Source organism: Fibrobacter sp. UWH9, from assembly GCF_900129715.1.
Lineage (GTDB): Bacteria > Fibrobacterota > Fibrobacteria > Fibrobacterales > Fibrobacteraceae > Fibrobacter.
Window position 1 is genome coordinate 173,015 of the sequence record NZ_FQWP01000003.1, and the last position, 57,671, is coordinate 230,685.

At 50.8% G+C, this 57,671-nt stretch carries 44 protein-coding genes (1 of these 44 cut by a window edge); 18 read left to right on the forward strand and 26 right to left on the reverse strand.

The features are described from left to right. Positions 1-515, forward strand: the 3' portion of a protein-coding gene (locus BUB94_RS04065) for an FISUMP domain-containing protein (RefSeq protein WP_083538092.1). Its footprint begins 58 nt before the window's first position; 515 of the gene's 573 nt are visible here — the last part of the coding sequence; its start codon lies beyond the left edge, outside the window; it ends in the stop codon at positions 513-515. 73 nt (positions 516-588) lie between these two features. Here BUB94_RS04065 and glmS read toward each other — a convergent pair whose 3' ends face one another. Next, positions 589-2,415, reverse strand: coding sequence for a glutamine--fructose-6-phosphate transaminase (isomerizing) (gene glmS / locus BUB94_RS04070; RefSeq protein WP_073158752.1), 1,827 nt, complete (start codon positions 2,413-2,415; stop codon positions 589-591). A gap of 127 nt (positions 2,416-2,542) precedes the next feature. Here glmS and BUB94_RS04075 point away from each other — a divergent pair, with 127 nt between their 5' ends. Together BUB94_RS04075 and BUB94_RS04080 are read left to right on the forward strand one after the other, a co-directional pair. Further along, entirely contained in the window at positions 2,543-3,484 is a 942-nt protein-coding gene (locus BUB94_RS04075) for an FKBP-type peptidyl-prolyl cis-trans isomerase (protein ID WP_083538093.1), read from the forward strand. Between the two features lie 155 nt (positions 3,485-3,639). Next, positions 3,640-4,953 carry a M23 family metallopeptidase gene (locus BUB94_RS04080; RefSeq protein WP_073234574.1) on the forward strand — a complete coding sequence of 438 codons (1,314 nt, stop codon included), beginning with the start codon at positions 3,640-3,642 and terminating at the stop codon, positions 4,951-4,953. A 6-nt stretch (positions 4,954-4,959) separates the two neighbouring features. Here BUB94_RS04080 and BUB94_RS04085 read toward each other — a convergent pair whose 3' ends face one another. From BUB94_RS04085 to BUB94_RS04095, 3 genes are read right to left on the reverse strand one after another with little or no spacing between them, the layout of a single operon-like run. Further along, complete coding sequence (locus BUB94_RS04085) at positions 4,960-6,378, reverse strand: S41 family peptidase (protein ID WP_083538094.1); 1,419 nt, start codon at positions 6,376-6,378, stop codon at positions 4,960-4,962. 41 nt (positions 6,379-6,419) lie between these two features. Further along, positions 6,420-7,751 (reverse strand): S41 family peptidase, encoded by a 1,332-nt coding sequence (locus tag BUB94_RS04090; protein WP_073234451.1) that lies wholly within the window; start codon positions 7,749-7,751, stop codon positions 6,420-6,422. A 39-nt stretch (positions 7,752-7,790) separates the two neighbouring features. After that, positions 7,791-8,543, reverse strand: coding sequence for a leucine-rich repeat domain-containing protein (locus tag BUB94_RS04095; RefSeq protein WP_073158764.1), 753 nt, complete (start codon positions 8,541-8,543; stop codon positions 7,791-7,793). A gap of 302 nt (positions 8,544-8,845) precedes the next feature. Between BUB94_RS04095 and BUB94_RS04100 the strand changes: the two genes are divergently transcribed. Both BUB94_RS04100 and BUB94_RS16150 read left to right on the forward strand, forming a co-directional pair. Further along, positions 8,846-10,738 (forward strand): AIPR family protein, encoded by a 1,893-nt coding sequence (locus BUB94_RS04100; protein ID WP_073158767.1) that lies wholly within the window; start codon positions 8,846-8,848, stop codon positions 10,736-10,738. Positions 10,739-10,974: 236 nt separating this feature from the next. Beyond that, positions 10,975-12,429 (forward strand): fibrobacter succinogenes major paralogous domain-containing protein, encoded by a 1,455-nt coding sequence (locus BUB94_RS16150; protein WP_083538095.1) that lies wholly within the window; start codon positions 10,975-10,977, stop codon positions 12,427-12,429. Positions 12,430-12,558: 129 nt separating this feature from the next. Here BUB94_RS16150 and BUB94_RS04115 read toward each other — a convergent pair whose 3' ends face one another. Further along, positions 12,559-13,602, reverse strand: coding sequence for a PD-(D/E)XK nuclease family transposase (locus BUB94_RS04115; RefSeq protein ID WP_088665971.1), 1,044 nt, complete (start codon positions 13,600-13,602; stop codon positions 12,559-12,561). Positions 13,603-13,905: 303 nt separating this feature from the next. Between BUB94_RS04115 and BUB94_RS04120 the strand changes: the two genes are divergently transcribed. After that, complete coding sequence (locus tag BUB94_RS04120) at positions 13,906-15,528, forward strand: acyl-CoA carboxylase subunit beta (RefSeq protein WP_073158779.1); 1,623 nt, start codon at positions 13,906-13,908, stop codon at positions 15,526-15,528. Here the strand turns inward: BUB94_RS04120 and BUB94_RS04125 are convergent. Next, positions 15,512-15,739, reverse strand: a complete 228-nt coding sequence (locus tag BUB94_RS04125) for a hypothetical protein (RefSeq protein ID WP_073234461.1) — start codon at positions 15,737-15,739, stop codon at positions 15,512-15,514. The genes BUB94_RS04120 and BUB94_RS04125 overlap by 17 nt on opposite strands. A gap of 108 nt (positions 15,740-15,847) precedes the next feature. Here BUB94_RS04125 and sprA point away from each other — a divergent pair, with 108 nt between their 5' ends. Further along, on the forward strand, positions 15,848-22,723 hold the full coding sequence (gene sprA, locus BUB94_RS04130) for a T9SS outer membrane translocon Sov/SprA (protein WP_254793663.1): 6,876 nt from the start codon (positions 15,848-15,850) through the stop codon (positions 22,721-22,723). Between the two features lie 51 nt (positions 22,724-22,774). Continuing rightward, positions 22,775-23,851: a tRNA 2-thiouridine(34) synthase MnmA gene (gene mnmA, locus BUB94_RS04135; protein WP_073158782.1), complete on the forward strand. Its 1,077-nt coding sequence runs from the start codon at positions 22,775-22,777 to the stop codon at positions 23,849-23,851. Between the two features lie 60 nt (positions 23,852-23,911). Here the strand turns inward: mnmA and BUB94_RS04140 are convergent, their stop codons facing one another. From BUB94_RS04140 to BUB94_RS04150, 3 genes are all read right to left on the reverse strand, one after another. After that, complete coding sequence (locus tag BUB94_RS04140) at positions 23,912-24,700, reverse strand: tetratricopeptide repeat protein (RefSeq protein WP_073158784.1); 789 nt, start codon at positions 24,698-24,700, stop codon at positions 23,912-23,914. A 21-nt stretch (positions 24,701-24,721) separates the two neighbouring features. After that, positions 24,722-26,545 (reverse strand): BatD family protein, encoded by a 1,824-nt coding sequence (locus BUB94_RS04145; protein ID WP_073234463.1) that lies wholly within the window; start codon positions 26,543-26,545, stop codon positions 24,722-24,724. Between the two features lie 73 nt (positions 26,546-26,618). Beyond that, positions 26,619-27,692 (reverse strand): CofH family radical SAM protein, encoded by a 1,074-nt coding sequence (locus BUB94_RS04150; RefSeq protein ID WP_073234466.1) that lies wholly within the window; start codon positions 27,690-27,692, stop codon positions 26,619-26,621. A gap of 136 nt (positions 27,693-27,828) precedes the next feature. Between BUB94_RS04150 and BUB94_RS04155 the strand changes: the two genes are divergently transcribed. Continuing rightward, the gene (locus tag BUB94_RS04155; RefSeq protein WP_073234469.1) at positions 27,829-29,268 is read left to right on the forward strand and encodes an esterase; all 1,440 of its coding nucleotides are present in this window, start codon (positions 27,829-27,831) and stop codon (positions 29,266-29,268) included. 80 nt (positions 29,269-29,348) lie between these two features. On the opposite strand, the gene BUB94_RS16155 is transcribed toward BUB94_RS04155, so the two are convergent. Further along, positions 29,349-31,070 (reverse strand): FISUMP domain-containing protein, encoded by a 1,722-nt coding sequence (locus BUB94_RS16155; protein WP_083538096.1) that lies wholly within the window; start codon positions 31,068-31,070, stop codon positions 29,349-29,351. Between the two features lie 226 nt (positions 31,071-31,296). Between BUB94_RS16155 and BUB94_RS04170 the strand changes: the two genes are divergently transcribed. The 8 genes from BUB94_RS04170 (at position 31,297) to BUB94_RS04205 (ending at position 39,602) form a co-directional block, all read left to right on the forward strand. After that, positions 31,297-32,694 (forward strand): ATP-binding cassette domain-containing protein, encoded by a 1,398-nt coding sequence (locus BUB94_RS04170; protein WP_073158794.1) that lies wholly within the window; start codon positions 31,297-31,299, stop codon positions 32,692-32,694. 1 nt (position 32,695) lies between these two features. After that, entirely contained in the window at positions 32,696-33,820 is a 1,125-nt protein-coding gene (locus BUB94_RS04175) for an Mrp/NBP35 family ATP-binding protein (protein ID WP_073158797.1), read from the forward strand. Between the two features lie 10 nt (positions 33,821-33,830). Next, the gene (locus BUB94_RS04180; RefSeq protein WP_073158799.1) at positions 33,831-34,142 is read left to right on the forward strand and encodes a DUF971 domain-containing protein; all 312 of its coding nucleotides are present in this window, start codon (positions 33,831-33,833) and stop codon (positions 34,140-34,142) included. A 69-nt stretch (positions 34,143-34,211) separates the two neighbouring features. Continuing rightward, positions 34,212-35,063 (forward strand): sigma-70 family RNA polymerase sigma factor, encoded by an 852-nt coding sequence (locus BUB94_RS04185; RefSeq protein WP_083538097.1) that lies wholly within the window; start codon positions 34,212-34,214, stop codon positions 35,061-35,063. A gap of 17 nt (positions 35,064-35,080) precedes the next feature. Then, entirely contained in the window at positions 35,081-36,808 is a 1,728-nt protein-coding gene (locus tag BUB94_RS04190; RefSeq protein ID WP_073234473.1) for a tetratricopeptide repeat protein, read from the forward strand. 46 nt (positions 36,809-36,854) lie between these two features. Beyond that, positions 36,855-38,765, forward strand: a complete 1,911-nt coding sequence (locus tag BUB94_RS04195) for a tetratricopeptide repeat protein (protein WP_073158806.1) — start codon at positions 36,855-36,857, stop codon at positions 38,763-38,765. 9 nt (positions 38,766-38,774) lie between these two features. Then, entirely contained in the window at positions 38,775-39,221 is a 447-nt protein-coding gene (locus BUB94_RS04200; RefSeq protein ID WP_073234476.1) for a septal ring lytic transglycosylase RlpA family protein, read from the forward strand. Between the two features lie 132 nt (positions 39,222-39,353). Then, positions 39,354-39,602, forward strand: a complete 249-nt coding sequence (locus BUB94_RS04205; RefSeq protein ID WP_073158810.1) for an RNA-binding protein — start codon at positions 39,354-39,356, stop codon at positions 39,600-39,602. A gap of 70 nt (positions 39,603-39,672) precedes the next feature. On the opposite strand, the gene prmC is transcribed toward BUB94_RS04205, so the two are convergent. The 4 genes from prmC to BUB94_RS04225 form a co-directional block, all read right to left on the reverse strand. After that, positions 39,673-40,590: a peptide chain release factor N(5)-glutamine methyltransferase gene (prmC, locus tag BUB94_RS04210; RefSeq protein WP_073234479.1), complete on the reverse strand. Its 918-nt coding sequence runs from the start codon at positions 40,588-40,590 to the stop codon at positions 39,673-39,675. Between the two features lie 27 nt (positions 40,591-40,617). Beyond that, a complete protein-coding gene (prfA, locus tag BUB94_RS04215) occupies positions 40,618-41,685 on the reverse strand; it encodes a peptide chain release factor 1 (protein WP_073158814.1) in 1,068 nt (355 codons plus the stop codon). 103 nt (positions 41,686-41,788) lie between these two features. After that, complete coding sequence (gene gltS / locus BUB94_RS04220) at positions 41,789-42,958, reverse strand: sodium/glutamate symporter (RefSeq protein ID WP_083538111.1); 1,170 nt, start codon at positions 42,956-42,958, stop codon at positions 41,789-41,791. 30 nt (positions 42,959-42,988) lie between these two features. Beyond that, entirely contained in the window at positions 42,989-43,951 is a 963-nt protein-coding gene (locus BUB94_RS04225) for a TAXI family TRAP transporter solute-binding subunit (RefSeq protein WP_083538098.1), read from the reverse strand. Positions 43,952-44,009: 58 nt separating this feature from the next. Here BUB94_RS04225 and tsaA point away from each other — a divergent pair, with 58 nt between their 5' ends. Then, positions 44,010-44,840, forward strand: a complete 831-nt coding sequence (gene tsaA, locus BUB94_RS04230; RefSeq protein ID WP_249269385.1) for a tRNA (N6-threonylcarbamoyladenosine(37)-N6)-methyltransferase TrmO — start codon at positions 44,010-44,012, stop codon at positions 44,838-44,840. Here tsaA and BUB94_RS04235 read toward each other — a convergent pair. From BUB94_RS04235 to BUB94_RS04285, 12 genes are all read right to left on the reverse strand, one after another. After that, positions 44,832-45,755, reverse strand: a complete 924-nt coding sequence (locus tag BUB94_RS04235) for a tyrosine-protein phosphatase (RefSeq protein WP_170932324.1) — start codon at positions 45,753-45,755, stop codon at positions 44,832-44,834. The genes tsaA and BUB94_RS04235 overlap by 9 nt on opposite strands. A 20-nt stretch (positions 45,756-45,775) precedes the next feature. Further along, positions 45,776-48,322 carry an NHLP bacteriocin export ABC transporter permease/ATPase subunit gene (locus tag BUB94_RS04240; protein ID WP_073234487.1) on the reverse strand — a complete coding sequence of 849 codons (2,547 nt, stop codon included), beginning with the start codon at positions 48,320-48,322 and terminating at the stop codon, positions 45,776-45,778. Next, a complete protein-coding gene (locus BUB94_RS04245) occupies positions 48,323-50,461 on the reverse strand; it encodes an NHLP family bacteriocin export ABC transporter peptidase/permease/ATPase subunit (RefSeq protein ID WP_073234490.1) in 2,139 nt (712 codons plus the stop codon). Then, complete coding sequence (locus tag BUB94_RS04250; RefSeq protein WP_073234493.1) at positions 50,461-50,970, reverse strand: hypothetical protein; 510 nt, start codon at positions 50,968-50,970, stop codon at positions 50,461-50,463. Before BUB94_RS04250 ends, BUB94_RS04245 begins: the two co-directional genes overlap by 1 nt. Then, a complete protein-coding gene (locus BUB94_RS16360) occupies positions 50,971-51,147 on the reverse strand; it encodes a bacteriocin (RefSeq protein ID WP_112131996.1) in 177 nt (58 codons plus the stop codon). It abuts the gene before it with no gap. A gap of 30 nt (positions 51,148-51,177) precedes the next feature. Continuing rightward, positions 51,178-51,579 (reverse strand): ATP-binding protein, encoded by a 402-nt coding sequence (locus BUB94_RS04255; protein WP_073234496.1) that lies wholly within the window; start codon positions 51,577-51,579, stop codon positions 51,178-51,180. A 37-nt stretch (positions 51,580-51,616) separates the two neighbouring features. Then, entirely contained in the window at positions 51,617-51,913 is a 297-nt protein-coding gene (locus tag BUB94_RS04260; protein WP_073158829.1) for an STAS domain-containing protein, read from the reverse strand. 126 nt (positions 51,914-52,039) lie between these two features. Then, on the reverse strand, positions 52,040-53,161 hold the full coding sequence (locus tag BUB94_RS04265; protein ID WP_254793664.1) for an SDR family oxidoreductase: 1,122 nt from the start codon (positions 53,159-53,161) through the stop codon (positions 52,040-52,042). Further along, a complete protein-coding gene (locus BUB94_RS04270) occupies positions 53,140-53,694 on the reverse strand; it encodes an NUDIX hydrolase (RefSeq protein ID WP_073158831.1) in 555 nt (184 codons plus the stop codon). Before BUB94_RS04270 ends, BUB94_RS04265 begins: the two co-directional genes overlap by 22 nt. Before the next feature lie 8 nt (positions 53,695-53,702). Continuing rightward, entirely contained in the window at positions 53,703-54,617 is a 915-nt protein-coding gene (locus BUB94_RS04275; RefSeq protein ID WP_073234499.1) for an MBL fold metallo-hydrolase, read from the reverse strand. 197 nt (positions 54,618-54,814) lie between these two features. Then, positions 54,815-56,056: an MFS transporter gene (locus BUB94_RS04280; RefSeq protein ID WP_083538100.1), complete on the reverse strand. Its 1,242-nt coding sequence runs from the start codon at positions 56,054-56,056 to the stop codon at positions 54,815-54,817. A 100-nt stretch (positions 56,057-56,156) separates the two neighbouring features. After that, on the reverse strand, positions 56,157-57,317 hold the full coding sequence (locus BUB94_RS04285; protein WP_073158837.1) for a class I SAM-dependent RNA methyltransferase: 1,161 nt from the start codon (positions 57,315-57,317) through the stop codon (positions 56,157-56,159). Positions 57,318-57,671: the final 354 nt, after the last annotated feature.

Below are 57,671 nucleotides of genomic sequence, written 5' to 3' on the forward strand. Positions count from 1 at the left end.
CGTTGTTGACGGCCCTGTGCTTTGCGGGCACCCTTGTAGATAAAAGGGACGGGACGTCATACAAGACCGTCAAACTGGGGAAACAAGTTTGGATGGCGGAGAATCTGAACTTCAAGACTCCGGGAAGCAAGTGCTTTAATGGCGACGACTGCGCCACCTATGGACGCTTCTACCGCTGGAAAGAAGCTCGTGAAATTTGCCCCGACGGCTGGCACCTTCCGGTAAAGGGGGAACTGGATGCCCTTCTGAAGCTTGGTCCCAAGAACCTCCAGTCCGCAAATGGATTCAACCTGAAAGTCACGGGTAGCTTTGGGGGACAGGACGATGTCGTCTACAATGCCGATAATTCCTTTATCTGGAGTGATACCTTTGTAGACGAGTGCGGTGAAGGTGACGAAGGCATCATCGACTGTTCCTACACCTACGTCCTCAGGAATTCCCATTTCGGAATTTCCATCGTGGAAGAATTCTTTGATGCGGATGTGCTCTATTCGGTACGGTGTGTCAAGGATTAGTTTGGACGTCAAATGAAAAAGCCTCCAGGAAAAATCCTGGAGGCTTCTTTGCAAACTTTTGAGACCCTGCGGATTATTCCACAGTCACGCTCTTGGCCAGGTTGCGGGGCTGGTCCACGTCGTTTCCGCGGAGCACGGCAATGTGGTAAGCCATGAGCTGCAGGGGAATGCAGGTGAGGATCGGCATCAGCATGCTGATGGTCTTGGGAACCTTGATCAGATGGTCGGCGATTTCATCCAGCGGGTGGCAATCGTCGGTCGTGATGGCGATAACCTTGCCGCCTCGGGCCTTGATTTCACGGACGTTACTGATAACCTTGTCAAAGAGGGCGTCCTTGGGGGCGATGACCACCACGGGCATGTTTTCGTCGATCAGGGCGATGGGGCCGTGCTTCATTTCGGCAGCGGGGTAGCCTTCGGCATGGATGTAGCTGATTTCCTTCAACTTCAGAGCGCCTTCCATAGCAACAGGGTAGTTGTAGTGGCGTCCCAGATAAAGGAAGTTGTTTGCCTTTACATACTTCTGGGCGATGCCTGCAATCTGGTCCGAAAGCTTGAGGGTCTGTTCCACCTGTTCCGGCAATTCCTGCATGGCCTTGACGATGTCTGCACCGCTTTCAAAGCTGAGGCGACGCTGACGGCCCAACAGCAATGCAATCATGGCAAGAACGGTCACCTGGGAAGTAAATGCCTTGGTACTTGCCACACCGATTTCGGGACCGGCGTGCAGATAAACGCCACCGTCGCTTGTACGGGCGATGGTAGAACCAACGCCGTTACAGATGGCAAGAGCGGTGGCTCCCTTCTGCTGGGCTTCCTTCAATGCGGCCAAGGTATCGGCGGTTTCACCGGACTGTGAAATGGCCAGCACCAGGGTGCCCGGCTTAATGATGGGGTTGCGGTAGCGGAACTCGGAAGCGTATTCCACTTCAACAGGAACGCCTGCCAGATCTTCGATCATGTATTCGCCAACCATGCCGGCATAATAGCTGGTACCGCAGGCGGTAATGATAATGCGGTTGATGTTGCGGAGCTCGCGGATGTTGGTGTCGAGGCCTGCAAGCTTTGCGTTGCCTTCGGCGCACAGGAGGCGTCCGCGCATGGTGTTGCGGAGCACTTCGGGCTGTTCAAAAATTTCCTTCAGCATGAAGTGGGCGAAGCCGCCCTTGGCGATGGAGTCCGCATCGAATTCCACATCCTGGACTTCGTGCTGAACCGGCTGGCTCTGGGTGTTCAGCAGGTTGTACTTTTCACGATGGATTTCCACCACGTCGTTGTCGTCCAGATAGACCACCTTCTGGGTGTGGCTGATGATGGCGGAAACGTCACTGGCCAGGAAGAATTCGTTCTGACCGATACCGAGAATCAGGGGGCTACCGCGACGTGCGCCAATCAGAGTATTGGGCTCATCCTTGCAGATGACGGCCAGGCCGAAAGTTCCTTCGATGAGGGAGAGAGCCTTGAGAACCGCTTCCTTCAGGTTGCCCTTGTAGAACTTTGCAATCAGGTGAGTCACCACTTCGGTGTCTGTTTCGGACTTGAACAGGATGCCGTCTGCCTGGAGACGCTTCTTCAGGGAGGCATAGTTTTCGATAATGCCGTTATGGACAATGGAAATCTTGCCGTCAAAGCTCTGGTGGGGGTGGGCGTTCTGTTCGGTGGGGGCGCCGTGGGTGGCCCAGCGTGTGTGGGCGATACCGATGCTTCCGCTTACAGGGGTGGCCTTGAGCTTAGCTTCCAATGCCGAAATTTTGCCCGATGCGCGGACAGTGCTGATTTCATCATTGTCGATGAGGGCGACGCCCGAACTGTCGTAACCACGGTATTCTAGCTTCTTTAGACCGCCAACTAGAATCGGTAAAGCCTCACTTTGCCCAATATACGCGACAATTCCACACATATAAATTCCTTACTTTTTTAATAAAGTGCAATATATGAAAATCTTTTGGTAAAAATGCGTTACAGATTGTCTTTTGAAGCCGCATTTTGTTATTTTTCCACTCGTCTAACAAAAAAAGAGGAATGAAATGAACAAAAAAATGCTTCTTGCTGCAGGTGCAATTGCTCTTGCTATGACTGGTTGTGATCAGCTGTGCCAGGGTTCCGCTCCCGCAAAAAAGACTGCTCTCGTTACTGAAAAGGATAAGTATAGCTACGCTCTCGGTGCTCACTTTGGTAACCAGGCTCACTTCCAGCTGGTGACTCGCGACTCCATCGATCTGGACATCGACGTGTTTATCCAGGCTTTCAAGGAACGCTATAACGAAGATTCCGCAAGCTTCCTGATGAACGATTCCGTTATTTTCCAGACCCTGACCGACCTTTCTCAGTCCCGTCAGAAGGAAAAGGAAATGAAGGATAGCATCGCTGCCGCTAACAACAAGGCTGCTGGTGAAGCTTTCCTCGCTCAGAACAAGACTGCTGAAGGTGTCGTTACCACCGAAAGCGGCCTTCAGTACAAGGTAATTACCGAAGGTACTGGTGCAACTCCTGCCGATGGCCACATCGTCAAGGTTCACTATACCGGTACTCTCCTGGATGGCACCAAGTTCGATAGCTCCGTCGATCGTGGCGAACCTCTGGAATTCCCCATTGGCGCAGTGATTCCGGGTTGGACCGAAATGCTGAAGCTCATGAAGGTTGGCGAAAAGGTTACCGCATGGATCCCCAGCGATATCGCTTACGGTCCCCGTGGTCGTGGCCCGCAGATTCCGGGTAACAGCACTCTCGTGTTCGAAATGGAATTGATCGACACCCACTCTGCTGACGAACCCAAGGCTGAACCCGCAAAGGAAGAAGCAAAGGCTGAAGTGAAGCCCGCTAAGGCTGAAAAGAAGGCTCCCGCCGCTAAGGCTGCAAAGCCCGCAGCTCCCAAGGCTGAAGCTAAGCCCGCTGCAGAAGCACCCGCTGCCGCTGCACCGGCTGCTGCTCCCGCCGCTGCTGCAGAAGCTCCGGCCGCTGCACAGTAATTTGCGCTGAAATCTTTTATGATTTGAGGACCTCTCCAAACAAAGGGAGAGGTCTTTTTTTATCTTGCGCTTGTTAACTGAAATAGCTGCATTTTATGTGATGCTTTTTGAGAGTTCGCAGATTTGACAATGCAGCTTGTATAGTCGAGGTGTTTGTGTTCCGTTTCTTTATAAAATTTGCGGTAGTCATTTGCGTCATCACCCTTTGGGGTTGTAACGAACAGGAAAAGATCCTGCAGTTGCAGGCAGAGGGTGTCGCCCTTCAGGCCAAAATCGATTCCCTGAATCAGGCTATAGAACAGTCCCAGATGCTTCCCGGAAACTGGGTTGTAGAAAATGATACGGTCCGTGCTGGCGATGGCTTGTTCCAGGTGCTTTCCCGCATGCATATTAACGAAAAGGAACGCGGCAAGCTGGTGCTTGGCATGCAGGATAGCGTGGAACTTTCCAAGATGCGTGTGGGGCAGGTCTTCTTTGCCGCCCTGGATTCTACAGGCAGCGTTCAGCGATTCCGCTATGCCACTTCTCCCGCCACCATCCACATGATGAGCAAGACGGATACGGGCTACGTCTATAGCCGTATCGAAAAGCCGGTGACCCGCCGCATGTCTATTTTCGAGGGTGCTCTTACCGAAGGCAGTACCCTGAACGGCACCCTGTTCAAGGTGGGCATTCCTGGCCGCATGGTGGGTATCGTCAGTGGCGTGCTCCAGTGCAAGGTGGCCTTCCCTCTGGCCCGTGCCGGCGACAAGTTCCGTATCCTTCTGGAAGAGACGTTCTATCAGGATTCTATCTGGATTAGCGGCAAGGTGGTCTATGCCGAATTCGACGGTCGCATTGTGGGCCATCACGAAGCCTTCCGCTACGAGGATCCGGATCCCAAGAGTTCCTTTAACGCCCACTATACCGAAAAGGGCGAAGCCCTGGTCTATGACGGTCTGCGTTACCCCTTGGACCGTCTCCACGTAACAAGCCCCTATGGCTCCCGAATTCACCCCATTACAGGCCAGCGCAAGAGCCATCACGGTATTGACTATGGTAACCCCACGGGCACTCCGGTTTATGCCGTGGCCGAAGGTGTGGTCGTGGTTTCGGGTTATGATGATTTAAGCGGTAACAAGATTGCAATCCGCCATCGCGACAATTCCCAGAGCTGGTACATGCACCTGTCTGTTCGCGGTGTAGGTGTCGGTGCCAAGGTGGCTCCCCGTCAGGTTATCGGCCGCGTGGGTAACACCGGTCGTAGCACCGGCCCCCATCTGCACTTCGGTTTCAAGAACGAGAAGGGCGCCTGGATCAATCCCACCAGCAAGACCATGATTGCGACTCCCAAACTGGAAGGGGAACGCCTGGGCCGCCTGCAAAAACAGGTTGCCGAAATCCGTGGAGAAATTGAAAAGACCCTGGCCGCTCCTGCGGTCAAGGCCAATGATACGACGGACGTCATGGTCCGTATGCGAAACCTGTAACAGGTGCTAATTCGCTACTTTCTTGAATCTGAAGCTTCCTGCGCCGCGGCGGATATAGTCGCGGTCAAGAACCTTTGCCTCGCAGCTTTCTCCGGCGGCTTCCTTGTCGAAGTTTCCTGTAGAGACCTTGCCGTAACCGGCTGTTCTTTTTTCTGTGCGTAGGGTGGCAATTTCTACAGCCTTGGCCATTTGCTTGTCGGGGTCGTAGATGAGGTGGTCTGGCTCGATTCCGAAGGAGTGGTATGTTTCCCCGTTCTTGTCAAAGATGTGGGCGTCGGTAATACCGAAGATTCCTCCTGCGAAGGTTTCGCTATAACCCTGGCCGATGCCCTTGCCGTAGGTGGTGGTTCCTACAATGGGGGAGGCCTTGTTGCTGGTAATGTTCATCAACATGATTTCAGAGCAGCTGGCGGTATTCTCGTTGGCCAGGAATACCACATACAGGTCCTTGCCGATGCCGTCGACTTCTGCGTAATCCGTGGTGGTGTCGAATTTTTGAACAATCTTGTTCTGAATTCCGCTTTGAACGGAATCCCAGGTGGCTTCAACGAATGTGGCCAGTTTTTCTCCCTTGGAAAGCAGGTCTGCCGATGCATTTTCGCAGTGTTCGATTGTGCCGCCACCATTGTCGCGCAAGTCGATGATGAGGGATTTGTCGCCGTTGTCTACAATCTTCTGGAGGCGTTCATGGAATTCTCCATAGGTTCCGTATTCGTTTGCGGTAATGTCGGTAAATTCATCGATGGTAATGACAGGGATGCCGCTTTTGTATGCCAGATGGACTGTAGGGGCGTTAAATGAGTCCAGCTGGATCACGGCGGTGTGGGATTCTCCGTCGCGGATGTATGCAATCTTGATGATGTCCAGCTTTTGTCCCTGAATCGCCTCTTCGTAATCGGCCTGGCTTGTGATGGTTCGGTAGTTTACCGCGGTGATGATGTCGCCTTCCTGCAGCCCTGCGAAATAGGCGGGGGAATTGCGGAAGATTTCGGTAAATACCAGTGCGTTGTCGATAACGTCAACCTCGGCGCCGATACCCACGCTTTCTGGAGATTCGGTCAGGGCCTTCATGATGCCGTCAGAGAACTCGGGGTCGTAATAGCGGGTGTACCTGTCGCTCATCTGGTTGTACATGCCGCAGACGTCTGCATAACGAGATGTGCAGGCTCCCTTGGAGAAGTCGGCGGTAAAGAGTACCTTGAAGTAGACGTCGGGATCGCTGTTCAGTTCATTTTTGAGGTGGGCGTCGTAATAATAGGCGCTTAACAGAAAATGATTGTACAGGAGTTCCTGGTAATAGATGGATTCCCTGTCCTGGTCCGTGATTTCCTTTGTGGCGCTGCTGCTGTTTTCGGTACAGCCCCACATCAGGAAACCCATGGTCAACGCAGCAATGCTTGCTATAGATAAACTTTTGTTCTTCATTTCATCCTCAATAAACTAACCCAGACTTTCTAACCCAACGTTCAAAATATAAGAAAAGGTTCTTCACTTTCTATGAAAGCACCACCGATAGATGGTTTGCTGGGGCTAATGGCCTTCTTCGAAACTTTATCGTCTTCGGAATCGGAGAACTTTTTCCCGTAATATTTTTCTAGGGCTTTCATGCCGCAATTCAAGTCGACGCTTTGACAGGGGTAGTCGGGAATGATTCCGATTTTGTGGTAGGAGTTCCCCTTGGGTGTCAAAAATTCCAGGTTGGTGATAATGGCGAGGCCGCCTGCCATGGTGTTCCAGGTGGTCTGCCCGATGCCCTTGCCGTAGGTAGTGTCGCCGGCAACAGGGATGCCTGCGCCCTCGGCGATGGCTGCAGTAAAGATTTCCGCGCAGCTGGCGCTTCCTCCGTTGACCAGGGCCAGGAACTTTCCTTCTTCGCCTGCGTCTCCGGAAATGGCGTTAGATGTATTTGACTTTTTGACAGGAGTCCCGTCGCCGTTAAAAGTTCTCCAGCTTCGGGTAGAAATGGGTCCGGACTTTATGAATAGATCCGCCATGTTGACGCACTGGGTTACATGTCCGCCCGGGTTGTTTCTCAGGTCCAGTATTCTGGGCTTGCTGTAATTCCGCGTGGAATCAAGATAGGCTTTCAGTTCGCCATACGATCCCTTTTCCTTGTCGGCGGTAGTTTGTTTGAACTCGGTGATGGTAACCACGATGGTTCCGTCGATTGTGGTATCTACGAAAACGGTGGGGGCGTAAACGTCTTCCTTTTCCATCTTGTAAGAAAGGGTGTCGTCTTCGTAGGCGACCTTCAATTCAATGGACTTGTTGTAATTCAGGACGGAATCGTAGGTGTTGTAGGCGGCGCTATAAGAAAATGTCTCGGTTTGCAGAAGGCTCTTGCCGTTGACTTCCATGATGTAACCCCAGCGGCGAATTCCTGCGCGCCCTGCAGGGCCATTGGGGTAGACCCGCTTAATGCGCAAGGGGTATGGCTGGTTAGCGTAGAGCACGTATTCCATGCCTAGAGAACCGGGGACGATGCTGGTGTTGATGGAGATGGAAGTCTGCTCGCTCTTGGACGGGGCCACGTATCGGGTGAATGGGTCGTCCAGGACTTCATACAGGGTTTGAACGGAATCCCCTTCCGGTTCCAGTTTTCCCAGTTCCTCTTCGAAGAGGTAGGTCCGTTCCAGGAGCCAGTAATTGTAGGTGTACTCTGTGGGGGCAGGGGTGCTTTCTACGGGGTGCATAAAATCACCGCAACCCCAGAGGTTGGCGATAATAAGCATACCGATAAAAAAAGAAAAAACCGATGGAATGTTCTTCACACCGGTTTCTGTAGAAAGCTTCTGCATAACCCTTTAGTCTTTAACCTTTAATCGCTAAGCTAATGATTACTGGTCGATTTTCAGGTTCTTCTTGTCCAACAGGATGCGAGGAACGCCGCCTTCCATGGGGTTTTCCATGACGGAGATGGTTTCCAGCTTTTCGCATTCGGCCAGGCTTTCGGGCAGGGATTCCAGCTGGTTTGCGTCCAGGACCAGTTCCTTCAGGTTCTTGAGGTTGCCGAATTCAGAAGGAATTGCTCCCAGGCTGTTGCCGGAGATCATGAGAATTTCCAGGGATTCCAGCTTGCCCAGGGTGGCGGGGATGCTGGTGAGATCGTTATTGTCAAGATAGAGTTTTTTCAGCTTGGAGAGCTTGCCCAGAGATGCGGGAATTTCGGCCAGCATGTTGTCGTGGAGACTCAGCTTGGTCACCTTGGTCCAGGAGCCGATTTTGTCGGTCAGGTCCAGCAGCTGGTTCTTGGCGATGTTCACCTGCTGCAGGTTCTTGAGGTTACCTACGGAATCCGGCAGTTCAGACAGGCTGTTGTAACCCAGGTACAGGTGTTCCAGCTGGGTCAATTCGCCAATGGTTTCGGGAAGTTCCATCAGGTCGTTTTCGCTGACGGAAAGCTTTTTAAGGTTCTTGAGCTTGCCGATGTCATCGGGCAGTTCTACCAGCATATTACGGTCTAGAACCAGTTCCTCGAGGGAATCCAGTTCGAACAGTTCCGGAGGGAGCAGACGAATATTCTGCTGCGACAGATCCAGTGATTTGGACTTGTCGGCTTTGGCCTTGGCAATAACATCGAGCAAATTCATAACGTATCTCCTATAGCTTTAATCATAGTATTTTTAAGTTGCGTTGGAGCGACATCGGCCGAAAAAATGCTAAAATCCATCTTACATTTTTCGTACGGTTAGAGGTAATGATTTGAGTGTTTTTCTATAATTAGTGCTCAAATGTTTATGAAAACGTCAATTTTTTTCAAAAAAAATTAAAAGTTTTTTGAAAATTGTGCTCAAAGGGGGGGATTTGAAGCTATTTTTTATATATAAATATGACAAATTGGAAGGTACATCATTAGTACCGGACTTTTTAGTGTATCATACTGAGGAAAAAAATGGAATTGACCAAATCACAGGAACGCCGTCTAGCATTTGTAGCTAGCCTTTTGAGTCTTAACCCTAACGATCCTACCGATCGAATCAAGGCACTTCGGCACCTAAACCTGGATGAAAATGGTTGCTTCCATGGATTCCAATACTCCCAGGGCTTTATGGAATTCTTCATCTTCCTGGATGAAGATACTCCCCTCGAAAAGGTTGTGGCTCACCTGAATGCCGACCTGAAGCAGTTGCAGATCGCCGTGTTCCGTACCAGCGATCCTTCCAATCCGTTCTTCATGTCTCTCCGTGAAGAAGCCGACCCCTGGGCTGTCAACAAGATTTCCGATGATGCCGAAGAAGAAGATTCCGATGCACCGGCAAGCCGCCCCTACATGGAAACTCTGGAAATCACCGTGCTCCGCACCCGCGCCAGCCGCGATATTACCGACTCCGAACTGGAACGTACCCTTAAGGACATGCGCCGTAAGCTTACCCTCTGGAAGGACGAAATCAAGGCCAAGCTGGAAATCGTTGCCGAACACGATGACCTGACCCGCGACTTCCGCTCCGCCGACGACAAGCTTGAAATCGTCATGGAATCCGAACCGCTGCACCTCACCAGCGATCACGGTGAACTCTTCCTCGGTTTCTGCCCCATCCGTACCATTTTCGACTACCATGTTGCATTGGGCAAGCGCCTCAAGACTAAGCACAACATGGCTATCGTCAGCTCCAATATCCGTACCTATCTTGGTAACCTCACTCATACCAACGCAGCCCTTATCGATGCCTTCCAGACCATGGAACGCGCCGACGACCAGAATGTGAACGTGGACGACTTCCCGTTCCTGCACAACGGTATGACCCTTACCGGCGATGACCTGCGCCTGAAGGATCGTGACGGCAAGAAGGTGCTGTTCATTGAACGCCCCAAGATTATTAACGGTGCTCAGTCCCTGTTCACCTACGAACAGTACGCCAAGAAGAGCAAGAAGCCGGTGAACCCCTACGTTCTCGTGAAGGTTGTGGTGCCGTACCCCGGTGCAGACAGCTTCCTGAACCAGGTGACCATGGCTAACAACCGTCAGAACCCGGTATTCAGCTACCACCTGCGCGCTGCAGACGATCTGCAGTTCTTCATCTGGCAGCGTTACCAGGAAGAAGGCTTTACCTATGTCTATAAGGATGGCGTCCGCCTGAAGGCTCGTACCCGTAAGCTGGAAGTCCGTATGCGTCCGGAACTTGCAAAGACCCTGTTCATGATGGATGGCAAGCTTTCTGAATGCCGTTCTTCTGATTGCATCTTCGACAAGGAAACTCTTTACCAGCGTTGCTTCGGCGCCTTCGTCCGCGTGGCTCCCGAAAAGGAACGGGATTTCGTTCGCAAGACTATCGCCTTCACCAAGGCATGGCAGCTCCTGAGCCGTCTGCCCATCAAGATCCGTAAGGTGACCCCGGGTAAGGGCGTGTCTATCGAAGCTAACGACGATAATCCGCTGACCCGCATTACCTGGAACGGCCGTCTTGAAGACAAGTTCATCTTCCGTAGCGCCGTCAAGGACCTGGTCGTGGCTCTGGCCCTCAAGCACTGGCTCATCTACGGTGATCCGATCCAGGACTTCGAATGGCTGGTCGAAAACGAACTGAACTTCAACGATTCTATCCTGAAGTATGCCGCCAAGATCTACACCGACGATCTGAAGGGTATCCTCATCAGCGAATTCAAGGATAACTCCAACTACTATGACACCATCACCACCATCGATAAGGATAGCGGTGAATCTGTGGAACGTCGCCTGTGGAAGGGCTTCTCCAACACGGCCACCTACGAAAAGATGATGGATCTGTTGTGCAAGAAGAACCCCCAGTGGGAAAAGTGCCGCGAAGGTATTGAAGCATTTATTTAGGAAAATGAGGCCGGTCCCCTTGCAGGGTCCCTTTGGGGGATGAGGTCGCACCTTCGGTGCTTTTAGGTAAAAGGCTCCTGGCGAATGCTGGGGGCTTTTTGTGTTTGTGGGATTGGTTTTGGACGTACAGTCCGTTAATACTTGTTTGGGGAGAGGGGCACTGGCAAGGGCCTGTAAATTAAGTTATACTTAACGCATGGAGCGAGTATGCAAACTTGTTCTCGGGGGTAGATTCGATGAACATAAATTTTTTTGAAATGGTTGCGGTTAAGGCCGGCTTTGTTGCCTTTGCTCTGGCCATAGGTCTTGTGGCCTGTGGCGATGATGGTTCTACAAATGGACCGTCTAATGGCCATAATGACTCGAGTGCTTCGTTCGTTGAGTCTGAAGATGATTTGCCTAACTGTACAGAAAGTAGGGATGGTTCTGTTAGCTTTGTTGACGGGACTAAGGAAGGCTTTGTTTGTAAGGATCGTAAGTGGCTTCATTACGATATGATTGTTGACGTTGATGAAAACTTGCCTGGCTGCACGGGGTCAAGAGAAGGCCTGACTGCCTACCTTTATGAAGAAAACCGCGAACTGAAATGTGTAGAAGGTGTCTGGGGGGCTGTTGGCGAAGCGGCTGGCTCGTCTTCTTCTGTCTTCCCGAGTTCTTCTTCAAGTGTCATCCCGGGCACCGCCCCGGAATCTGGCAGCTCCGTTGCATCGTCAAGTTCCGCGAAGTCCTCGTCGTCGGTAGCGAGCAGCTCCAGCGAAAAGAGTAGCAGTTCCGTTGCGTCGTCCAGTTCCGCGAAGTCCTCGTCGTCGGTAGCGAGCAGCTCCAGCGAAAAGAGTAGCAGTTCCGTTGCGTCGTCCAGTTCCGCGAAGTCCTCGTCGTCGGTAGCGAGCAGCTCCAGCGAAAAGAGTAGCAGCTCCGTTGCGTCGTCCAGTTCCGCGAAGTCCTCGTCGTCAGTTGCAAGTAGTTCCTCCGCAAAGAGTAGCAGCTCTGTTGCTGACAAGGCAAACTGTGCCTACTTGAATCCGAACATTGACTACGGCACCATGACCGACACCCGCGACGGCCAGGTGTACAAGACCGTCACCATTGGCTCCCAGACTTGGATGGCAGAAAACTTGAACTACGACCCGGGGAATGTGTCTAGTATGGGCTCCTATGCATGGAGCGGCTGCTATAACAATGAGTCAAGTAATTGTTCCAAGTACGGTCGCCTGTACACCTGGGAAGTTGCCATGAATGACGCAAGCTGTAATTATGGTACAACCTGTGGTGCTTCTCTAAACCCGACAAATCCTGTTCGCGGTGTCTGCCCCAGCGGCTGGCATTTGCCTAGCCATTACGAGTTCGAACAGTTGATCAACTTTATAGACCCAACCTTCGGTTATAGCCATACTGATGACGCTTATTCATCTACCGCTGGCCAGTACCTGAAGTCCCTGTCCGGCTGGAACTCTAGCGGCAACGGATCGGATGCCTACTGTTTCTCCGCGCTCCCCGGTGGCTTCAGGAACCTCGATGGCTATTTCTACGGTGCCGGCTACGACGCTTACTTCTGGTCATCAGGTGAGTACGGTAGTAGCAACGCCTTCCACTTGGACTTGGTCCTGTACTACCTTAACGAGGGCGCACTCCTCTGCTGGAACGACAAGAGCGACGCAAGGTCGGTTCGCTGTCTCAAGGACTCTAACTAGACCGACGTAAGTCGGACTAGCGGTTGGCTAATGTAGGACAATCAAAGCGACAAAGGATTGCCCTTTTTACAAAAAAAACACCATTGCATTTTTTTGAATGGTGTTTTGATTGCTACTTTATCTGTGATTTTACTGTTGGAATAAGTTTTTCTGAATCTCCAGCACCCGATCAATCGAAACATCGTTGTCTTCTGCGATTTCATCCAGGGTGAGCTTGCCTCGCTTTAAAGCCTTGATGACCGCCTCGGTCCGAGCTTCGTCCTTACCTTCAGCACGACCTTCAGCACGACCTTCTGCGTGTCCTTCGGCTAGTCCCTTTTCAAAGCCTTTTGCATGCCCTTCGTTGATGGCGTCGTCGATGCAACAGTCGATGTCGTACTGAGTAGTCATGGAAAAAGCCTGCCTTTCTAGAACTTCCTTGGGGGTTCTACGGATGCGCAACCGCTCGTAGGCGTCGCGGATGGCGCCCTGGGCAGTGCTGGGAATTTCGTCGCGGCTGCCGCAGTTGTTGATGAAGTCCATCCATTCCCGCTCCCTTTCGGGAACGTCCTTGGCGGCTTCCAGCTTCGGCAACTTAATGAAAATATAGTTCAAAACATCGCTTACGGGCAAGGCGTCCTTGTTTCCCAGGTCGCTCTTGCGATAGATTGCCCAGGTGTCGCGGTAGTCCTTGTTACCGTCGGTGGCGTTCTCGCAGATCCAGATGCTGTATATCTTGGGCATGCGATAACGTTCTGCGAGGGAGAGTTCGCGGCGGCGCTTCTGAAGGGAAAGAAGTTCTTCGCGGTGGGCCTCGGCGGCCATGACGGCTCCGTACAGAACGACGCGATCCTTAAAGTGAGTGTGACCGTATCTCTGCATCTCTACGTCGATGTATTCGCCCTTCTTGGTCTTGGCGTGAACATCGACACCGACGATGTCGTCGCTGGGGTAGATGACCGCCAGGTCGCGGTTCATGTGCTCAACCTCTGTAATGGCATCCTCGTCGTTGCGACGGAGGACTGCGTTCAGGAAGTCCATCAGGATTTCCTTGTCCTCGAAAAGCCTGACGAAGGCGGTGTTCTCCTTCGCGGAAAGGAAAGTGGATTGACGCAGCAGCTCCGGAATTTCCTGTTCCGGAAGGTCCTGGTTCAAAATGACGCCGAAGTCGGCGCGTGATCCCAATGCTGTCACGGGATACCTCTTGAGAAAAAGTTTAACGATATGGTGCCGACCTCAATTTTTCGTTGAAATCGGGGGCCCTACGTTACACACTCAGGAAGCGCTTTCCCAGGTACCCTGCGGCGTCCTTCCTTCGGTCAAGTTGAAGGCGAAGTGCCGCGAGCAGCAAGCAGAGAGTTAATGGCCGCGCACGAATGCCGGATGAGAATAGGTTGAATATAGTAAAATACTCTAAAGATGGCGTTTTTTGTTGACCGCTTTTACAGCGTTTTTTATCTTTGTTTGCGAAAATTTTACACGAGGAGTTCTTACAATATGTGGAACGAAAAACATCTTAACAGACTGAATGAGTACCTGAGCCAGGCTCAGGCTGCTGGTGGCGCTGCCCGTATCGATAAGCAGCACCAGTCCGGCAAGTATACTGCTCGCGAACGCATGGAAATGCTGTTCGATGCAGGCACTTTCGTGGAAGTTGGCGCTCTCCGCAAGTCCAGCAACCGCGTTCTCAAGGAAAGCAAGGTCATCCTGGGTGATGGCGTCGTTACCGGTTACGGCAAGGTGAATGGCCGTCTGGTGTTCGCTTCTTCTCAGGACTTTACCGTTGGTGGTGGCGCTCTCGGTCAGTGCCATGCCGAAAAGATTTGCCGCGTCATGGACATGGCTGTTGAAGCCGGTTGCCCGTTCGTTGCTATGAACGACTCTGGTGGAGCTCGTATTGACGAAGGCGTGTTCTCCCTGGCTGGCTATAGCGCTATCATGGCTCGTAACGTTTGGGCTTCTGGTGTTATTCCCCAGATCGCCGTGATTATGGGCCCCTGTGCTGGTGGTGCCTGCTATTCTCCGGCTCTGTCTGACTTCATCTTCATGACTCAGTCCACTTCCCAGATGTTCCTCACTGGCCCCGCTGTGGTTAAGCAGGTCATGGGCGAAAACATCACCGCTGCCGAACTGGGTGGCGCTCCGGTGCATACCGCAAAGTCCGGTGTGGCTCACTTCATGTTCGAAGATGACGTAAAGACTTTGGAAGGCGTTCGCAAGCTCCTTTCTTACCTGCCCCAGGGCAACAAGTGCAAGCCCGTTCCCGCTGCAGAACAGCTGGAAGAAAAGGCTGACGAAAAGGGCATCAAGAAGCTCTTCAAGAAGTTCCTGAACAAGCAGGAAGCTACCTGCGAAACTGCAGAAGATAAGAGCGCAACTATCCAGGACATCGTTCCGGATAACTACAAGCAGGCTTACGACGTTAGCGCCGTGATTGCCGCTTTCGCTGACGCTGACAGCTTCTTCGAAGTTCAGAAGGACTGGGGCAAGAACGTGGTGATCGGTTTCGCTCGCCTGAACGGTGAAGTGATCGGTATCGTTGCTAACCAGCCCAAGGTCCTGGCTGGTTCTCTGGATGTTGATGGTTCCTCCAAGGCTGGCCGCTTCGTTCGCTTCTGCGACGCTTTCAACATTCCTCTGCTGGCTCTCGTAGACGTTCCGGGTTACATGCCTGGTAGCAAGCAGGAATACTCTGGCATTATTCGCCACGGTGCAAAGCTCCTGTACGCCTTTGCCGAAGCAACCGTTCCTAAGGTTACCCTCATTCTCCGTAAGGCCTTCGGTGGTGCTTACATCGCCATGAACTCCAAGGACGTGGGTGCAGACTATGTCTTCGCTCTGCCTATTGCTCAGGTGGCTGTGATGGGTGCAGAAGGTGCTGTTGAAATCATCAACAAGAAGGAAATCACTGCTGCACCGGATCCGGTTGCCGCACGTGCTGCTTGCATCGCCAAGTACGAAGACGAATTGATGAACCCCTACGTTGCCGCTGCCATGGGCGTGGTTGACGAAGTCATCAAGCCGGAAGACGTACGTAAGCGCCTTGTGGGTGCCTTCGACGCTCTGAAGACTAAGGATCAGAAGCGTTTGTGGAAGAAGCACGCTAATATTCCGCTGTAAGTGAAATAAGGCCGATAAAGATCGGTCCTTGATGCTCACTGTTCTTAAAAGGTTCCTGGTTAATGACCGGGAACTTTTTTGTATAAACTAATCTACTGTTTTGAGGCTGTTTCGGCGGATTATGCGGTTTAGGGGCTCTTGTTGTAAAGTTTGCGGCTTCTACTGCGAAAAAAAATGCTAATTTCCCAAAAAATTTCGGTGCTTTGTCCATAAAAGTAATGGTCTCCGCAGGGCGGAATTCAGTATTTTTTTGGTAGGGTGGCCGAGGGGTTGCTTACAAGGATTTTTTCGCGGCTTATTGTTTGTGTCTATTTCTGATTTGAAATACTGGTTTTATGCTTTAGGTGTTGCTCTGACGGCGGGTTTTGCCTGGTCTCAGAGTGATTCCATGTCTGTTGTTTCTGCGGCGGATGCCGAGGTTGGCGAGGTTGATCCTGCAGAAACCGAGTGGCAGCCTACCATGCAGTATATGGAGTTGCCCCCGTCCGTGACACCTTTGAGCGGTATGGCGCCTTTTGGCGGAATCGGTTCTTCGCCCCGTTTGATGAATACCATGAAGGGGCAGGTGTTCACCCACGATGTGGATGTGGCAACCCGTGAAATGGACATTTCCGAGAAGCATGTGAATGCCGCTTCCCGAGATACCACCGTGCTCTGGTCGGCTCATTATCCGGAATTGACGGATTACGTGAACGACATGTATCTGGCAGGCCGTAAGAATTTATGGTTGAACGGTCTGGTGGGGCAAGCTAACGAAGGGTACGAGACTCCGGAGACGGGTTCCGTTTTCGACATTACGGTCCCGGTGACTATGCCGGCCTGGATGCGCGATTTTGGTCTGGATAAGCCTAAGCTGATGCTTCAGGGTACCATGGATATCCGACTGAAGGGATACGGTGAAAAGGATGATGCCGAAGGTAGTACTTATACCAGCCTCTGGCCCAGCCCCACGCTGAACTATACTCCCAACTTTATGGTGAAGGGCAAGATCGGCCCTTACATTACCGTCGAAATCAATAACGTTGAAGAAGGCCTTGGTACCAAGAACCAGGTGCGCGTGGTGTACGAAGAATCCTATAAGGATGAATTCGAGGACTACATCTTGCAGCGTGTGGAAGCGGGTACCACGAACCTGGCCCTGACCGGTACGGAACTGACGGGTTATTCGGAAAACCATCAGGGCCTCTTTGGTATCAAGGCGGACTGGAAGCTGGGCGACTGGCGCCTGACTACCATTGCATCCCAGGATGGTGGTGAACAGGAAGAATATACCTTGAAGGCTAGCGAGTCTACGTCTGAATTCCAGATTCTGGATAAGCAGTTCATTGCCTACCGTTATTATTTCTTGAACCATGGTGCCAGGAAGGCTTACGTTAAGAACGCCATTCATGGTAAGACTACGTCTGACTATCCTGCCGCAAAGAACTTGCAGCTCTATAAGCGCGGAAACATCACCACTTTCAGCAATTCTACAAAGGATGTAATCGATAATGTAACGGCGGTCTATAGGACTCCCGATGGCAAGGTTATCGAGAAGAAGGTGGACCGCCTGATCGCCCTGGACCCCAAGACGGACTTTACCTACGATAGCAAGACCGGTATCTTGAAGGTTAACGGTGTCAGCCGCAATACCTTGATTGCCGCAAGCTGGAGCGACGATAGTTCTGGCCGTGGAAATACGTCTGACGTCAAGAACGGATCCAAGGTAATCTTGGTGCAGTGGGATGCGGCTCTGCCGGAACTGACGGACATCGACAAGTTGATGCTCCGTAACGTGTACTCTGTGGGTATTTCTGACGCCAGTGCCTCCAGCTATGTGCTGCGCATGAAGAATAAGTCTGGCATTGCCGGCAACTATCTTAAGACCCTGGGCCTTGTGGATGATAAGACCGGAAGCCCTCTGGTTAACGACGCAACCATCTTCAAGAAGAATGAATCCGGTACCTACACCGGTGAAATGTGGCTTCCCTGTAAGACCACTTCTGATACGACGGTAAAGTCTGAATCCAGATTGATGGATAACTGTCTTGAACCTCTCCGCTGGGTGGACTCCTCGGCGGCTATGGCCCAGATGTATTCCTTGCCGGTCTACAACCTTTCCCGCTACACCAGCAAGTTCTATTTCGAAACTGTGGGCAAGCGCCGCAGTTCAACGCTTAGCGTTCGTGATCCCAGCTCCAGCTATTCTGTGAATGGTAGTTCCTGTATGGATATTTCTCCGGGCTCCGAAAAGGTGACCGCAGGTTCTACGACTCTTATCCGTGGTACCGACTACGAGGTAAACTACGAACTGGGGCAGATTGAACTTTTGAGTGAACGCGCTCTTGACCCGAATAAGGAAATCAAGGTCAGCTACGAATGCGAACCGCTCTTTGAAATCGACAACAAGCTGTTGCTGGGTGCCCGTGCTGAACTGCCTTTGGACTTGTATGGCCTGGGTGCAGGATCTGTTCTGGGTATTACCGCCCTGTACAAGAGTCAGAGCACCACGGCTGAAGTGCCGACCTTGGGTAACGAACCTTACTCCAGCGTATTGCTGGGTATGAACCTGCGCTTGCAGGATACCGTAAACGCCTTGACTGAACTGGTGGACGCCATTCCGGGAATCAATGCTACTGCTCCGTCTTCCTGGCGCTTTGAAGCTGAAATTGCCGCAAGCCATCATAATGCAAATACTAGCGAGAACCAGTCTGCCTTGGTGGAAGACTTTGAAGCCACCACCTCTGGCTTGACTTACCCGCTGTCTAGGCTTTCCTGGTATCAGGCTTCTCCTCCTGGTGGTACGGACCGCTCCATCTTTACATACATCCCGGAGCTGGATTACAGACATCAGGGTGAATTCATCTGGCATAGCAACAATACGGAACTGTACAAGAACATCTACCCGGCTGTGGGTAATTCCGATGTGGACAATCAGCACTTGACCGTGCTGAAGATGACGCTTCGCCCCAATGACAACCTGATGGGAAATTCCTGGGGTGGTGTCATGCGCCCCAACAGCGCCTACTATCAGGATATGAGTGACCTGAAGTATGTCGAAGTGGTGGCTCGTGGTAACGTGGGATCTATTTACCTGGACCTTGGTCTTGTTAGCGAAGACTTGTCTATTAACGGTGATCGTCCTAACGAAAAGTATGATGGTGAAAATGACCTGGGTACGACTACGGCCCTGCACGACAAGGGTCTGGACAACGCTACTGGCGCCGATGAAGTCCGCTATGTGTGGAAGTGCAGTAATGCCGGCTGTGAATCCAGGGAAGTGAAGGCGGATGCCGGTTCTACGGATATCGCTCGCGATGATTACGATGATGACCTGGAAGATCTTAGCGATCCTCCGGTAAACATTAACGGTACCGAAAACAACTCCGGTGAACGCAGCTACGATACCGAAGACATTAACAAGAACGGCGCCCTGGATACGGACATTAGCTTTGTTCGTTATCGTATCGACCTTTCTGATACGCTGAAGGCTCATTTCGAGGAATTGAAGAACGGCTGGCGCAAGTGGCGCATCCCGCTGAACCAGTATGATACCATCGTGTCTTCTACGGGTAGCGATTATCTGTCGATCTTGTCGGGCGCTCAGTATTCTCGACTCTGGATGGGTTCCTTGAACAAGGGTGTGGCCGAAGCCAAGGTCCAGATTGTTCATCTTGCCGTTGTGGGTAATGCCTGGGAAGAAACAACCGTTGCCGACCTGTATCGCACTTCGACTAACGAAAATTCCCAGATTGTAGAAATCAATGGCGTTGAAACTCAGGTGAGCGAAGTGACCTCTGCAAGGGATACCACCTACATCAAGGTTTCTACAATCAATAACCGCGAAAACTCCGACAAGTATTCCAAGTCTCCCAATACGGCGACGGAACGTGATTCCGATACAAACGCTCCCTTGAAGGAAACGGCACTTGTCCTGGATTACCATAATATGCAGCCGGGTCAGGAAGTGGGCGTGACCCGCATCTTCGAGACGGACAAGAAGGACTTCTCCAGCTATAAGTCGGTGAAGATGGAAATCCATTATGCTGCGAAGGACAATACGGGTGACGTCCGATTTGCCATTCAGTTCGGTGAAGGCTCGCTGGAAGGTTCAAGCGATTACTACGAATGGAGCTTCAAGCCGGTTAAGCTGGAATGTAGCTCTACCGTATGCCACGATGACAACTGGCTCGACAACGCCTTCTCTATGAATGTGGCTGATTTCTCTGACTTGAAGCGTGGCCGTACTCCGCCGTTTGTAACCGCTGTCGAAAAGAAGCTGAAGCCGAAGAGTGGCGAAAGAGACCGCGAAGAAAAAATCCGCCTGGTGGGTAATCCGTCTATTACCAGCATTGACTGGATGCGCTTTGTGATTATTGCGGATTCCAGCAGCGACGCCTCTAGTTTTGAAGGTACCTTCTGGGTAGACGACTTGCGCCTTTCCGATATGGATACGGATTGGGGTTATGCAGGCCGTGTTGGCGGTCAGGTGAACTTCTCTGACTTCATCTCCCTTTCTGGAACGGTCCGTTATCAGGATGGAAACTTTGCTACCCTTTCTACTTCTAATGGCTCTCCCAAGCCCAAGGTTTCTGAAGCCGCTTCTCAGCTGGATGTGGCCAGCGACTTTACCATGAATTTGAACAAGTTCCTGGATGATAGCGCCGGCTTCCATATTCCGCTTTCTTTGGGATACCATAGCACTACGAAGCGCCCCTACATGAAGCCTACTGATGACATGATGCTGAACCACAGCAGCTTTGTCGAAATGACAGGCGATATGTTCCAGCAGCAGCTCGAAGTGGATCCCAGTGATGAACAGCAGCTTCGTGACGAAGGTGAATCAAAGGGCTACCAGTCTTACGTTCGCGAAAAGACCATCGGTATCAGCTACCGCAAGGACTACAAGGCTCACGAATCCAAGTTCGGTGAAGTGATGTCCCAGATTTTCCTGGACCGCCCTGCGTTCAGTTATTCCTATACTGAATCTGAAGGCCGTTCCACAACCAGTGCCGACTCCACTTATTCGTACCATACGATTCTTGAATATAAGTTGGGTACGTTTAGCCTCTTTAAGTTTAAGCCGATGGAAGGCCTGTCTGACATCTCCTGGCTCAAGGAACTTTCCAAGACTGAATTTGAACCTTGGCCGCAGACTTTCGACTTGACCCTGTTCGACTTGAACTATGTGCGTTATGTGAACCAGGCTCGTGATCCGGATTATGTGGATCCCCAGGTAGACAAGGTGGTTACCTATACCACGGAATTGAACCACAAGCTGAACATGCGCTGGAATATTTTCTCGTTCTTGACGACCAGCTATTCCTTGAACATCAAGCGTGATATGTATGGTGGTGGCGACCGTGAAGCCTTTGTAAAGAAGAACTTCTTTACTTCAAGAGACGGCGGCCTCTTTGCCAGCGATTATGTCTTTGATTTCGATCATACTGATCGCAAGGTCTACATTTCTTCCGATAGTGTGCTTGTCATTCCTTACGACACCATTCCTAGACCGAAGCTTTCTGCCGATGGCGATACCTTGGGTGAGGACTGGGTGGTCGATATGCAGAATCCCGACTCCTATGAAATCCTGTATGATAGCACCCGCTTCTACAAGGTGGATAGTGTGGGCCACAGGGAATATGGCCGTTCCTATGGTATTCTTCGTAACGAACGTGCTCGTAGTCAGCAGTTTAGAATCGGCTTTAACCCCAGGCTGATTCCCTTCATTCCGTTTACCACGAATTTCACCTCTGACTTTAGCCAGCAGAAAACGATTCCCGATGATTTCTCCTTTAGGGATGAAACCATGATCGAAAAGAACTACTGGACTATTTCTCAGACCAACCGATTCGAATTTTCTCCCACCTTCAGGATTTTGGATTTGGCTCAGAGCTTTGGCAAGGAAAATGCCGTGGCCAGTGCCCTGGAAAAGATCAAGTGGCGTGAAATTCGTTTCAACTGGACTGCAAGCACAAACACCGTGGGTGAAAACTTCACCTTGTCTCAGCTTTATGAAGATCAGGGTGTGACTCCGCTGCAGTATTATCTGTACGGTCTCGGTCTTGGCAATGGCTATAGGAACCGCGGACTCTACAATATCGTAACTGGCGACATGGGACTTGACCATCGCGATGATTTCCGCAGGTTTGCCCAGTATCGTAACCATGAAGTGGATACTCTGGTTTATCAGGGGAACTTTAGACATGCCGTTTCCCGCCAGTTCCAGGTGGGTACGGGAATTACCTTGCCGATTTGGGATATCGGTGTGACGGGCGATTTGCAGTGGAAGGAAGATTTCTCCCAGTCTCGTGAATACCCGCTGTATATCGATACCACCACGTTGTGGCCGAAGATTGGTGTCGGTGTGACTGTTCCCAACTTCGCCCAGAGAGTTTCGTTCCTGAATGATTTCAAGAGTGTTTCTACATCTCATCGTTTCGACTACTCCTACACAACGACGGTTCATCCGTTCCAGAGTGCAGAAGATTCCTGGAGTCAGACGCTTAACTTCAATCCGCTGGTCAAGATTACCTTCTTGCTCCAGAACAATATGCGTATCGAAAATGCGGTCCGCATGAAGATTGAGAGCACGGATCGTCGCCCCAAGGAAGAAGTGGTCAGCTGTACCAGCTGGGCTCCTGAAAATCAGGATTGCAGTGGTGGAAGCTCTCGCGATACGACGGACTATTTCTGGGAAACGCCCTGGATTCATACGGCCCTGTATAACGACTTCGCCTTCAATATTGGTGACGACTTTACCGTTACCTATCCTCTTAAGCTAGACAAGGTTCTTAAGATCTGGAAGTGGTTCTACAAGTTCAAGAATTCTATCGACTTGAAGTTCACCGCCGGTTACGACTACAAGAAGACTATTCGTAAGGAATACGTTCCCAACGAAGGTTATGACATGTGGGCTCCCGAAAGCGGTACTTCTGATGGTGTCTTTAGACAGTGGTCTTATGTGGCTCCCACGACAGGAACTGAAGAGACTCTGACGGTGTATAATCCGAAGCTTCATCTGGAAGAACGTAGGGTTCCCTCAAGAACACACGAATGGTTCCTGCGTCCTGCAGCCAGCTATCAGTTCAATAAGATGGCCTCTATGAGTTCTTACGTCGAGTACCGCCAGATTCATGAAAAGCTGGATGACGAAACTCCTCACCTGCGTCAGATTCTGCAGTTTGAAATTGCGCTGATGCTGCGATTCAATTAAAAAATATGAGGCGCCTCTTCGGGGGCGCACATTGTTTTAAAGGATGTAATTATGGCAAAGCAAAGAGTAGCTGTTGGAATGAGCGGAGGTGTGGATTCCTCGGTGGCGGCGCTTTTGTTGCAGGAACAGGGGTACGAAGTTTTTGGTGTGACCTTGCGAGTGTTGCCTCCCTTGGCCGAGGCTTCTCGCGCCTATGATCCCGAAAAAGATGAGAGCGTTTTGAAGGCTCGCTCCGTGGCTGATAGATTGGGAATTGAGCATCATGTGGCTGTTTGTGATGACGCCTTTACGGAACGTGTGTTAAAACGTTGCCACAATGATTTTTCTAGGGCCCGTACGCCAAACCCCTGCTGCTATTGCAATCGTTACATCAAGTTTGGCTGGATGATGGATTTCGCCCTGGAACATGGTGCTGATTTTTTGGCGACCGGTCATTATGTCCAGATGAAGGACGTTGACGGAGCCCGCAGACTTTTTAAGGGACTTGACGTAGGTAAGGACCAAAGCTATTTCCTTTTCGGTGTTCCCGACGAGTCGCGTGCCCGTGTGCTTACTCCTCTCGGAGGTTTTGTTAAGTCCCAGGTTCGTGAAATTGCCTCCCAACATGGTTTCGTAAATGCCAGTGCCAGCGATAGCCAGGATATCTGCTTTGATATTTATGGCGAGGACTATACAAACTTCTTGACGGACCGTTATGGCCAAATGACCCGTGGCGGAAACTTTGTTACGGAAGAGGGCAAGGTGCTTCGCAAACATGACGGTTTCCATCGTTATACGGTCGGTCAGCGTAAAGGGCTTGGAGTCGCTTTGGGCGTGCCTGCCTTTGTGCGGAACGTGAATCCGGAAACAGGGGACATTGTGGTGACTGCCGACAAGGCTGCCGTAAGTGCCGACATGGTGCAGATTGAAAACTGCGTGTGGCATGGAGGGGCGGTAAAGCCCGGTGATGTATTCCGCTGCGAGGGCATGGTGCGTTATAGGCAACGTCCTGTGTCTTGCGAGGTAAGCATCCTTGAAGGCGGGAAAGCTATCGCCCGCTTTATGGAACCGCTATTTGCCGTGACTCCGGGGCAGTGTGCCGTATTCTATGATGGCGACATGGTCGTCGGTGGCGGCTGGATCGTATAACTAAAAAACGCGGGAGATGCCCCGCGTTTTCTGTTTAGATATTTTTTGTGAATCGAATGCTTAGCGGACGATGCCTATTTCGCTACGCTTTACAAACCCCTTGACCTTTTCGCCGAGGCGGATTTCTACGAAACGGCCTTGTTCCGAAAGAACTTCGAAGGAGGTTCCTTCAGAAAGGGTATTCAAGGTTTGGGCCTTGTCGTTAGGTGCGCTGGTGACATCGGCATCGGCTGCGGTAACGACTCCGGTAATTTCGGTTTCGGCAACAATGATCTTGTAGCCAGCGCTTGCTCCGATGATGCTGAAAATGGCGGTGAGCACGAAAATGAACCCGATAAAGATATTCTTGGTCTTTTCGCTGGTGGAAACCTTGCGGACGATGGCTGCCAGCATGATGAGCCAGAAAATACCTAACAGGGCGAACATCTGAGCTTTCAGGGAAAGGGCATGGTGGGCCTTGAAGAGACCTGCCAACAGCGGGTTCTCTTCGTCGTCTTCATCAACCTTGTCCTTGGTCATAGCCTGGGCATAGGCCAGATTGTGCTGGACGTCGGCATCGTTGGGACGTAGGCGTAGGGCGCTTTTAAAGTAATAGATGGCATAACCCAACTTTGCGCTACGGAAATAGGCGTTTCCCAGATTGTACAACAAGTCGGCGTCCTGGATGCCTTGTTCTTCGTAGCTGTCGTTGCAGGTGCGCCATTCGTCGATGGCTCGTTCGAAATCGCCTTCGTTGTAGGCTTTTGTTCCGGCCTCGATGCCGGCGCAGGCGGTAGGTGCTGCACTAGCTATTCCCAGACTTGCGATACAGAGGGCTGCTAAAAACCAGACTTTAAAAATATTCTTCATTTTATAAAACCTCTTTTGGCCTTACTTCAGCCCGTTCAGACTTTCGCAAAGTTTTTCCACGTCCGCGAGCATTTTCTTCTGTTCTTCGGCGGAGGGACTGACCGGGGCGAAACGTGCGAAGGCGCATTTTTCAAGCCAGCTGTCAATGGCGGAAATGGTTTCGGCAGAGACGCCGCGGCTTTCCAGTTCCTGCTTCATCTGGGGACGGGTCATGCCCCTGAATTCTGCGTTGGTCAAGTCGCTAAGGTAATCTACCAGACCGTTTTCTAGAGCGGCGTAGAGAGCCTTGGCGTCGCCCTTTTGCAGTGCGGCATTGGCGTTGGCAAAGCGGGCCTTCAGCTGCTTGCTAGCCTTGCCCTTGCGAACCAGGGCCTGGTTGCTGCTGAGTTTGCGCTTACGCTTGATGGCCAAGGTGACAATGAAGTAGAAGGGAAGGGCCGCTGCAAAGAGAATCCAGTAGAGGACGTTCTTGTAAGGGGCTTGACTCGAAGCGGTACCGCTAATTTTATGAATGAAACGGATGTCGCTGCCCAGAGCCTCGATCTCTTTCTTCTGAACTGGGGCGGGACCGTTCGATACGTTGGCTACAGGTGCCTGGAACAAGGCTTCTGCAGAAGCGTCGCCCTTTTCTACTTCGATATTCCAGGGGCCAGCCACTGCGGTTTCGTATTTCTTCTTGCTTGGATTGAACCAGCTGTACTTGATTTCGGGGATGGTGAATTCGCCCTTCTTCTTGGGGTAAAGGAAGACTTTTATGCTCTTGCTGGTGACCACCTTGTTTCCAACGATCTTCTTGGAGATGTCATTTTCGGGAGGCACCGAGCGGAAATCGCTAAAGTCGGGAAGCTTGGGATCGGTAATGGATCCGGGAAGGCCGTCTCCCTTGATGTTGATGGACAGGGTCATGGCTTCGCCCACCTTGAGGTTGGTGCGGTCAAAGTCTGCGCTAAAGCTGTAGTTGCCTACCATACCGCTAAAGTTTTCGGGCTTGCCTTCGGTGGGGAGGGGCTTAACGGTAATGTTGACGGTGGGGGAGGTGGCTTCGGCCTCGATCGATTCCTGCTTGACGCTTCTGCTCGAGAAGGACATGCCGCCCATCTGCTTCTTTTCTTCGACGACCTTGGGTTCACCCAGCTTGGTGTATTTGAACTTGAATGCCGGAATTTGCAGGTTGCCGCTCTTGGTGGGGCTGAGCCATGCAAACTTGGCACTGGCCTGAAGTTCTCGGCGGGCGTTTTCAACCGGTTCGAATTTCATGTTGGCGAGATCACTGCGGTGGACGATAAAGTCGTTACCGGTGCTCATGTCGGTGGCCTGCAGGTTCCCCTGGAAATGTTCGTAGGTGTGGAAACCCAACGTAACAGAGAACTGTTCGCCTTCGTAAACGGATTTCTTGCTGGGGGTCAGGCTAACGGCAAGGGCATCGTCGGTAAAGGCCCGCTGAATGTTGACTGGGATATCGCCTGTGATGCCATGTTTCTGGCCATCGATGTTCATGAAGATGCCACCGGCGCTGATCCGTCCGGTTTTCTTTGGGGCCTTCAAGGTAAAGGTGTAGACGCGTGCCTTGTAGCTGCGGGCTCTGCCGCCACCGCCAAAGAAGGATTCAAAGGGGTCCATTTCTGGACGCATGACCTGGTCGGCACTGTCCAACTTTACAAGGTTGAATCCATTCTGGGCTTCAAAATGCAGGTCGCTTCGGTTGTCGGGCAAATCCTGCAGGGGGAACACAAGCTGAATTCCAAAAGTGTTGCCAGCCTCAATACGGTCCCTGTCAAATTGGAGGGACGGGCGGGCAAAAGCCATGGCTGTAAGGGCCATACATGCTAGCGTCAATTTTTTCATGGCCTAAAAATACCAAATTTTAGGTTGCGAGATGTATAAAACGGCTGGATTTCGTGAACAGAAAACGAAGATATCAGTCGAAATTCAGACTGCGGCGGTAAGGAGTGAATCCTGCCTTACGGATAAAGTCTTCTGCGGCTTCGATGCTGGTCAATCCGTGGTTGGTAAGGACGTTTTCTTCGATGACAATGCTGTTGATGTCGTCGGCACCGGCGTGCAGTCCCAATTCACCCAGCGAAAGTCCCATCCCCAGCAAAGAAACTTCGATATGGGGGATGTTATCCAGGTAGAGGCGGCTGAGGGCCAGAAGCTTTAGGTATTCGTCTCCGCGAACATGGCGGATGGGGAACTTGTCTGTCTGGGGTTGGAAAGTCCATACGACGAAACTGTTAAATCCGGCGACGTTTGCGGTGACTGCCTGGTCCTGGGTCTTTCGGACGTACTCCAGGTGCTCGATAATCTCTTCGGGGGTTTCGACACTGCCGAATACGATATTGGCGCTGCCGGGGAGACCCTTCTTGTGGCAGGCTGCCAGAACGTCGCACCATTCCTGTGCTTGCAGTTTCTTGGGGCTGAGCATTTGACGCATGCGGTCGCTGAGAATTTCTGCGCCTGCACCCGGAACAGAACTAAGACCTGCATCCTTAAGGATGTCCAGCAGACTTTCGAGAGGCATGTTGTTGAACTCGGCCATGCGCTTGAGTTCTACGGGCGAAAATCCGCGGACTCGTACTCCCATTTCCTGGGTCAGCATTTTCAGTACGTCGGTGTAATAGGACAGGGGGATTTCCTTGTTGACTCCGCCCTGCAAAAAGATGTGGTCGGCGCCCTTGGCCTTGGCCTCGATGGTCTTCTGACGGATTTCGTCGAGAGTCAATACATAGGCTTCGGGGCTCTTGTAGGGCCTGCAAAAACTGCAGAAACTGCAGGTCACTTCGCATACGTTGGTGTAGTTCACGATGCGGAATGCGGTGTAGCCCACACGGTTGCCGGGAAGGCGTTTTTGACGTACCGTGTTGGCGGCTTCTACCACCTGTGTCCAGGGTGTTTCTGTCAGGAGTTCCAGCCCTTCCGCAGGGGTCAGGCGGAAATCATTATTTGTCGGGTTTTCTGCCCCTAGAATCGCTTTTTGCAGGATCTTATTCATTGTCCCCTAAAATAGAAAAGTCTATGCCGGTTGTGCATGGATATATCGTCCACGGAAATCCACTTTGTTCATAAGCCATTTATCGTAAATAAGGGTAAGTTTACCTTGTGGTTTTTATCAAAAAAGGAAAAATGAGATGAAAAACTGGAATGTTCTGGCTTTGGGTTTGGCCACAGCGCTGTCTGTATCTTCGGCAAATGCCTTTGTTTTGACAGGTTCCGTTCATGATGCCAAGGGAAAGGCGGTGAAGGGGGCTGAACTATCTTTGATCGGCACAGAGTATTCTGCTGTTTCGGACGGGGTAGGCTCCTTTACCATTCGCGATACGCCGATTAATACTACGGCGATTAAGCCTGTTGTGAATCCTGGCTTCGTAAGAGTCGATAACGGAATACTTTCTTACTCTCAGGCTGCATCGGCTCCTGTGCAGGTACAGGTTTTTGATGCCATGGGTTTTAGAGTTGTGAATCAGGAATTGAACGGCTCGGGTTCCGTTGATATGCGTAGCTTTGTAAAGAGCGAAGGAACGTACTATGCCCGAGTGAAGATGGGGAACGCCTTGCAAGGTGTGAAGTTTACGGCCCGAGGTTCCTATGGTTCATCTTATGGAGTGGCTCCTGTAAATACCCTGAAAAAGGAAGGGGAGGGGGGAACTCTACAGGTTACCGCAGACGGTTATGATACACTTAAAGTAGCTCTCGCGAATCTCGATACCAACTTGGATCTGACCCTGGAAAAGGCCGTGGGTGCAGAGGAAGTTTATGACTTTGGATGGGCCAAGGGGAACGCTCCCGTGCCTACTCGTGGTTGTGGCAAAACCTGGAGCCGCGTAAAGTCGGGCAGCTATGAATTCCAGTGGAGCAAGGGCAAGCGTACCATCAGAATCGATATCCCTGACAACTACGATAATACCAAACCTTATCGCCTTGTTTTCGGTATGCACTGCATGGGTGGTTGGGCTGGTGGCGTCCAGCAAGAAGGCTACTATGGCATGAAACCTCTGGACACCGAAAAGACTACCATCTTTGTGGCTCCCGAAGGAAACGGCAATCAGGCTCCCTGGGCACAAGATGACTACACTCTGTTTGATGAACTTCTGGCAGATCTTCAGGGAAATCTCTGCATTGACTCTTCCCGCGTGTTCTCCGCCGGCTTCAGCTATGGCTCTATGTTCACCAACGGCCTTTCCCGCGACCATCAGCATGTGCTTCGTGGTGTAGCAGCTTACGAAACGGCTGAAATCAACATCTATGTTCCGCCTCATTCCGGCAAGTCCATTGCCTGGATGGGTGTGCTTGGCCTGCAGGACGACCTGTGCCGTCCGGACCTTGGTCGTGCAGCCCGTAATACAGCCTTAAAGCACAATGGTCCTAACTTTACCGATGCTAGTGGCGAACAGGCTGAAGAATATAAGGGTTCCGGTCCTCACGTTTGCTACGATTACAAGACCGTAGACGAACGCTTCCCCGTTAAATGGTGTACGCAGAATGGCGGGCACATCTGGGATCATAAGGATCCGGGATCGACAAAATCCTGGGTTCCCGAAACAACTTGGGAATTCTTCACCCAGTTCTAGAAAAGGTCTAAAAAAGCCTAATAAAAAACGCTCTGGCTGTGATGATTGCCAGAGCGTTTTTTGTTTCTATGATAGAATGGTTAGTCCTTGACGCAGCGAACGGAGTAGCCCCATTCATACTTTTCTTCGTATTCGGTATTGAGACTGGTGTTGTCGTAATAGCCGATGTTTCTGCGAATTGCAGAGTCAGAAGATTCAGTAGCGCTCCAGAAGTCTGCGACCCAATCAACGTTGTCGAAGTAATCGGAACGGTCGATGAGGTCGGTTTTCCAGTTTCCTGCCAGCATGGCGGAGAAGCCTAAATCATCAGTGCCGCCGTATGTCTTTGCAAGGAGAGCCTTGCCGATATAGCTGTTCTTCTTGCTGACGACGTAAGCGAGAGAGTCCCATTCGGGATTTGTGGGGAGATGCCAGCCAATGGGGCATGCACCCTGGTGTTTTTCGGAGATTCTTGCGCTGCTTCTGTTGTAGCTTTCAGAAACGTCGGCTGCTGCGGCCCATGAATACAGTCTTCCGTAGATATCGCAGTTGGCTTCCTGGTTCTTATAGCACCAGCTCTTGCTGGCGGTACCGGCGTAGTTCAGGTTTTCAGCCATCCAGGTCTGATTGCCGATGACAACGCACTTGTACCACTGTCCATCGCGGGTGTCCTGGAACTGACAGTAGTCAATGTCGGGGTTCAGATTGGCCCAAGTCTTCTTGGTGATTTCGACAGTGTCACAGCAGTTGCAGTCTTTGCCATCCTTGCCATCGACACCGTCGCGGCCGTCCTTACCATCAATGCCATCCTTGCCGTCAACGCCATCGCGGCCGTCCTTACCATCGATACCGTCCTTGCCGTCAACGCCATCGCGGCCGTCCTTACCATCGATGCCATCCTTGCCGTCAACGCCATCGCGGCCGTCCTTACCATCGACACCGTCACGGCCATCCTTTCCATCGACACCGTCACGGCCATCCTTACCATCGATACCGTCCTTGCCATCGATGCCGTCACGGCCATCCTTGCCATCGACACCGTCACGGCCGTCCTTGCCATCGACACCGTCACGGCCGTCCTTGCCATCGATACCATCCTTGCCGTCAACGCCATCGCGGCCGTCCTTGCCATCGATACCGTCCTTGCCGTCAACACCATCGCGGCCGTCCTTACCATCGACGCCGTTTAGACCGTGGAGCAGGACTCCGACGGAATCACCACCGCAGAGGATTTTATAGCCGGAGTTGTCTGCAAGAATTGCAACAGTGCAGGATGTTCCATCCTTACCGTCAACGCCGTCCTTGCCGTCGATACCATCACGTCCATCTTTACCATCGACACCGTCTTTACCATCGACACCGTCCTTGCCGTCTTTACCGACAATTGCTGCGACGGAAGTGTCCAATGCGCTGTTTCCTCCAATGACCAGAGTGCCAATGGTGGCATTACCGCAGAACACTACGTTGTTGTTGCCGTTTCCGGAAATGGTACATGTATTTCCGACGGAGGTTGCTTGCTTCTGTTCCGACCACAGTCCTCCTGTGCACTGGAAGTAGGCTTCTTCGTCAATGACGTAGGTGGCGTCTCCCTCGTTGCTTGTGTTGCAGGGGCCCAGTCCATAAATGGACTGAACCATTGCACGCAACGAAGGTGCAGTGGTAGAAACGCTGGCTGATCCAGATACTTCAATAGATCCGGAGATTTCTGCAGAAACAGTTTCGCTAGTTGCTCCAGTTTCTGATGTTACGGCTTCTGTACCTGCTTCAAGACAGCCTCCCAGCAGGAATGCCGAACATGCAACGAATGCTACTGACTTTTTCATAAAAACCTCCGCAAAAGCGAATTAAAATTTCCCAATTAATAAAATACGCTTGCCTTGAAAATAGAGGAGAAAAAAGTGCAAAACGGATGTTTTGTCTTGGAATAAAAAATCAGGTGCTGTCTGATTTAAATCACGCTTAATCTTGTTTTTGTGCGACGGCCGTCACACTTCGTGTTTGCTAGAGCCGTTTCGGCCGATTTATCCATTAAATACTATCTTTGGCCTCATGGAATTCAAACGTTTTGAAGCCTTGATAGAGAAGTTCCCGCAGGTGCAGATTTTTAGTACCGAAGGTGCTGATCTTGACCGGGTCATTACTCATTTTTTGAGTCAGCGAGAAAAGGTTTCCACTATGTCGGAAACTATTCAGCGAAAGATTCAACAGGCTCTTGCCCCGTTCTTTCAGCAGCGCTTTATTAGCCTCCATGATGATGAGGCTCTGTTGGTGCGTAATCTGCTTTTGAACAAGAAGTTCTTCTTGCAGACGGATCGCTATATCGAGGACATGGCCTGGCCAGAAACGGATCCCGAAAAACTTGATGAAGCGTTAAAAATTGCGGACCTTGCAGAAGGTATTCTGGATAGAAAGCTTCTGAGCCTTTCTAACGGGGAACTGCGTCGAGTCTTGCTGGCTCGCATGTGGATGGAAAATCCGGAGTGGATTTACTTCAACGATCTGTTTGGCGGGCTGGATCCTGAGTATCGCGCCCATCTGGCAGGCTGTGTGGCAGAACTTGCCCGTAGTCGCGGCACCGGCTTGAAAATCGCTGTCCGTCTTGCTCGAGAAGACGAACTGCTCCCGGAAATTCCCGCCTTTGTTTATGCCGACAAGACTTTTGTGCAGTACGAGGGTGAATTGCCCAAGGAAGCGGCGAAGCCCAAGTATACCAAGGCAGAACTGAAAGATTATGAAATCGTGGAATTGAGGTCCGAAGCTTCAGACTCCAAGTCCGAGGATGCTGAAATTCTCTTCGACTTGAAAAATATCAATGTCCGCTTTGGTGAAACCGATGTCCTGAAGAATTTGAACTGGACTGTTCGCAAGGGTGAACACTGGGCCGTGATGGGCGAGAATGGTGCCGGCAAGAGTACGTTGCTGGGCATGCTTACTGCGGACCATCCCCAGATTTACAATAATGACATTACACTGTTGGGGGAACGCCCGGGCCATGGTCTCAACATTTGGGACCACAAGGCCAAACTGGGATTTTTCTCTCCTGAACTGGCCTTGCAGTACCGTGAAGATTTGACGCTCCTGGAGGTGCTCTGCACCGGCTTTACCCCTAACCTTTGTCGCGCCGCCAATCCCACTTGGGAAGAAAAGGCGAAAGCTCGTGAATGGTTGACTTATCTGGGATTTGAAGACGTGAACCAGAATATCCGTTCCCTGTCGCCCATCGACAAGCGTCTGGTGCTCATGGCTCGTGCCGCAATTCGCCCTCCCGAGGTTCTTCTGTTAGATGAACCTTCCCAGGGGTTGAAGGGTGAATATCGCGAAAAGCTGTTCCATCTGTTGCAGCTCCTGTCCACAGAAACCACTCTTATTTTGGTTAGCCATTACGAAGAAGAATGGCCTCCTTGCATGACTCACTTGTTGCGTATGCCGAAATTCTCGCTAGGTTAATATGACTCTAAACGAAAAGACCATTTTGAAGGCGCTTAGCGCCGTGCAGGATCCGGACCTTCACAAGAATATTGTGGAACTGGATTTCGTGCAGAATCTTAAGATTGAAGGCGATAAGGTTAGCTTTGATCTTCGCTTGACAACTCCCACTTGTCCTATCCGTGATCAGTTCAAGGATCAGTGCATTGCCATCGTGAAGTCTCTTGGCGCAAGCGAAGTGAATGTGACCTTTACCGCGAAGGAAGGTGGCGCTGCCGGTAATTCCGCTGCCCAGGCTCCTAAGGATTCCCATATTGGCGAAGTGGCCCATGTGGTGGCCGTGGCTAGTGGCAAGGGTGGTGTGGGTAAGTCTACGGTGACTGCTAACCTGGCCATGGCCTTGAGCCTTTCCGGTGCCCGTGTGGGTATTCTTGATGCTGACATTTACGGCCCTAGCATGGGTCTTATGTTCGGTATCGACAAGGCTCCCGAAGTTTTTGACGACAACACCATCGCCCCTGTTGAAGCAAAGGGCGGCGTAAGCATTGTGTCTATGTGTATGTTCGCTGATTCCGATAAGGCTACCATTTGGCGTGGACCTATGGTAAGTCAGATGATTCAGCATTTTATTCACCATGTGCGCTGGGGTAAGTTGGATTACCTGCTGGTGGACTTTCCTCCGGGAACAGGCGATATCCAGCTGACCTTGACCCAGAACTGCCCCATGTCTGGTGCGGTCGTGGTGACTACTCCCCAGGAAGTGGCCCTGGCTGACTGCCGCAAGGGTATCGCCATGTTCGATAATGTTGGCGTTCCTGTGGTCGGCGTTGTAGAAAATATGAGTTACTTTATTTGCGACCAGTGCAATAAGCCTCACTACATCTTCCGCCAGGGTGGTGGTGAATCCATCGCTAAGAAGTGGGGTGTCCCCCTGATCGGGAAGGTGCCTCTGGAACCGGCCGTTGCCGATTGTGGCGATGGGGGAACTCCTGCCGTGTTGAGTAACCCTAATTCGGAATCGGCAAAGGTCTTTATGCAGGTGGCCGATGCCATGGTCCGTACGATTTCTGTATTTGACCATGAAGATGAGGGAACTCTTAAGTCCTATAACTACGAATTTGACCAGCTGCCGGTAGAGACGGTCTAAGGAGTGCTAAATGTTGCAACCGAAAAAATTCTTTAGAACTGCAGATGGAAAACTGGGCGTGGAATGGAATGATGGTACCCGTGGGGCTTGCTCTGCCCGTGATTTGCGTTGTGCCTGCCCCTGCGCCCTGTGTGTGGATGAACATACGGGTGTAAAGACGCTGGATGACGCTTCTGTCCCTGCTGATATCGCTCTTTTGAAGGTACAGTCCGTAGGACGCTATGCGGCTAGCCTTACTTTTAGCGATGGACATAATTCGGGAATTTATCCGTACGACAAATTGCGTAATTTGACCTTGGGTAAATTGACAGAATCCGTATAAAAAAACATATTTGTTCAACTTCAAGGGCTTTTGCCCGCGATGAATAAAAATGGATTGATAGGTGATCTTATGAGTGATGCAAACGAAGCACTATATTTCCGGGACTTGAATCGTTTCCCGACTCTTACCCCGCAGGAGGAGTCGGCTCTGCTTTCGATTATCAAGACCGGGGCTACAGAGGAAATTCGCAAGTCCGCTCTGCAGCGCCTGATTCGCGGCAACCTTCGCTTTGTGGTCAGTGTGGCCCGTAAGTACCAGGGCCGTGGTCTTTCTCTGCTCGATCTTATTAACGAAGGCAATCTGGGCCTTTTCAAGGCGGCTAAGCGTTTTGATATGGACAAGGATGTCAAGTTCATCAGCTACGCCGTGTGGTGGATTCGCCAGTCAATCCAGAAGGCTTTGTTTGAACAGGTGGGCGCGGTCCGAATTCCGCCTAACAAGCTCGCTCTTGTAAACCGCTTCAAGCGTGCCCTTATGCAGAACGATGGCGACTACGATCGCACCATCGCCATGGAAGAATTTTCCCCCTTCGAAAAAGACATTGTCGAAGTCATGGAAAAGATTGTGGACATCTCTCTGGATGCTCCCATTGGTGACAGTTCCACTGTTTCCAGTTCTAGCGAATCTGTAAGCACCCTGATGGATGTTCTGGGTACCGATGGTAACCAGGATGAGGACATGGAAAAGGATGAACGCCGCAAGCTCATCCAGGAAACCTTGTCTAGTCTGCCTCAGCGTGAAGAAGAAATTCTTCGCATGTTCTACGGTCTCGATACCGTAGAAGATACGACCTTGAAGGATATTGGCGAAGACCTGAAACTCTCTCGTGAACGTGTCCGCCAGATCAAGAACAAGACGCTCCGTCGCCTTCAGAAGAGCAAGGAGCATAAGGAAAAGCTGGCTGACTTCCTGGAACTCTAACCGAGGCTTGGAATCAGATGTCCAATTCCAATAATGCTGCCCGCAAGGCTGCCTATCTCTTTTTGACATTGTGTTGTGGAGCCCTTCTTGCTTTTGTGGGCTTTCGCGTGTACGAGATCTACGGCCCGTCTAAGGTTTCTGTTCCGGCCGTCCCCTACGGATTGCCTGTCGGTTCGACGGTTCTGTTGGGCGATGCTCCCGATTTTAACTCCTCGGTAACAAAGCTGCCTGTTCAGGTTCAGACTGAACTGCGTCGTGCCGCTGAACTTTCTCGCGCCGGAGCCCTTTCTTCGGCTTACGACATCTACGATGGCGTTGTTGTTCTCTACCCTGATTTGCTGAATGCTATCTGGGGTGGGGTGAACATCCTCTTTGATATGGCGACCAATGGGGTTGCCCTGACTGAAAATCAGAAGGACCGTCTTGCCCTGTTGACTGGTAAGTTGCAGGGGCGTTATCCTGGAACGGGTCTGGCTGCCTACCTGGAAAGCCGAGTGGTGTATATGGCCGGTAACGAATCGGCTTCCCTTGAACTGGCTCGTGCCGCTACAGAAAAGGCTCCCTCCCTGACACAGGCTCGACTCTGGTTTGGTGAATTGCTCCTTAAGAATTCCCGCAGCATCCAGGCGGCCGGCGAACTGAAAACCGCCATTAGCCTTTCTAACGGAGATTCCCCCCGAGCCTATGAACTGTTGGCTGAAGTTTACCACGACAGTGGCTTGCTGGATAGCTGCTCCGCCGTTGTGGAATATGCCCTTTCCCAGTTCCCGGTTGATGCTAAACTTCTTCTGCTTCAGGGATTCCTGAAGGAATACCAGGGACACTTTGATGCTGCCGAAAAAATCTATCAGCGCATTCTTGCCTTCCAGCCGGATTACGCCGAGGCTCGTGCCGCCGCAGCGACTCTAGGTGAAAAATCTCCTCCGGGTTCTGGAACTGGTGTTGCTCTGTCTCCCCAGGATCGAGCCCAGATTGCCTGCGATATTCTGCTGCCCTTGGTAGAAAAGTATCCCGAAAACCTGCCTTTGCGGGAGGCTCTTGGCCGTGCCTATCTGAAGGGTCGTCAGTTTGACCTGGCTCGTATGCAGTTCCAGGAAATCAAGAAAGCCGATCCCGAATATCCTGAAATCCAGCTTCGTATCCAGGAAGCAAGTATCACGCGTCCTGCTCCCATTTCGAAGACCGACGGTCTGGCCGCCAACTTGAACCGTGCTATCGACAGCCTCCGCGGAACATCTGGCCCTGCGACGACCCATGACTTCTCTTCAATGTTGGGCCATTATCTTGTTCGCTATGGCGCGACTCCCCGTGAATTTTTCAAGAAGTATTCGATTTCCAATTTCCGCCCGGTTGCAAATAACGTTTGGCAGGAATCTTTCTACATCGCCCCCTATATGCATACCTATACGGTTGTGTTTGATTCCCTGAATCATTTCCGACAGGTTCATGTGGTTGTTGTGGATTCTTCTTCAAACTCTAACCACCTGGGGGTTGCTCCCGAGGTGTTTACGCGTCTGTTGAAGCAGAATTCCCGAATTTCAGGTATTGGAAACAGTACCGGCGAAACGGATTGTGGCGATGGCCTTGTCTTGGATGCCGCTGTATGGGAAACGCAGGATAATTTTGAAATGCTGGCCCGTGTAGTTGGTAAACCTGCCGAGGTTCGTATGGTGCGTTTTGACAAGTCTGCCCTGCCGCCAGGTCTTAAACTTTGTGATTATGCCTCCTATTTGAACCGCTACTAGAATTTGCGATTGAGTACCATTGCCTTTTTTGTATTTTTGACCTGATATGTTCAAGTTTAAGATTATAGCTTTTGCCCTGCTCGCCTTCTTTCTTGAAGGGTGTACCTGCTGTGCTTACTTGAACCACATGTTCAATGCGGAACGTCTTTATGATGAAGCCGGAGAGATGCGCACTGCCCGCCAGGATAGTGTTGCCGATGCCGAGGAATCTAGGCCCAGTCCCGAAGAACGTCAGAAGTATGACAAGGTGATCGAAAAGGGATCCCGCGTGCTGGAACGTTTCCCCAACAACAAGAAGCGTACCGCAGAGGCTGTCTTCCTGATTGGCGAATCTTTTAGACATAAGCAGGAATGGGACAAGGCCATTACCAAGTACGACGAGTACGAACGCTATTTCTCTGATTACGATTCAATGCCGGCGGTAGAATACCAGCGTGCCTACTGTCTCTACAAGAATCATGAATATAATATTAGCCGTTTTGCCCTGGAACCGGTTGTCGCTTCCAAGGACCATCCCTATTACTTCCAGGGGCTGAACCTTCTTTCGCTTCTTGATGAACAGGCTGAATTCCCCGACCAGGCTATCGCCTCTCTAGAAGCAGTTCTTGCCGATACCATGGGTACTCCCTTTATGCGTGGCAAGGCCCATTTTAGATTAGCAGGTCTTTATTTCAAGAAAGAAAATTGGGAAAAGGCTCGTGAACATTATGTGGCCGAAGAGATTAAACTGCTGAACTCCCGTGAACGTCAGACCGCCGGAGAACAGGGTGCTGAATGTCTGGTGAATGTTGGACAGTTCCTTCCTGCCGCTGACGAGTATAAGGCACTCTACAAGGAACCTGAATTTGAAACCAAGCAGCCGGATTATCTGGTCCGTATTGGCGAAATTACCATGATGGCTCAGCGTTATCCCGATGCGTTCATTGTTTTCCAGAAGGTGAATTCCGAATATCCGAGATCCGTGCATGCGGCAAGAAGCTACTATAACCTGGGCGATTACGAACAGCACAAAACCTTGAATTATGAGCAGGCCGTTGTCTATTACGATAGCAGTTTTACTTCTAGGACCATTAGCGATTGGGGTCAGAAGAGCCGCGAACGTAGGGATGCTTTAAAACGTTTGCTGGCCATGCGCAAGCAGAATGACGATGACCGGGCCGACTCCATTCCCAATGTGGATAATTTCTTCGGAACGGAATTCCAGATTGCGGAATTGTTCCTTTTCAAACTGTCTGAGACGGATAGCGCTGTTGCAAGGTTGGACGTCATTATTAACGAATCCAAGGATAGCGCGAGGGTCCTGAAAGCGACTTACGCCAAGGCTTTCATCTACGATGAATTTTTGCATGACCCGGATGCCGCCGAAGAAATCTACAAGGAAATCGTAGAAAAATATCCGGATACGGAATATGGAAAGCAGGCCCAGGCAAACCTCGGTATGCGTGTTACCCTCAAGACACAGGAAGATCTGGCCAGGGATCGATATATGGTGGCAGAAAGCTTGTGGACTGTCGCATCGGAAATGCCCCTGGATCAGATGGAACTGGTGGATTCTGCTTATGCCCATGCCTTTGATTCCTTTGACAGTCTTTATCAGGAGTATCCCGAAACCCAGTCCGGTGTTCAGGCCCTGTACATGAAGGCCGTCTATTTCCGAATGAACCCGGAACGCGTTGACAGCGTCTTTGCCATTTACAAGGTCCTTCGCGATAAGCATGGTGACACGCCCTGGGGTAAGGAAGCCGCTAGGAAGTTGAATTCTCGCCTGACGATTTCTGATGATGACTTGAAGCGTCTCCGCAAGCGTGTTCAGACTAGCGAGGCCCACATCAACAAGCTCTCGGCTCAGTATTACGAACAGCTCAACCAGAAGCCCGAAGAGAAGAAGGCCGAGGTCAAGAGCAAGGAAGACGAAATCCTCGAGAATACATACAATAGTATGTATGACTTTGAATAGGAACGGCGGATGCGTTTAGGCAGATTGAGTTTGCTTTTGGCGCTTGTTTGTTCGTCTGCCTTTATTGTTGGCTGTGCCGGTTCCGATAGTATTGCCGCCCGAAGAGGGTATGTCCGTTTTCCCGGTAAACATTATGCCTCCAAGGAAAAGGCCGAAATTGGTACGACGATCTCGGGAGAGGCCAGTTACTATGGGCCGGGTTTTCATGGTAAGAAGACGGCCAGCGGCGAAATTTTTAACCAGAACGATCTAACCTGCGCGCACAAAAAATTTCCTTTTGGCACCGTGCTGAAGGTGACTCGTATCGATAACGGCGAAAGTGTTGTTGTCCGTGTGAATGATCGTGGCCCCTATGTGGGTGATAGAATTTTGGATCTGAGCGTGGCTGCGGGCAAGAAAATCGGCCTGGACAAGGTAGGACACGCAAAGGTGAACGCCGAGGTTATAGGGAATTAATCGCCGGGATTGAAACGTCTCATTTTTTTAGAAAGGTGCGAGGTGTCATAATATGACATCTCTGTTTTTTATATTTACTGCTCGTAAAGGCACTTTGAATTAGACGTCTGTGAGTGCCTTAAAGGAATGAATATGAAAAACGAAAAAAAGGTAAGTAAGAAAGTTAGTCGTAAACGCATTGTCGAGATTCCCGAAAACAGCATGTGGGAATCCGAAGAGTATCGCGATCGTTATTCGGGATTTGTTGCTTTTAAACGTCGCATCGATGAACAGCTCCAGCTGATGGATGCCGATGTATGTATCGATGACGACGATCTTCTGCCCTTTTACCGCATGGGCGAAAGTGAGAACTTTGTTCTGAGTGCGTTAGGCTGTTTTTAATATTTAGGCCTATGAAAAATGCCGCAACAATGTTGCGGCATCAATTGTCTTTTTTTGCTGAAGGCGTTATTTATTTTGCCTTGTAGCTGACAAAGCGGATGTTGTCGTTATAATCCTTGTGGATTCCTGCAAATTCCAGCCACGGGTAGTTCTGGGCTTCGTCCTTGAGAACTTCTGCCTGCTCGCTTCCGATTTCCAGCAGGATGGGGGCGCCAGAATTAAGGCGGCCTTGGGTCTGCTGCAGAAGCTTGCGAACCAGGTCGAGTCCGTCGGGTCCGCCGTAGAGGGCCAGTTCCGGGTCGAACTTGTCTACTTCGGGCTGAAGCTTGCCCTTTTCCGAATCGGGAATGTAGGGCAGGTTTGCGATGAGACAATCTATATTGGCATTGGCATCTTGGCCGGCTGCCGTCAGAGCTTCTGCGGTGGCGGCGTTCAGCAGGTCTCCCTTGGCGAAAGTCAGCTGAGGGGCGGCTAGTTCATTGGCTTCGGCGTTTTCGCGGGCCAGGGAAAGTGCATCTTCAGAAATGTCGCAGGCAAGAACCTTGGCGTTTTCGATTTCCTTGGCGCAGGAAATCGAGATGCAGCCGGAGCCGGTTCCGATTTCTACGATGAAGGGGTTTTCAACTCCTTTCAATCGTTCGCGGGCCATGTCTACCAGGCTTTCAGTTTCGGGGCGGGGAATCAGGGCACGACGGTCGCACTTGATAATGAAACCGCGGAAACTGGTGTCGCCGATGATGTGCTGCAGAGGTTCGCGGTTGGCGCGGCGGGCTACCATCTCACGGAGAACATCCAGTTCGGAAGGGGTCAGCGGCTTTTCGAAGTTCAGGTAGATGTCCATGCGGCTCTTCATCTTCAGCCCATGGCTGATGATGTACTGGGCGTCCAGCAAGGCGTCGGGAACGCCCTTCTTTTCGAAGAAGACCTTGGTGCGGTTCAGAATTTCGAGCACCGTCATGGGGCCCTGGTTTGCGGGTGCGTTTGCCATCTTGTGCCTGCCCTGGAATTCGCCGAATTAGGCGTTGAACTTACCCAACTTTTCCTGGGCGTTTGCCATCTGGAGGCCGTTGATCACTTCCTGCAGGTCGCCTGCCACTACCTGATCCAGATTGTACAGGGTGAGGCCGATACGGTGGTCGGTCACGCGGTTCTGGGGATAGTTGTAGGTACGGATCTTTGCAGAGCGGTCGCCGGTACCCACGAGGGCCTTACGGCTGGCGGCTTCTTCACGTTCCTTCTTGGCGATGACTTCGTCAAGAATGCGGGAACGGAGCATTTCCATAGCGTGCAAGCGGTTCTGGAGCTGGGAACGTTCGGTCTGGCAGCTCACCACCACGCCGGTGGGAATATGGGTCAAGCGGACGGCGGAGTCGGTCTTGTTGATGTACTGACCGCCAGCGCCACTGGAACGGTAGGTGTCCATGTGGATGTCTGCTTCGCGGATTTCCACGTCCACTTCTTCAGCTTCGGGGAGGATTGCCACGGTAGCTGCGGAAGTATGCACACGGCCCTGAGTTTCGGTTTCGGGGACGCGCTGCACGCGGTGTACGCCACTTTCAAACTTCAAGGTTCCGTAAACGCTATCGCCTTCGATATAGGCACGGATTTCCTTATAACCGCCAACAGTACCTTCGCTGAGGTCCTGGATGGTCAGCTTCCAGCCCATCTTTTCGCAATAGGCGCGGTACATGCGGAAAAGGTCGCCTGCGAACAGGGCGGATTCGTCACCGCCGGTACCGCCGCGAATTTCAATCGTTGCGTTACGGAAGTCCCAAGGATCCTTGGGAACCATCAAAATCTGCAATTCATCAATGAGGCCGGGCATGGTCTTTTCGATGGTAGAGAGCTCGGATTTGGCCATGGCCACCATTTCGGGGTCAGAATCGCCAAGAGCAGTCTTCCATTCTGCCTGGTCATTCAGCATCTGCAGGTATTCGCGAGCCTTGATTACGGCCTTTTCAATACCCTTGTATTGCTTGTGAATCTTGTTGTAACGAGCCTGGTCGCCCAAAACATCGGGATTGCCCAATTCGGATTCCAGTTCTTCGTACTTTTCAATGAGTTTACGTGCTTTATCTTTCATCGCGTGCAAATTTAGAAAAAGTGTTTAGTAGACAGTGGTTAGTAAACAGTTTTTTCTGGTCAAGAACGTTCCTAATCACTAATCACTAACCACTAACCACTAGCTAGAACTGGTTGATGAAGAAGGTGATGCAGAGGCTGTTGATGAAGTCGGCGAACATGCTGCCGATAATGGGCACAAGCAGGTAGGGCTTCACGGCGGGGGCGTAACGGTGTGTCAGTGCCTGCATATTGGCCATGGCGTTGGGGGTGGCTCCCATGCCGAAACCGCACACACCTGCCGAAAGCACTGCGGCATCGTAATCGCGACCCATGACGTTGAACACCACGTAATAGGCGAACAGGAACATGAGCAGTGTCTGGGCGCAGAGCAAAATCACCAGGGGCAATGCCAGGGAGGCCAACTGCCAAAGCTTCAGGGTAATCATGGCGATTCCCAGGAACAGGGAAAGGCAAATGCCACCAACGTCGCGGATTTCACCCATATGGACTTCGTACTTGCTGCTGTACTCGCAGATGTTTCTCATGATGGCGGCGATGATCATGGCGCCAATGTAAGAGGGGAACGTCATGCCGGTCTTTGAAAGGAGCGTGGAAACCAATGTTCCGAGGCCCATGGCGATTGCCAACTGGAATGCGGCGGTAGAATAGCGCTGTGCGGAACGGCGATACTTGCTCTGTTCCTCTTTCAGTTCCGCCTGGTTTTGAGATTTGACTGTTTTGAGCAAGTCGTGCTTGATAATCAACTTTCTACCAATGGGGCCGCCCATCAGGGAACCTGCCACAAGGCCAAATGTGGCTGCTGCGGTACAGAGGGTTGTTGACCCTTCCATGCCGAAGTCCTCGAGAACGGGGCCGAATGCGCCCGCTGTTCCGTGGCCGCCAACCATGGAAATGGATCCAGCAGAAAGTCCTACCAACGGGCTGACGTTCAAGAGGTTGGCCAAGGCGACTGCCAGGGAATTCTGGAATACGATCAAGACGCAGACGCAAACCAGAAGCAATACCAAGTTGATGCCTCCACTTTTTAAGATTTTAAGGTTTGCGTTAAATCCTACCGAGGTAAAGAACACCATCATACAGATGGATTTAAGAGTCTCGTCAAAGGAAAATTCCAAGACGTTTAATTTGTATAGAATGCAGGAAATGAAGGCGAATACGATACCGCCCACAACGGGTGAGGGAATGCAGAATTTCTCCAGCAACTTGATTTGCTTTTTCAGGTTGGCGCCGAATACAAGAACTACTACGGCAAGGGCCAATGTCTGATACATGTCTAAAGAAAGTTTGTACATCGGGTCTCCTTAGTCGCCAGTAGAAGGAATGGGACCGCGGCCGGGCAGAGGTGCGGCAATTTCCACGTTCATGTTCTTGGTCTTGTAAACGGCCGCTGCACCGGGGTGAAATCCCACAGGAATGCCTACAGTCTGCTGAGCGCCTACGGTGAAAATTTCTTCGGTGATTTTTGCGACGGTTGTGCTGTCCAAAAGCTGACTTGCCACGAGAACGGCCTTGGCTCCGAGAGTCTGCACCGCAGAATCCTGGCCCGCGTAAGTGTTGGCGGGAATCTCGCTTACGGTGAGTTCTGGGTGCAGGTTCATGATGCGAGTCATGTCTGCTGAATCCAGAGAAATAATGCGGATGTTCTTGTTTGCAGAAAGCTCGCTGATAGAGGGCGTGGGAATGCCAGCGGTGCAGAAGAAGGCGTCAATGCGACCTTCGCGAAGTGCTGCTGCGGCGTCCTTGAAATTGAGATTTTCCTTCTGGATTTTTTCAAAGGTAATGCCGTAGGCTTCCAGGATGATTTCTGCATTGCGCAACACGCCGGATTCCTCTTCGCCAACGGAGACGTGACGGTTTTGCAAATCGGCTACGGTCCTGATTTCGGAATCGGCCGAAACCACAATCTGGATGGATTCGGTGTAAAGACCCGCCACCGCAGAAATTGCAGAAACCTTGCGGCTTCTCATCAGGTGATCCTTGAGGATGTCTGCCTGGACAATTCCCAGGTCAATAAAACCTTCTTCCATGAGGCGGATGTTGGCGTGGGAACCCGCAGTGTTCTTGGGCTGGATTTTGAAAGTCTTGCCGGCGCCGTTGATTTTTTCGGCGAAGGTGGTGGCGAAGGTGTCGTAGAGACCGCCTTTGTTGCCTGAACCAAAACGAACATTTGCGTTTGCGGAATCGCAGGCGTTAAAGAGAAATGCTGAGGCTGTTGCTAAAACGGCAGTGGCCAAAACCTTGGATAAGAAAGTCGATGGTTTCATTGGATAACTCCAGTGGAATAGGGACTAAGGTAATAATAGAAATTCTAACTTTGTATTCATGGAAGTGACTCCCATTGGTACATTTTTTGGCGATGCTGTATACAAGTACGAGGCTCCCCGACAGGGTCGACTTTTCGCTGGGCATCCGGGCCGCATTGAACTGAGTAAAGGTCAGAATTTTGAAACGGCCTTGCGGGACCTGGATGGCTTTGAACGTATCTGGGTCATCTTCCAATTTCACGAAAATGAAGGTTGGCGCCCCACGACAAGGCCTCCTGTACCGCCCAAGGGCAAGGACCGCGTAGGAACCTTTGCAAGCCGAAGCCCCTATCGCCCCAATTCCATTGGCCTTAGCTGTGTTCGCTTGCTGAAAGTGGAGGGATTGACCCTTTACGTGGATGAAGCGGATTTGCTAAACGAAACTCCCGTGCTGGACATTAAACCCTACATCCCCATGGCCGATGCGTTCCCTAACGCGAAAGCGGGCTGGGTTGACGAACAGGATGGGGAAAAATGGCAGGTGAGTGCGTCTGACTTTTTTGTTAAACAGAACGAGTGGATTGCTGAACGCAGTACCTTTGACCTGTACAGCTTTTCTCAGGTGCAGTTGGGCCGAGGCGGTTTTAGCGATGGTGTTTTTGACGGCACTCGTCGACGTTTGACTTTGGATGAAAATGCAAAAACAGGGGTGCTTGCCTACCGCACATTCCGAATAGCATTTTCCTATGATGAATCTGCGCAGCGTGTCACCCTAGAAAAAATCTCCAGCGGTTATTCCGCTGAAGATCTTGAAACAGGTTCGCCTGATAAGTATGGCGATAAGCAACTGCACCGAGACTTTCTTGTTGCCTTTGCAGAAGCTTCCTGCGTTCAACGAACTCTATTCTAGATAGAAAGAACGAAGGAGTTCTCTCTTTTCTGCGGTTAGGCCGATTTTCTGCTCCATATAGTCTTCCATGGAACCGAAGTTTGCGTTGATATAATCCAGGGCGCGTTTCATATAAGAGGGGTTCACGCCGAGCATTGCCTGGATAACACCTTGATGCTCCTTGGAAAGTCCCTTATCCTGGGCGACTTTGAGAGCGACGTCAACCATGGTTTGATAGGATTCGTTGGACTTTGCGAAATCTTCCATGATAGATGTGCTGTCTACGCCAAGGGCCGAAAGAATGAAAACTGAAGCCAGTCCTGCGCGGTCCTTGCCTTGGGAACAGTGCCACAAAATGGTGCCGCCCTGGGTGGCGAGAATGGAATCGAACATTCTTGAGTATTCCTGCTGGGCGTGCTCCTTGGCGACTAGACCTACGTACAGGTTTTCCATGACGCTGTCAAAGACACCCGTTTGCACGAAGTCGGCGAGATGTGCTGCCGCTTCTTCGTTGAATGTGTTGGGGTTCATAGCCTTCCCGATTTTAACGCCTTCCTCGGTTTGCTTGACGCTTGATGTTTTTTGGGGAAGCGCCCCCAGTACGTTAAACCATATATTCTGCGCGCCAGAAATTTCAACGTCCAGATTATTTTCGCGTTCCTGTTCCGTGCGGAGATCGCAAATCAGTTTGAGGTTCAAACCTTGCAAAAACTTGACGTCATTTTCGCTGGCTTTAGCCAGGTTGGCCGACCGGAAAAGAACGTTTGACTTTACCTGCTTTCCGTTGGAAGTCTTGATTCCTCCCAGCTCTCTTACGTTAGCCACGTTTTCTAGTTTCATAACTCTTTCCGTGTGTTTTAAGACCGCTGTTTCCTTGTGTTCTACTTCGCTGTTGCAGGCGAGAATGTTCGCCGCGATCATTGTCGTAAGAACCATTTTTGCAATATTTTTCAATATCATAAATTCTGTCTAGATGATAAATCGTAAAAGAAACCTTTCTTGCCCATAAGCTCTTCGTAGGATCCGGATTCAACAATTTCACCCTTGTTTACAACGATGATTCTGTCGCAGTGAATGACCGTGCTTAGGCGATGGGCTACGACAATCTTGGTGCATTTCATTTTTGAAAGGGTCTCGCCGACGATGGCCTGAGTTTGGTTGTCCAGGGCTGATGTCGCTTCGTCAAAGAATAGAACTTTGGGTTTGCCGACAATGGCTCTGGCAATTTGAATTCTTTGCTGTTGTCCACCCGAGATCGTAGAACAGCTTCCCGAAAGAACAGTATGAATGCCCATGGGCATTTCCTGGATGTCTTTTTCTAGGCCGACATTTTTAATTACTTCTTGAACTCGATCTAGAGTTGTCTTTGGATGGGCTACAGTAATGTTTTCAAAAATAGATCCTGAAATCAGCTTGTCATCTTGCAAGACCACACCAAAATATTTTCGAAGTTCCTTCTTGTCAATTTTGTCGATGTCGTTCTTGCTGTAATAAATTTTTCCAAGGGTAGGCTTCTCGAATCCAAGCAGTAATTTTAATAGGGTAGATTTTCCGCTACCGGAACTGCCAACGATGCCGATGTATTCCCCTTCCCTTATGTTGAGGTTGATATTTTTTAGTGTCGGGGTTTCGGCACCCGGGTAAGAAAAACTGACGTTGTTTACATCAATGTCGCCTGCGATTTTGCCTGGCAGTAGGGTATCGTCAGAAGTTTCGGGAAGTTCATCTAGAATGACTTTACATTCGTCAAACATGGGGATTGCCGTTACGGCAGAGAATGCCTCTACAAGGCAGAGGATGATGGCGTTGGAGAACAATCCGAATGCAGAAACGAATGCCAGGAACTGACCGGTGGACAACGTTTCTGTGTGGCTGGCCAGATAGAAAAAGCAGATGCTTTCAAAGATTTGGAGCGCGTTAATAAATATGTTGAACTTATTTTGCGTCCATTCCTGTTTCTGTTCCATTTTCTTCTGTTCTGCATAGAACTTCAGATATTCAAGAATGAAGCGGTTGCCGGCGTTTGCGATCCTGATGTTTGAAATGCCGTTGATAGCCTGGATCATCCAGCTGGAACCTTGATTTCCGCTTCTGATGATCATGCGCTCGACATCAATCTGCCGATGGCAAATGATAACCGCCACGACAGCGATAAGGACTGTCAATCCGACTCCTATGAGGGCCAGCGAGGAAGATATAGAAACCATCTGGCAGAAAAAGAAAACCGAGAAAATTCCGCCAAGGAGCGTTCTAAATAAACCGTTAGAAAGAAGACTGAAAATTCTAACTGGTTGCAGTGCCTTGATGGTCAATTCTCCGCTAGGGAATTTTTGAATGAAACTTTCGCTTAAAGAAAACAGTCGATCGAAAACGGCACTCTGTATGCTGATTTTCATCGTGTTGATGCTACGAAGCATGGCAAAATTTTTGACCAGGGCGAAGGCGGCGCTGCCTACGGCAAAAACAAGTACGACGAAACAAATTTGAATGAGTTCGTTCTTGTTCTGCAGGGGGATGACCTTATCGAAGATAATCTGGTTTAATGCCGGCAGGAACATGCCGATGCATGTGCATATGAGCGAGAGTAATGCGAATGTGAAAATGTCTCTTTTCTGGATGTCTTTCAATCCAAACAATATCAAGTCCCTTAAACCAATTTTCTTGTTGGGGAACGGTCTATAGAAAACAAATGCACTAGGTAAGATTTGCTGAGCGTTTGATTCCGTTACGGCAGAAATTTCACCTGTTGCCGGTTTGCATACTTTGTAGACTCCATGGCCGTAACACAGAAATGCCAAGGGTTCGCCGTCAGAGGAATATCCCAGGAAAGAACCGCAATCCTTTTTGAACCAGTCCGCTTCCAGAATGACCGGACGGAGGGTTACATGGCTTATTCGAGTTATGTCGTTCAGCTCAAAACGCTTGCCGCAGCTTTCACGAATACGGTCGATAGAAGCGATTGAAAAACCTTGGTGAATTCCCAAACTGTGAATCGCGTCGTAAAGATTGTTGCCCGTGCGGCTCGACAGGAGTTTCTGATTTTCGCTCTTTTCGAAAAAGTCATAGATAATCTGGAAACTTTTTGCAGTGGTCTTGCGCTGTTCTTCGCTGGTGGCGTAAATGGCACCTTCTTCCTTGATGAGGTTCAGCCTGTATTTTTCTACAACCATTTCGTTGTAGGAATCTTCATCAAAGTATCTGATTCCGATTTTTTTTGCGAATGTGGCGTTGGCATTGGATATGTCTTCGGCGGATGCGGAGTTACCTTCGAGCTTTACGTGTTCAAGGGTAGAAATGCCAAAACTCCAGTGGCCAAGTAATTCGGAATCGATGCAGAAAGATGGGAACTGTTCGCCCGCAGAAAGTTCACAGAGGAGGATTCGTCGCCCTGCGGCATTTTCTTCAATTGGGACGATGTAGATAAGGGCAGACCCTTCTTCCACAGTAAAAATGGTAGGCTCGCTAGTCAAATACAATTTGCCGCTCTGTAAAGAGATTTTCATTTACATGCTCCTTACTAGGGTTTGATAGGTTCCTTCTGCATTTACTAGTGATTCGTGGTTGCCCCTTTGAATGATTTTCCCGTGCTCCATGACCAGGATTTCATCGGCATCACGAATAGTGGAAAGTCTGTGGGCGACAATTAGACATGTACAGCCGCGTCGTTTGATATTGTCGAGAATCTTCTTTTCGGTAATGGGGTCGAGAGCGCTGGTGGCCTCATCCAGAATAAGGATGGTGGGATTCTTTACCAGGGCTCGTGCAATTTCAAGACGCTGACGTTCTCCACCCGAAATATTTGCTCCGCCTTCAGCCAGTTTGAAATCGTATGCGCCTGGCTTCGAGATAATCATGTCGTGGATGCAGGCGTCCTTGGCGGCTTGCAGAATGTCGCTTTCCTGCGTTGTAGAATTCCACATGGTCAAATTGTCGCGAATGGTTCCGTTGAAAAGGGAAATCTGCTGGCTTACAGTAGAGATACTTGCCGAAAGAACGTCTTGCGGAATCTTGCTGACAGGAATGTCGTCGCAAAGCATTTCGCCATTCCAGGGCGCGAATAGGCCGCTGACGATTTTTGAGACGGTTGACTTTCCGCTGCCCGATGAACCCACCAATGCAATGGACTGCCCACTGCTCAGTTTAAAACAGAAATCCTCCACAAAGGCTGGCTCCAAGGTGTTGTAACCGTAGGAAATGTTTCGCAACTCCAGACGTCCTGAAAGTTTTGTTTCCATATGGATCTTTTCGGTTTCCTTGAAGGTCTCGTCTTCGGGGTAGCTTTCTATGTCGTCAACTCGATTCAAGTCGGCCTTAAGGGTCTGGACTTGATTGTAGAAAGTCAGCAGGTCGTTCATGGGCGACATGAATGAGGCTAGAAGCGTTGATGAGGCGAGGAGTGCGCCTGCAGTCATGGATCCGTCAATAACAAATAGAGCGCCAATCATCAACACGAGAATGCTTGAAACGATTCCTGAAATTTCGGGAATTGTAGAAAGGGATTCCTGCTTCTTTTGCAGCTGATTTCCGACATTGGCCATTTTGGCGTAATGGCCTTGCAGTATACCCATGTAGCGCGCCTCGGCGCCAGAAGCCTTCAATGTACTGGTCAGTGAAATTCCTGCAGACAGGGAACCTGCCAATTTTCCAAAGTCCTGCTGGTAACGTTGAGCCAGGTTAGAAACGGATTTTGCCTGCAGTTTCATCATCAGGGAATTGAACAGGACGTTGACTAGCCCGATCAGGGCCAGCACCACGCTAAGCTTTGCGAGGATGATAAAATAGAACAGGGCTACGAAAACATTCAGGATGGTTTCTGCAAACTGGTTGTACAGGAAACTGTTTACGGATTCGTTATTGTCTATTCGGTTGGCGATGTCTGCCGAGTACCTCTGACTGAAGAATCCCATGGGCAGTCTGAACAGATGATTTATAAAGCTGTAGGTGGACAGGAGGCTCTTTTTGTTCCGCAAACGAATAAGAATTTTTTCCCTGTAATAGTTCAGTATCGAGCTGAATATCAAAGTGCAGAACATGGCGCCCAGCAAAAAGTGAAGCCATTGATTATTCTGGACCGCAAGAACCTGGTCCACAAAGAATGCAGAAAATGCTGGAATCAGTGCGCCAGGCAAAATCAGCAGAAGGCCTACTGCAATGAGGGAAAGCAATGATTTTTTTTCGCCTGCCAGACGTTTCTTCAGGAGGTCTATGAAACTTTTTTTGAGGGAGACCTTCTGAAAATTTTCGGTGGGGGTAAAGGTAAGTACGATTCCCGTGTAGCTTTCGTCTAACTCCTGCAAGGTGAGCTTGCGCTTGCCCATGGCGGGATCGTTTATGTATGCGAACTTTCCGCGGGTGCCCTCATAAACTACAAAGTGGTTGAAGTTCCAGTGAATAATGCAGGGGCCTTCTGTCTGAAGAAGACCTTCAAAACTACGCTTGTATCCCTTGGCCTCGAAATTGAATTTGCGGGCCGCCTTTAGAATGTTGCTCGCCTTACTGCCGTCTCGGGAAACTCCCGTCTCGATGCGCATCTGCTCTAGAGGAATGTGCAATCCGTAAAAGGCGGTAATCATGCAAAGCGAGGCCGCGCCGCATTCGGTGGCCTCCATTTGTAGCACAGTGGGCGTTTTGGCGACTGCCATTATTTTGCCCCGGAAATAAGAAATTCTATGGGGGCCACTTCCTTAGTGATGATTTCGGCTCTTGCGGAAGTACCCTTGAGCTTGTTGGCCTCTGTGGCCTGGATTTCCACTTGTGCGAAGATGGATGTGCTGGAGTTGCCTTCAACTTTTTTTCGGAGATTTTCTACAAGCTCTTCATCTGATGCGGTGTAGGGCTTGACTTGACGTACTGTTCCGTTCAGCAGTTGTAACTGGGTGGAAATGATCGCCTTTTGACCGGCCTTGATGTCGTAGCTTTCGTTTACGGGAATAAAGCAGACCAGGGTAGATTCGTCGGAATCAAGAAAGACTCCCTCGGCAGTAATGCTTTGGGGGAGCGTTCCTAAAAATGACCAGAGGGCCACGCAGAATACAATAACAAAACCGCCCACGATCGCTATCCAGGATGATGGCGAAATTGCCACGATCATCTTGTCTAGCTGTTCGGGGGAGGATATTTTTTCTAGAGCTGTTTTTCTAAAAAGAGGCATTTAGAATCTGCCAGTTCCAGGAAGGCTTTTCTTTAGCTGGTCAATGGCTGCCTTGGCTGCCTTTACGGCGTCATCAACGAATGTTCCTGCGCCGATGGTGTTTGCTGCGTTGCCTCCGGAAACCTGATCCAGTTCGTCTTCGGAGATTTCCTGATTGATTTTTTCGTTGGTGCTCATAATATTTCTCCTTATACGTTGGCTATTGTATTAAATGGCGATTGTCATGGTCAAGACGTTTGACTCCTGAACCCTTTCGTAAGAAACGGAATTCATCATCTTCTTAACCATGAAAATTCCAAGGCCTCCAATTTCCCGTTCTTCGGCGCTTGCTGTTGTGTCAGGTTCCTTTACCTCGGTAAGAGGATTAAAGGCCTTGCCGTTGTCGCGGAGAGACATGGTTACCATGCCATTTTCCTTGCTGCAAGTGATTTCCAGCTCTGTTGCGCCGCTATAGAAAACGACGTTGCTCACAACTTCGTCTGCACAAATGGAGAGCTTTGTAGAAATCTTCATTCCTATGTCATTGTTTTTTGCCCAAAGGGATACGAATTCCTGGACGTCAGAAAGACTTTCCTTTTGAACAGGAAACGTTTTTTTCTCGCTAGCCATGTTGAGCCTTCCTTCAGACTATATGATATAGCTTTCTTTAGGCAATGTCCAGGATGTCGACGAAACCGGTCAGTTCAAACACTTCCTTAACGTTGTCGCTGACATTGATGAGTTTCTGGCTGCCGCAACCATTCATCTTTTTCTGAATCTTGAGCAGGACGCGGAGACCGGAAGAGGAAATGTATTCGACTTTGGCAAAATCCACAATGAGATTCTTGGTTTCGTTGGAAGCGGCTTCCATTTCGGTTTCAAAAGCGGGGGCGTTTGCGGTATCCAGGAATCCTTCCGGTGCAAGAACGATAGAGTCCTCTTTTTGAATCTTATTAATAACCATTGTTTGCATCCTTCTTAATGTTGATTTCGCTGTATTGGTACAGGAAGTCTTATAAGGGAAATATAAACAAAAACAAACAAACTGGTTTAGAAAGCACGAAAAAACTGATTTTTGACGAAAAATGCCCTAAAAGTCCAATTTTTCACCAATGACCAAAAGTCTATAAATGGCTTCTTCGCTGCCGACTCGGTTCTTGTCGGGGCAGTTTCTGCCAAAAGTCTTGTGCCAATCCCTGCCTGTGGGAACTATGGCGTCGTCAAAAGGCCAGGGGCGGATAAAGCCTTCTGGAAGAAGACTGTAAAGTTTGCTGCTGTCGATGTCCAGGTCGCCTACGCGCGGAGGCATGGGTCCTGCATCAATTCGGGGACAACCATGAAGCAGTTCTTCGGGGTAACCTCCGATGGCGTTGACCAACTGGCCCGCGTTATAAAGGGTGACTCGGCGGGGGCCGCCACAGTTGTAAATCCCTGCAGGGAATTCGTGTTCCAGAATGTACTGCACCACGCGACACATGTCGTTTCCGTAGATGGGTCTGCGGTATTCGTCGGTATAGAGGGTGGCAGGGCGACCCGGTCTAAAACGGTAGCTGATCCAGTCGATGGCTCCAGCGCAACCGCCGGGGGCGTAATCCATAGGCAGTGGCACGCGAAGCATTACGGCATCGGGCTTGATCCGCTGGATTTCGATTTCTGCTTCCAGCTGGTGTTTGCCGTAATTGTGGATAGGATCCTTGGGCGCGTCGTCTTTGTAGGGGCGGAGTTGGGCAGTTTCTTCGCTGCCACTCCAGACCATGTCCGTTGAAATTCTTACGAAGGTGCAGTTGTAATCGGCGGCCAGCTGGGCGGCATCTACACCCTGTTCGCAGTTCAGCAGATGGCTTCGGGGGGTGTCGCATTCGCAGGCCTTTAGGGCGCAGTTTCCACTGGCGTCAATGACCGTCTTGAACTGATGCTTTTCGAAAAGGCGGGTGAGGCTTGCGGTATCTTCGGCGTCGATGGCTACTACATCGGATCCAAAAACGCAGGGATGCTTGATGGGCCGGATGCCGATTAGTGGTGCCGCTGCATCAGGGTGACGGGGGGCCGGATGGATTGTTCCGCTGGTGCCGTCGCTTTCGTCGGTGCCGCCAAAAAGTTTGTTGAAGTGCCTGAAAAGGGCGTAGCCCGGAACACCGTTCAAACCGAGAACGAGAATGGGTAACTGCAGTTTTCGTGAGGCGAGTTCGATCACTTCTGGCTCAGTTTCCACTTGAGGTAACCCGCCATCTGCAACGGGTGATTGAATGTTCCGTCAAGCATTTTGGCCTGCAGTTCTTCGTCAGAAAATTCGGAGGATTCTATTTCTTCGGTTTCGTCGAAGTGGGTTTCGCCTGCTCGGATTACGCCGTCGATGAATACCACATGGAACTTTCCACGGTGACGATCCGGATTCACCGGATATGAACCCAGGTATAAAGGCACTTGCTTATTAGCTGCGCTGGTGACTCCGTAACCGCATTCTTCCTGCAGCTCGCGGAGGGCGGCTTCTTCGGGAGTTTCATTCTTGTCGATGATTCCTGCAGGAAATTCCAATGCGATTTTTCCTGTGCCGTGGCGGTACTGTTCTGTCATGACCCACTTACCGTCTGCGGTACGTGCCAGAATCAAAACCCAATCGGGCTGCCACAATGTGTAGAAATCGTCGATGACTTTTCCGTTAGGCAGTTCGCATTTTTCCTTGGCCACTTTTAGCCAGGGTGCGTTTACCAGGTATTCCGTATCAAGAAGTTTCCAGGGTTTCATCGTGAACCTTACTTTGCAAATCCCGGCGGGGGAAGGTGCATGCCGGCCATGGTCAGGTTGTTCTGCTTGGCGTAGGCGAGAATTCGCTTGCGGGCTTCGATGGACTTTTCCTTGTCCATGTCGTAATTGGAATTGATTTCGGGATGGTCCTTCTGCAAAGCGTAACCGTGCATCAGGTCACCGATAATCAGCAAGTCGGATTTCTGGAAAACGGTGTGGCCGGGCGTGTGACCCACGGCGTCCATGGCGATGACGTTGTGGGGCAGAGTGTCGCCAAAGGCGAAGAGCTTGAGGCTGTCGCTGTATGTGTTCAGAATGCCGACGGCAAGACCGTTGTCCTTGATGTCGTTGAACCAGGCGTCCTTTTCAACTTGGCCCACATAGACGGCGGCGTTCTTGAAGACTTTTTCAAAACCGGTGTCGGTCTTGTTCACGAGACCGTTGATGTGGTCCACGTGCAAGTGGGTCAGGTAAATCTTGGTGATGGAATCGGGGCTGATGTTCAGTTCTTGCAAGTGGTTCAGCATCTGTCCGCCGAATGCTCCCAGACCTGCGTCGAAGAGGACGTATTTCCCTTGGGACTTCAGGAGGTAAGTGCTAACCGTGGCGGGAATGCCGTTAGGGAGATTCAAACTGTTGTAGAGAGAATCGCTGGCATCGCTGAACAGGTCGCGAGGGTTCAGCTTTTCGCCTGCGTTGTCCTGGATCCAGGTGACTGTGGAGCCGTCTGCCAATGTGATGGTCTTGGTCACGGCACGAGTTTCCGGGGCCGTTGTGTTTTCATTTGCTACGGAAGTTTCTGCGGATTCTGTTGCTTTGACTTCGGAAGTGTTTTCAGACTTCACTTCCTGCTTGTTGCAAGCGGTGAATGCAAAAGCCAAGGCGAACGCCGACAAGGAAATTTTTAAAAGACGATTTTTCATAAAAGAACCCTAGACTATAGATATCAGATTATGAGATATAAGATATGAAAAAATTGGTATGAGGTACGAGGTGTGAGCTCGGAGCCTGCGGCTCCTTTCAGCGGAGAGTTTTGAGCCTTGAGCGATGAGCCAGATAATCGCGCCAGAGTCGCCTTACTTTAACACACGACTCATATCTCCCTTTAACCTTTTACGCTTTAACCTTTCTCCTTGCTCATTTCCCTTGTGTAGTATTTGCTGGTGTAGCTTAGGTACATGATGTCGGCGACGAACAGCGCGGCGCTGCATGCCAGGAATACTTGCTGGTGCATCCCGAAATGCTGTGCCATGGATCCACCTGTTAGAATGCCTGCCCCGATTCCAATATCCCAGGCGCTCAGGTATGTGCTATTGGCTGTACCTCGTTGATCGTGTCTTGCCAGGTTGACGCACATAGTCTGATATCCCGGAAAAATAAGTCCCAGGCTTGTACCAATCATCAAAGCCGATGCAAAGAACAGCAAGGTCGTTCCACCGGGAATCATTGGTCCCAAGGTGCCGCAGAAGGAAAGCAGTAAGTAGGCCGCCACGTTCAAGGTCATGCCCATGCCCACCAGGCGGGTAAGCCATCCTTTGTCAATCAGGCGACCGGTAAGAACGCGGTTTATAATGAGGCCGGCTGCAATCAGGGCGTAGAACCAGCCGCTTCCGCCGATGCCTTGTTCCTTTGCATAAAGAGCGATGTAGTTGGTGACGGGACCGTAGGCGAATCCTACGAAAATGAAATTCAGGAATTGAGGAAAGGCGCGGGTCAAGAAAAAGCGGTCCAGGGAAAGGGGCGGACGTTTTACCTTGGGGCGAGGCTTTACGGGAAGCGTCTTTACCAGGATGAGGCCTATTACGCAAAGGGCCACTGAAATGGCGAAAACCACGTTGCTTCCGAGACCTTCGTAAAGGAACATGCCGGTCATGGGACCTGTGGCAAAAGCCAGGTTCACGCTAATGCCGAAGTAGCCGATGCCTTCACCGCGGCGGCTGCTAGGAAGTGCGTCAATGGCGACGGTGTTGCTTGCCGTGGTAGAAATTCCGAAGAACACGCCGTGCATGAAACGGACCACTGCAAGCAGGGGCAAAAGTCCCAGAGCCCAGTAGCCCACAAAGCACAAGGTGAATGCAAAGAAGGTCCAGAAATACAGCGGCTTGCGATTGAGGCTATCTACCAGGAAGCCCGCGAAGGGCCTACAGCAGAGGGCGCCGATAGTGTACAGCGAAATGATGATTCCTGCGGTAGAATTGTCCGTCTGGAATTTTTCAAAGATGTACAACGGCAGAACCGGCAACAGCTGGTAAAAGCTGAAGAATAGAAGAAAGTTGGCTGCGGAACACGTTACAAATGGGCGCGTCCACAATGCGGGGCGGGATTCTGCGACGGAGATGTGTGATTGAGGCGCTGTAGACATGCGGACCTAACTATGAATTATAAAGTATGAATTAAGAAGCTGGATGGAGCTTTATAGGAAAAATCTCGTACCTCGTAATTCATAACTCATAATTAACGATCTACTTCTTCTCCAGCATCACGATAGTTTCGAGATGGGGAGTTCCCGGGAACAAGTCCAGGGGCTGCACTTCGCGGACGCGGTAGCCGTAACGTTCCCATTCCTTGAGGGCGGCGGGGATTTCGTCGGTGCCGCAGAAAACGTGGCACACGCGGATGGGCTTACGCATGGCGAGAGCGTGAATGACGCCCGGTTCGCAACCCTTGCGGGGCGGGTCCAGCAGAATCTTTTCCGGTTCGCCGGGCACAACGCGGGGCAGGCGCAACTGCACGAAATCTTCGTCGATCTTGCCTGCGATAAACTTGTAGTTCTTCTTCAGGTAGCGGGCGCTGGCCTTGGCGGTTTCGATGGAAGGACCTTCCCATTCGACGCCCAGCACAGACTTGGCGGCTTCGCCCAGGGCGAAACTGAACAGACCGTAGCCGCAGTACAAATCCAGGAACTTGTCTTCCTTGGTAAGGCTCAGCATTCGGCTGGCGGCCTTGATCAAGTTGTGGATCTGGCTTTCGTTAATCTGGCTGAATCCGGTGACAGGGTACTTCAGGCTGAAATGACCTAGGTTCAGAGCCAGTTCGCGGGGTCCGTAAAGCTGCTTGAAATTCAGACCTTCCGTGGGGCGCTTGGCTTCCAGATAGTAGTCGGATTCCGTGGTGTCTACATAGGCGTGGGCGGCGGTTACATTCAGTTCGCTCTTCTGCAGCACTTCGGAAATCTGCTTCAGTTTGCGGACGATGGTGGCGTCGATTTTCTTGATGTTAAAAATGACCACGCGGTAGCGGTAAGTACCACGGATGATAATCCAGTTCAAGGCATAGGCCAGGGGCTTGTAAGCCGGAGTGATCAGCTTTTCGAAAAGCAGGTCGTAAATCTTGTTGTGTTCTTCCGGTTCCAGCATGGATTCCTGGCGGTCGAACTGCAGGTTGCCCGGGACCATGGCCACGCGTCGCTTACTGGTGGTGCGGTAACCGCGGGGCATGGGGCTTGCGATGACGTTCTGCGGATTGCCTGCCAGACGGTTCACGTCCCAGAATTCCTTGATGGCCTGATTCTTGATTTTCAGTTCGTCCTTGTAGTCGAACATGGCCAAAGATTCGCCGTGGGCGGAATCGGCTTCGCGGGTGTAATTGGGGACGCAGTTTGCAATAGCCTGCTCAAAAAACATAGGTGCCTCCGTAGGGCGAAATTTTACAAGTGCAAATGTAGAAAAACGGCGTTGGATTACAATATTTTGGACGTTTGAAAATGTTTCTTACTTCCGGTTACTAACTAATCTTCGGGTAAATGCTGGATTGGATAGTAGTTTTTATGGAAAAGATCCAGATAAAGAGATACCTTTACTAACCAAGCTCCCTGAAAAATGGAATTTGGTTAGTAAAATGGTTGTGGACAAAGTAATTTTTACTAACTAAACGCCGATGACTAGAGGGTCTGGTTAGTAACCATCGCCAAATGGACCCAAAACATCCATCGAGGAGGGGCCAGGGGAGGGTGCTAAGATCGGGTTCGTCCAGCAAAA

Coding starts and splice junctions, on each gene's coding strand:
- glmS (WP_073158752.1), bottom strand. CDS start 2,415: ATGTGTGGAATTGTCGCGTATATTGGGCAAAGTGAGGCTTTACCGATT.
- BUB94_RS04075 (WP_083538093.1), top strand. CDS start 2,543: ATGAACAAAAAAATGCTTCTTGCTGCAGGTGCAATTGCTCTTGCTATG.
- BUB94_RS04085 (WP_083538094.1), bottom strand. CDS start 6,378: ATGAAGAACAAAAGTTTATCTATAGCAAGCATTGCTGCGTTGACCATG.
- BUB94_RS04090 (WP_073234451.1), bottom strand. CDS start 7,751: ATGCAGAAGCTTTCTACAGAAACCGGTGTGAAGAACATTCCATCGGTT.
- BUB94_RS04095 (WP_073158764.1), bottom strand. CDS start 8,543: ATGAATTTGCTCGATGTTATTGCCAAGGCCAAAGCCGACAAGTCCAAA.
- BUB94_RS04100 (WP_073158767.1), top strand. CDS start 8,846: ATGGAATTGACCAAATCACAGGAACGCCGTCTAGCATTTGTAGCTAGC.
- BUB94_RS16150 (WP_083538095.1), top strand. CDS start 10,975: ATGAACATAAATTTTTTTGAAATGGTTGCGGTTAAGGCCGGCTTTGTT.
- BUB94_RS04120 (WP_073158779.1), top strand. CDS start 13,906: ATGTGGAACGAAAAACATCTTAACAGACTGAATGAGTACCTGAGCCAG.
- BUB94_RS04125 (WP_073234461.1), bottom strand. CDS start 15,739: ATGGACAAAGCACCGAAATTTTTTGGGAAATTAGCATTTTTTTTCGCA.
- mnmA (WP_073158782.1), top strand. CDS start 22,775: ATGGCAAAGCAAAGAGTAGCTGTTGGAATGAGCGGAGGTGTGGATTCC.
- BUB94_RS04140 (WP_073158784.1), bottom strand. CDS start 24,700: ATGAAGAATATTTTTAAAGTCTGGTTTTTAGCAGCCCTCTGTATCGCA.
- BUB94_RS04145 (WP_073234463.1), bottom strand. CDS start 26,545: ATGAAAAAATTGACGCTAGCATGTATGGCCCTTACAGCCATGGCTTTT.
- BUB94_RS04150 (WP_073234466.1), bottom strand. CDS start 27,692: ATGAATAAGATCCTGCAAAAAGCGATTCTAGGGGCAGAAAACCCGACA.
- BUB94_RS04155 (WP_073234469.1), top strand. CDS start 27,829: ATGAAAAACTGGAATGTTCTGGCTTTGGGTTTGGCCACAGCGCTGTCT.
- BUB94_RS16155 (WP_083538096.1), bottom strand. CDS start 31,070: ATGAAAAAGTCAGTAGCATTCGTTGCATGTTCGGCATTCCTGCTGGGA.
- BUB94_RS04170 (WP_073158794.1), top strand. CDS start 31,297: ATGGAATTCAAACGTTTTGAAGCCTTGATAGAGAAGTTCCCGCAGGTG.
- BUB94_RS04175 (WP_073158797.1), top strand. CDS start 32,696: ATGACTCTAAACGAAAAGACCATTTTGAAGGCGCTTAGCGCCGTGCAG.
- BUB94_RS04180 (WP_073158799.1), top strand. CDS start 33,831: ATGTTGCAACCGAAAAAATTCTTTAGAACTGCAGATGGAAAACTGGGC.
- BUB94_RS04185 (WP_083538097.1), top strand. CDS start 34,212: ATGAGTGATGCAAACGAAGCACTATATTTCCGGGACTTGAATCGTTTC.
- BUB94_RS04190 (WP_073234473.1), top strand. CDS start 35,081: ATGTCCAATTCCAATAATGCTGCCCGCAAGGCTGCCTATCTCTTTTTG.
- BUB94_RS04195 (WP_073158806.1), top strand. CDS start 36,855: ATGTTCAAGTTTAAGATTATAGCTTTTGCCCTGCTCGCCTTCTTTCTT.
- BUB94_RS04200 (WP_073234476.1), top strand. CDS start 38,775: ATGCGTTTAGGCAGATTGAGTTTGCTTTTGGCGCTTGTTTGTTCGTCT.
- BUB94_RS04205 (WP_073158810.1), top strand. CDS start 39,354: ATGAAAAACGAAAAAAAGGTAAGTAAGAAAGTTAGTCGTAAACGCATT.
- prmC (WP_073234479.1), bottom strand. CDS start 40,590: ATGGCAAACGCACCCGCAAACCAGGGCCCCATGACGGTGCTCGAAATT.
- prfA (WP_073158814.1), bottom strand. CDS start 41,685: ATGAAAGATAAAGCACGTAAACTCATTGAAAAGTACGAAGAACTGGAA.
- gltS (WP_083538111.1), bottom strand. CDS start 42,958: ATGTATCAGACATTGGCCCTTGCCGTAGTAGTTCTTGTATTCGGCGCC.
- BUB94_RS04225 (WP_083538098.1), bottom strand. CDS start 43,951: ATGAAACCATCGACTTTCTTATCCAAGGTTTTGGCCACTGCCGTTTTA.
- tsaA (WP_249269385.1), top strand. CDS start 44,010: ATGGAAGTGACTCCCATTGGTACATTTTTTGGCGATGCTGTATACAAG.
- BUB94_RS04235 (WP_170932324.1), bottom strand. CDS start 45,755: ATGGTTCTTACGACAATGATCGCGGCGAACATTCTCGCCTGCAACAGC.
- BUB94_RS04240 (WP_073234487.1), bottom strand. CDS start 48,322: ATGAAAATCTCTTTACAGAGCGGCAAATTGTATTTGACTAGCGAGCCT.
- BUB94_RS04245 (WP_073234490.1), bottom strand. CDS start 50,461: ATGGCAGTCGCCAAAACGCCCACTGTGCTACAAATGGAGGCCACCGAA.
- BUB94_RS04250 (WP_073234493.1), bottom strand. CDS start 50,970: ATGCCTCTTTTTAGAAAAACAGCTCTAGAAAAAATATCCTCCCCCGAA.
- BUB94_RS16360 (WP_112131996.1), bottom strand. CDS start 51,147: ATGAGCACCAACGAAAAAATCAATCAGGAAATCTCCGAAGACGAACTG.
- BUB94_RS04255 (WP_073234496.1), bottom strand. CDS start 51,579: ATGGCTAGCGAGAAAAAAACGTTTCCTGTTCAAAAGGAAAGTCTTTCT.
- BUB94_RS04260 (WP_073158829.1), bottom strand. CDS start 51,913: ATGGTTATTAATAAGATTCAAAAAGAGGACTCTATCGTTCTTGCACCG.
- BUB94_RS04270 (WP_073158831.1), bottom strand. CDS start 53,694: ATGAAACCCTGGAAACTTCTTGATACGGAATACCTGGTAAACGCACCC.
- BUB94_RS04275 (WP_073234499.1), bottom strand. CDS start 54,617: ATGAAAAATCGTCTTTTAAAAATTTCCTTGTCGGCGTTCGCCTTGGCT.
- BUB94_RS04280 (WP_083538100.1), bottom strand. CDS start 56,056: ATGTCTACAGCGCCTCAATCACACATCTCCGTCGCAGAATCCCGCCCC.
- BUB94_RS04285 (WP_073158837.1), bottom strand. CDS start 57,317: ATGTTTTTTGAGCAGGCTATTGCAAACTGCGTCCCCAATTACACCCGC.